The organism is Pseudomonas sp. CG7, from assembly GCF_023701885.1.
In the GTDB taxonomy this organism is placed as follows: domain Bacteria; phylum Pseudomonadota; class Gammaproteobacteria; order Pseudomonadales; family Pseudomonadaceae; genus Aquipseudomonas; species Aquipseudomonas zanjanensis.
Window position 1 is genome coordinate 1 of record NZ_JABAEE010000027.1, and the last position, 46,944, is coordinate 46,944.

The 46,944-nt window shown below is 64.5% G+C and carries 24 protein-coding genes; 17 read left to right on the forward strand and 7 right to left on the reverse strand.

Annotated features, from left to right (window positions below):
• The first annotated feature begins 325 nt into the window (after positions 1-325).
• Positions 326-1,279, forward strand: coding sequence for a 2-hydroxyacid dehydrogenase (locus HGO40_RS13215; RefSeq protein ID WP_250963356.1), 954 nt, complete (start codon positions 326-328; stop codon positions 1,277-1,279).
• Here HGO40_RS13215 and tssA read toward each other — a convergent pair.
• The 5 genes from tssA to HGO40_RS13240 are packed head-to-tail and all read right to left on the reverse strand — an operon-like array spanning position 1,276 to position 8,804.
• The gene (tssA, locus tag HGO40_RS13220; protein ID WP_250963357.1) at positions 1,276-2,358 is read right to left on the reverse strand and encodes a type VI secretion system protein TssA; all 1,083 of its coding nucleotides are present in this window, start codon (positions 2,356-2,358) and stop codon (positions 1,276-1,278) included. The genes HGO40_RS13215 and tssA overlap by 4 nt on opposite strands.
• Positions 2,355-6,179, reverse strand: coding sequence for a type VI secretion system protein (locus tag HGO40_RS13225; protein ID WP_250963358.1), 3,825 nt, complete (start codon positions 6,177-6,179; stop codon positions 2,355-2,357). Before HGO40_RS13225 ends, tssA begins: the two co-directional genes overlap by 4 nt.
• Positions 6,176-6,937 carry a DotU family type IV/VI secretion system protein gene (locus HGO40_RS13230; protein WP_250963359.1) on the reverse strand — a complete coding sequence of 254 codons (762 nt, stop codon included), beginning with the start codon at positions 6,935-6,937 and terminating at the stop codon, positions 6,176-6,178. Before HGO40_RS13230 ends, HGO40_RS13225 begins: the two co-directional genes overlap by 4 nt.
• Before the next feature lie 18 nt (positions 6,938-6,955).
• Positions 6,956-8,287, reverse strand: a complete 1,332-nt coding sequence (tssK, locus tag HGO40_RS13235) for a type VI secretion system baseplate subunit TssK (RefSeq protein ID WP_250963360.1) — start codon at positions 8,285-8,287, stop codon at positions 6,956-6,958.
• Between the two features lie 52 nt (positions 8,288-8,339).
• Positions 8,340-8,804, reverse strand: a complete 465-nt coding sequence (locus HGO40_RS13240; RefSeq protein WP_250963361.1) for a type VI secretion protein — start codon at positions 8,802-8,804, stop codon at positions 8,340-8,342.
• 224 nt (positions 8,805-9,028) lie between these two features.
• Between HGO40_RS13240 and tssB the strand changes: the two genes are divergently transcribed.
• The 11 genes from tssB to HGO40_RS13295 all read left to right on the forward strand — a co-directional run bounded on the left by tssB (position 9,029) and on the right by HGO40_RS13295 (position 22,303).
• The gene (gene tssB, locus HGO40_RS13245) at positions 9,029-9,589 is read left to right on the forward strand and encodes a type VI secretion system contractile sheath small subunit (protein WP_250963362.1); all 561 of its coding nucleotides are present in this window, start codon (positions 9,029-9,031) and stop codon (positions 9,587-9,589) included.
• 30 nt (positions 9,590-9,619) lie between these two features.
• Positions 9,620-11,101, forward strand: a complete 1,482-nt coding sequence (gene tssC / locus HGO40_RS13250; protein ID WP_250963363.1) for a type VI secretion system contractile sheath large subunit — start codon at positions 9,620-9,622, stop codon at positions 11,099-11,101.
• Between the two features lie 208 nt (positions 11,102-11,309).
• Positions 11,310-11,807: an Hcp family type VI secretion system effector gene (locus tag HGO40_RS13255; protein WP_186704839.1), complete on the forward strand. Its 498-nt coding sequence runs from the start codon at positions 11,310-11,312 to the stop codon at positions 11,805-11,807.
• A 13-nt stretch (positions 11,808-11,820) separates the two neighbouring features.
• Positions 11,821-12,264 (forward strand): type VI secretion system baseplate subunit TssE, encoded by a 444-nt coding sequence (gene tssE, locus HGO40_RS13260; RefSeq protein WP_186704838.1) that lies wholly within the window; start codon positions 11,821-11,823, stop codon positions 12,262-12,264.
• Entirely contained in the window at positions 12,248-14,038 is a 1,791-nt protein-coding gene (gene tssF / locus HGO40_RS13265; protein WP_250963364.1) for a type VI secretion system baseplate subunit TssF, read from the forward strand. The genes tssE and tssF overlap by 17 nt, the downstream gene beginning before the upstream one ends.
• On the forward strand, positions 14,002-15,027 hold the full coding sequence (gene tssG / locus HGO40_RS13270) for a type VI secretion system baseplate subunit TssG (protein WP_250963365.1): 1,026 nt from the start codon (positions 14,002-14,004) through the stop codon (positions 15,025-15,027). The genes tssF and tssG overlap by 37 nt, the downstream gene beginning before the upstream one ends.
• Position 15,028: 1 nt before the next feature.
• Positions 15,029-17,572 carry a type VI secretion system ATPase TssH gene (gene tssH, locus HGO40_RS13275; RefSeq protein WP_250963366.1) on the forward strand — a complete coding sequence of 848 codons (2,544 nt, stop codon included), beginning with the start codon at positions 15,029-15,031 and terminating at the stop codon, positions 17,570-17,572.
• 25 nt (positions 17,573-17,597) lie between these two features.
• On the forward strand, positions 17,598-18,071 hold the full coding sequence (locus tag HGO40_RS13280) for a hypothetical protein (protein WP_250963367.1): 474 nt from the start codon (positions 17,598-17,600) through the stop codon (positions 18,069-18,071).
• Between the two features lie 12 nt (positions 18,072-18,083).
• Positions 18,084-20,093, forward strand: a complete 2,010-nt coding sequence (tssI, locus tag HGO40_RS13285) for a type VI secretion system tip protein TssI/VgrG (protein ID WP_250963368.1) — start codon at positions 18,084-18,086, stop codon at positions 20,091-20,093.
• Between the two features lie 13 nt (positions 20,094-20,106).
• Positions 20,107-20,643, forward strand: coding sequence for a toxin-antitoxin system YwqK family antitoxin (locus HGO40_RS13290; RefSeq protein ID WP_250963388.1), 537 nt, complete (start codon positions 20,107-20,109; stop codon positions 20,641-20,643).
• Positions 20,644-21,349: 706 nt separating this feature from the next.
• Positions 21,350-22,303, forward strand: coding sequence for an MBL fold metallo-hydrolase (locus HGO40_RS13295; RefSeq protein ID WP_250963369.1), 954 nt, complete (start codon positions 21,350-21,352; stop codon positions 22,301-22,303).
• Between the two features lie 54 nt (positions 22,304-22,357).
• Here the strand turns inward: HGO40_RS13295 and HGO40_RS13300 are convergent, their stop codons facing one another.
• Complete coding sequence (locus HGO40_RS13300; protein ID WP_250963370.1) at positions 22,358-23,779, reverse strand: diaminobutyrate--2-oxoglutarate transaminase; 1,422 nt, start codon at positions 23,777-23,779, stop codon at positions 22,358-22,360.
• 108 nt (positions 23,780-23,887) lie between these two features.
• Entirely contained in the window at positions 23,888-25,951 is a 2,064-nt protein-coding gene (locus HGO40_RS13305) for a TonB-dependent receptor (RefSeq protein ID WP_250963371.1), read from the reverse strand.
• Positions 25,952-26,199: 248 nt separating this feature from the next.
• On the opposite strand from HGO40_RS13305, the gene HGO40_RS13310 reads away from it, so the two are divergent.
• The 5 genes from HGO40_RS13310 to HGO40_RS13330 form a co-directional block, all read left to right on the forward strand.
• Positions 26,200-27,177, forward strand: a complete 978-nt coding sequence (locus tag HGO40_RS13310) for a TauD/TfdA family dioxygenase (protein WP_250963372.1) — start codon at positions 26,200-26,202, stop codon at positions 27,175-27,177.
• A gap of 7 nt (positions 27,178-27,184) precedes the next feature.
• On the forward strand, positions 27,185-30,613 hold the full coding sequence (locus HGO40_RS13315) for a condensation domain-containing protein (RefSeq protein ID WP_250963373.1): 3,429 nt from the start codon (positions 27,185-27,187) through the stop codon (positions 30,611-30,613).
• Between the two features lie 17 nt (positions 30,614-30,630).
• Positions 30,631-31,677, forward strand: a complete 1,047-nt coding sequence (locus tag HGO40_RS13320) for a TauD/TfdA family dioxygenase (RefSeq protein WP_250963374.1) — start codon at positions 30,631-30,633, stop codon at positions 31,675-31,677.
• Between the two features lie 111 nt (positions 31,678-31,788).
• Positions 31,789-34,851, forward strand: coding sequence for a non-ribosomal peptide synthetase (locus HGO40_RS13325; protein WP_250963375.1), 3,063 nt, complete (start codon positions 31,789-31,791; stop codon positions 34,849-34,851).
• 58 nt (positions 34,852-34,909) lie between these two features.
• On the forward strand, positions 34,910-46,944 hold a 12,035-nt coding region (locus tag HGO40_RS13330; protein ID WP_250963376.1), incomplete at its 3' end, for a non-ribosomal peptide synthetase.

Genomic DNA, 46,944 nt, shown 5'->3' on the forward strand with positions numbered 1-46,944 from the left:
ACTGGCTAGAGTCGGAATCGAGCTTTTAGTCCCGCCCACCCCTTCAAGTCTAAACATACAAGCGAGCTTGCTCGCGATAGCGGAGGATCAGCCGACATTCATGCTGGATGTGCCATCGCATCGCGAGCAAGCTCGCTCCCACAGTTGGATTGAAGTACAGCCGCCAGAGCCAGGCCGGCTGTCAGGCCGCCTCGCGAGCAAGCTTTGCTCCCACAGACAAGAGGATCCAAAAAATGAATCCAAAAAGCCCAAGCTCCCCCTGCCCTCGACTCCTACAATCAGGTTGAATACCTGATGTTCGACAAAGCGCCCACAGGAGCCCAGCATGACAGCAACCGTTCTGGTACTGGTTGAAACCGTCAATGAATACCTGCCGATTCTCGAGCGGCAGGGTTACCACTTGGAATTGGCGCCCACGCCGGCCGAACGCAAGACCGCGATCTTCGAACACGGTGAACGCTTCAGCGCAGTGCTGACCCGCGGCCCCCTGGGTTTGACGGCGGAAGAAATCGCCGCCCTGCCCAACCTGCAGATCATCTGCGTGATCGGCGCCGGCTACGAGCAGGTAGACCTGCAGGCCGCACGCAACCGGGGCATCGTGGTGACCAACGGTGCCGGGGTCAACGCGTCGTCGGTGGCCGACCATGCCATGGCGCTGCTGCTGGCGCTGGTGCGTGACATTCCCCGGGCCGACGCGAGTGTGCGCCGGGGCGAGTGGGCCAAGGTCATGCGCCCCTCCCTGGCCGGCAAGCGCCTGGGTGTGCTGGGCCTGGGCGCGGTGGGCATGGCGATTGCCAAGCGGGCCGCCCTCGGCTTCGACATGAGCGTCAGCTACCACAATCGGCGGATGCGCAACGACGTGCCGTACGCCTTCTGCGCCACGCCCACGGAACTGGCCCGGGTCTCGGACTTTCTGATCGTCGCCACGCCCGGCGGCCTGGACACCCGGCAATTGATCAACAAACAGGCCCTTGATGCCCTCGGCCCCCATGGTTTCCTGGTGAACATCGCTCGCGCCAGCGTGGTCGCCACCACCGACCTGATCCACGCCCTGGAACATCGACGGATCGCCGGAGCCGCCCTGGACGTGTTCGACCACGAGCCCGAAGTGCCAGACGCGCTGAAACACCTGCCCAACGTCGTGCTGACCCCCCATGTGGCCGGCCTGTCGCCGGAAGCGACGCGGGACACGGTGGAACTGGTGGGCCAGAACCTGAACGCATTCTTTTCCGGCAAACCGGTGTTGACGCCGGTGCCGCTACCCGACCCGCAGCCTTAAAGCACCCCTAGCAGGGTCCACAACCGCCGGGACTCGGCATCGGCACTGATCAGTTCACCCAGCAGCTCGCTCAGCGGCTTGTTGCCCCACTCCACCCCGCGCCGGATCAGGTAGGGCACCGGGCTGTGGGGCTCGGTGCGGGCCAGGTAACCGGCGATCACCAGCAACTGTCGGTAGGCCTCTTCACGATTGGCCGGCTCCTGGAAGACCTGGGCCACTGCCGCCTGTGGCTGGGATGTCGGTGAGGTAGCCGCCGGGGCCGTTTGCACCGGCACGACGGTGGGTTGCTGTGGGTGCATCGCGATGAACTCCTCTACCAGTGACAGCAACGCCTGCATCACGTCCTGCAAGGATTTGTAACCCGGCGCCAGGCTGCCCAGGTAGGCGTCGCTCCAGGCTTCGAGCCGTTGCAGGTGCTGCAGGCTCAACATCAGGCTGCCCTGGCGATGCAACCAGAACGACAAGGGTGTGCCGCGAATCAGTTCGCTGAGTTTCTTGTGATCGTTGCGCGCCGCTTCCGCCGAGGCCTTGGCGTTCTTGCTGTCGTTGACCAACACCTGCTGGCGCTGCAAGCGTTGCCAGTCGTCCAGGCAGAAACTGGCGAACGTTGGGTCCCGGCCATCGAGCAATGGCACCCGTGTCAGCAGCACTTCGCTGTAGCGACGGGCCAGCCATTCCAGCGGAATCACCCGCCACGACTGGTCGCCTTCGTCGGCTTGGGGGTGCAACTGCTCCGGATAACGCTCGCACAGCCCCGCCACCAGCGCCAGGCTGCCCGGCAATCCCTCCAGCCCGGCCATGTGCAGCCAGGCCTCCCCCAGCCAGGCGCTGATCATCAGGTCCTTGCTGCGCTCCAGCAGCAGCGTGCTCGCGAGCCGTTCCAGGTCCGGCCACAGGGCACGCTTGATCGAAGACTGCCACACGCCGGTGGGCAGGCTGGTGTCGTCCTCCCGACGCAATTCGCGCAATTGATCGTATTCCGGTTCGTAGCGCAGGTCCTGGCCACAGGGCGATTCGGCGCTGATCGGCTCAAGCAACTGAGTGACCAGTTCCGGCAAAGGCGATATCGGCAGGTTCACAGGCCCTCCTCACGGGTGGCGATGGCGGGGCTCGATGAGGTCGCCATGAAGGGTGAACGGGGGGCCCGCGTCGGCAGCGGCGGGATCGACAACGGCAGCTTGGAGCCCTGGCTCATCAACGACAGGCGCACGAACATCAGTGTCCGCTCCACCGTGCGCGCCTGGGTCTGGGCGGTGACTGGCAATTGCAGGGCCAGGGGGAAATCGGTGTAGTCGACGTTCGGTTGGCGCTGGGCTGACGCCTGGGAGCGCATCAACCGCAGCAATGACCCAGGCCCTTGGTAGTCCCAGCCCGCCTCCAGGTCGCGCACCACCAGGTTCGGTTGCAAGGGGTCGTTGGCCGGACGCTGGTAACCGTTACGGGCCCAGCGCAAGGTCAGGCTCACGGGCTGACCCACCATCCACCGCAGGTTCTGCTGATCACCGCCGGGGTAGCGGATCTGCTGGTTGCCGGCGTTCAGGCCCCAGGCGATCACCTGGTCGGCGCCGCGTTCCTCATCCCGATCGGTCCGCCAGCGCACGTCCATCTCCCCGCCAAGAATGCCGCTCTTGTCCCGTACGACCAGCGGTCCGAGCCAGGTCCCGGCTTGTTTCAAACGGTTGAGGAAATCCTCGGCCGCGAGCCGCTCCGGCGCCTGACTCAACGCCAACCCGGCCTGGGCCAGGGGCAGGCGTGTGTCGATCAACGCCAGCAAGTGTTGGACCCGCGCCGGGTCGGCATCGCTGGCCCGCACATCCTGGGCAAACGGAAAGCGCCCGGCCAGGTATTGATTGAAATAGTTGGCCAGGTCATTCCAGGCGGTCGCCGCCTGGTCCTGTTGCAAGTACAGGCAGCGCTGCAGGGCGCCCTGCTGCAAGGCAATCGTGCGCTGGGCCAGGTCACCGCGCCCGCTGGGCAGGCTGGCGGTCTGCAAGATCTGCGCGCAGGACGCGGTGTCCATGGCGATAAAGTCGCGGCTCACCAATTGCTCCAGCTGGGCCGCCGAGCTGGCCGGGTTCTGGTTCTTGTACTTGAGCAATTCATCGTTGAGGGCCATGAAGCGCGCCACCTGGTCATGCTCCAGGGCCGACAGGTTGTCCTGCTGGACGATCAGCCATTCCAGGGCAGGCATTCGCTGCTCGGCGGCCTGCAGCATCACGCCGAATTGCTGGCTCAGGCTCAGCTTCAAGTCTTGTGGATCGCTGGCACCGTAGAGCTGCAAGCCGAAGTTCTTCGAACCGTCCCAGCGTTGGATATCGGCCCGCTGGCTGAACAGCGGTTGGGCATCGATTTCGTCCAGGCCACTCTTGATCTGCGCCAAGGCCCGGCGATTGAGCAGACGCTGGAAGCGGATCGCCAGGTCGCCGCGGTGCACATCCATGAAGGCTTTTTGCAGTGCCACGGCCTGGGCCGTCTGGACATTGAAGCCCATGCCGGGCAATGACGCGTCGCTTTCATCCAGGCTCAGCCACATGGCGCGCGCCGCGGCACCTTCGGCGGCCTGCATCAGCGCGTCACGGTAATCCGGCGGAATGCGCGGCAGCTCCTCAGTGGCATAGCTCTTGTAGCTGGCGAAGTAGTTCAGGGCGACGCTGAAGTCATCGCTGCCATCGCCCTGGCCCATCGCATCGGGGTTGCTGTCCGACGGATCCTTCTGCATCGGCAACGCCACGAAATCGCGCTTGAACAGTGCCTGCACCGCACCGTCCAGCGCCGTGACATGGTCTTGCAAGACCAGCAGGCCGCTGCCCTGTTGCACCAACAGGTTGTCCCGGGAACCGGTCTGGACAATCCACTGATCACGAAAACTCTGCTGCAACTTCGCCGCCTGGCTCTCCAGGTCCTGCTCGATATCCGGCCCCAGCAAAGCACTGTGGCTGACCTTGTCGAGCATCTGGCTGTAACCGGGCACCAGGTCCTGGCCCTTGCCTCGACCCCAGGCGGAATTGGTCAAGCTGACCAACGTCTGTAAATCGTCGATCAGCGCCATCAGGTCTTCAAGCTCACTCAAGGAGTTGCCGCTGCCGGCCTCCAGCCGTTGCAGGTGCAGCTTGAGGTAACCGGCCTGGCGCACGAAGTTGTCCGCCAGGAAGTAATGGTCCAGCCAGCGCTGCATCAGGCCGGTGAAATTATCGGAGATCACTGGGCGAGCAGCGTTCAGATCCAGCCCTTTCAAGTCGCTGTTCTGGGCGTCGAACAGCACCCGGTTGTAGAAATGTGCGCGGCTCAAGGTCCCGGTGTTGAGGCCCAGGGACAAGGCTGTGTTGCTCAGTTGCACCAGTTCGTCCAGGGGCGCCTTGGGATCGTTTACCACCTGGCTGAACAGTTGGTTGTGCTGTTCCAGGCGTACCGCCAGGTCCACCAGCGCCTTGGCTTTCACGTAGCTCTGCCATTGCGCCGGGTCTTCGCTCTCGACGTTGCCCCGCCGCTCGGTGTTACGGATGGACTTGAGTTGTTCCAGGTCTGAGTTGAGCAGGTCCCGCAGCGGCAATATCCAATGATGCCGGGCGGTCAGGCGCAAGCCATTCTCCAGTTGCGTGTCCACGGAAGAGAACCAAGAAGTCGGAAAGACCACCGAGACGAAGCGCCAGCGCGGGGCTTTTTCCAACACGTTCCAATAGTTCTGCACGTTGTGCCGGGTCGGCTCCAGTTGCGGCTCGTCAGGGTCAACCACGAGGTGGTTCTTATGGGCGCTGAGGATCAACCGCGACAGTCCCTCGGCTTCCTCCACTGAATCGTGCCAGACCCAGACCATGCTCCCCAGCCATACCAGCCCTACCACCATTGCCACCACCGCGACCAAGCGATGCCCGCGTTGGCGCAAGCGCAACATCCGTGGCACCGGCTGGGCCAGGCCCCGTTCGGCCACCAATCGCCGCGACCACAACTGCCGGGCAAACACGGTTTGCCGCTGGGCGTTGTCAGAGGCGGTGAACCCGTCGCTGCTGAGGGAAGGTGCCTGGCTGGCGGTGAAATATACCCCACGAAAACGCGGCGCCTCGCCTTGGGCATTGCCCTGGAACACCGGCTCCAGCAGGATCTGCAAAGCCCGCCGCAAGCCTTCGAAACGCTCCGGCAAGCCATAAAGATCGGTACTCAGTTGCCCCGACAGCGCACCGATCTCGATGATCGACTGCGAGAGCGCGGCGTTGACCTGGTCCAGGGCCTGGTCACTCCACTGCGACTGCCACGCCGCGTCCGGCAAATACGGCGACGACCAGCCCAGCATCGACTCGCGCGCCTCGGCGGGCAGCGCGCTGACCAGTTCCTGGAACCCAGGCAGTTCTTCCATCCCGGTGATCACGACATACACTGGCAGGCTGAGGCCGAAGCGTTGCAACAGATCGATGAAACAGCGCCGGACCTTGCGGCTCAGCTCGGTGGTGTGTTCGATGTTATCGAGGGTGCTGAACGGCACGGTCCAGATCACCGCATCCAATGGCCGCTTGCTGCGCAAGCGCAACATCAGCCCGAGCAGGCGCCACCAATTGCCCCGTTGCCGGTTCATGCCCTCATCGGGCAGAAACAGTGCCTGGGGCACCACCAAGACCGCGCCGTCGGCATCGCAAAACCAACGCCCGAACCAGGCCGCCTTCTCGGTCGGTTGCAAGCGCCACTGGGCGCACAACTGGGCACCGTCGGTTTCGTTGCCGAGCATCATCAGCCAGGGCATCTGATAGCGGTCGCGAGTGCCCTGCTCCTGCTCCATGTGGCGCACCGCCCCATAGAAACTGCGGATCGCCGCCCCGCCCTGGGTCCGCAGCCACCAGACCAGGGCCGCAATCAACAGCACCACGACAACAGCGAGCAACACCAGGGCAACGAGATTGACCAGGCTCATGAGTCCTGCTCCTGGACCACCGACTCGCCCAGTTGCAGCACGGGTTCGAGTTCCAGGCGAATGTCACGCCAGAACACCTGCCCCAGACCGGTGAGCAACAACACCATCGCCAGGATCGCCAACCCCAGCCGCAAGCCGTCCGGCAACGACTGCTGCACCGGCATCCGCACCGGTGGCACCGCCGAAGACAGCGCCAGGCGCTGGCTGACATCGACATAATCGGCCTCGTGCTGCCAGGCGAAGGTGAACAGCGCCCCGCGCCATTTGGCCAGCTGGAGCTGGCCAGGTTCGCCACGCAAGCGCCCCTGGAAACCGAGGATCAGGCATTGCAGGTAGACCATCGCCAGGTCCCGGGTGCCGGGCATCTGCTCATCCAGCAATTTCTTGATCGCCGCCGGCAAGCGCTCGCCGGCCTGGCGACTGGCGTACCTGCGCGACTCGAGGGGGGGCTGCTGCCAAGCCAATTGCCCAGGCCAGGGGCGGAACAGCAGGGTTTCGTCCACCAACGCCACGAAGGCATAGACCAGCGCCTTGACCTGCTCGGTGGCCGCATCGCCGACGGTGGCGAAGGCTACCCGCCACAGGCGCTGGGCGCTGCGCCCGGAAAACTCCACCACCCGATTGACCAACACCGCAGGGTCGCTGTCCTTGGGCAAGTCCTGCCATTCCTGGGACCACTTCAGCCAGGCCTGGCGAAAAGCGCTGCTCAGCGGCGCCTCATGCAGACTCCGAACCGCCCCGCCACTTCCGTCTGGCATACGACTCCCCTTCTGCGATCAGGCACTTTCACCGGCTTGCGCCACGAACAACACCACCTGCCACGGGCTGCTGGCCTGGGCCGATGCCGGCGCCACAATGTGCAGCGGCAATTGCCCGTCGAACCATTGCCCGCTGGCGGCCACCACGAACAGACGGGTGTCGTCGCCGACGCTGTAGGCCACCTGTTCGTTGCGGCTCATGGCCTGGTGGGGCAAACCGCGCATGCGTTGCCGGCTCAGCAGCGGGACGTGCCGAGCCGACGCGATGATCGCCCCGCGCAACCAGTCGGCCGCCGCTTGCTCGCTGGCGCCGTTGGGCATGCGCAGGCCGATCACCAGGCGTTGATCCGGTTGGTCGTCCGGCAATTGGATCGAGAAGACCTGCTCGTTGCGCTCGAAGGCCAGGCTGCGATAGCCGGCGCGGACCAGCTCCAGGGTGGTTTCCAGCCAGTCGAGCAGCGGCTCGTAACCACGCTGCAACTCGAGAAAATCCAGCGGTGCGAAGGCCGGGACGCCTGCCAGCGGATCGAGGGCCGACCAGCTCCCGGCCAGCCCCAGCAACAGGCCGTAGAGTGCCTGGGGCGTCGCCACCCGGGTGGTCAACGCCCCTTCGACCTCCGGCAAGCGCGCCCACAAGGCGGTCAATTGCCGGCGGATTTCCATGGCATCGTCCTGGTTGCCTGCCGCCTGGGCCTGGCGCAAGCGACCGGCGAGGAACATGCATTTTTCCCGAGCCCTGGCGCACACCCCGGCGACCCGCCGACCAAGGACCGACTCCGGCAACAGGACCGGCGTCGGCGGCGTGTACGGCACGCGCCAGAAACCGCCGCCCTCCTTGCGGATGCGCAGCAGCGGCAGGCAGATCGAATCGGCCTTGCTCAGTTGCGTGCACAGCCTCGGGTTCGGTCGCCAGACGGTGATTGACTCGGGAAACTCGCCGCTCGTGAGGTCTGGCAGCGCTTCACCGACCACCGATTGCATGCGCCCCTTGAGCGGCAGCAGTTGGCCGGCGCGCCACAACGGGCTGACAGCCAGGTAAACGGTCACGGTGGCGTCGTCGGTCTTATCGATGGCCTCGCTGATGTCCAGCTCCAAGGGCGGCCCGACGCCCGCCTGCAGATTGACCGGCAAACCGTCCGGCAAAGTACCTTGCAATTGCAGCAGTCGAACCTGGCCGGCGCTGAGGGCCGACGGGTCGACTTCCAACTGGCTGACGCCCCAGAACCAAGGGTTGCAAGCCCCGGCGAAATGCGCAGCCAAGGCCTCGGCGCGCAACCCCTGCAATTGAAAATGCTGGGGCAGCAATTGCATGCCCTCATGCCAGCACACCGCGTCAGGTAACAGACTCATACGACTCCCTTCGACATTCCAATGTCGCCGCGCAAGGCGGCCCGCGGTTCACTCAAGGCTGGCTGTCATCGCGCTGGCCATCGTTGACCAGGGTCATCTCGCGACTGTCGAACTTCAGCCAGGCCTTGCGCTGATCGTCCAGCCGAAGCCGGTGGGCTCCGGGAGTGTTATAGCTGGCGAAGACCAAAAGTCCAGCGGCGCGCCGGCCCTCCAACGGGAACGGTTGACGGTCGATGAATTGCCCCGGAACCAGCTCCAGCCCCCACACCGACATGAGTTGACGATAATCGCGCTGGAACTGTTCGCGCTCGGCGAACCATTGGCTGGCGGTGATGCCCGACAGCTTCTTGAGCAGGTCCGGGTCGTTCACCGCGATGAAATCCACCGCGATCGGCGTGTCGTCGTTGGCGCCGGAAGCGACGTCCAGGGTCAAGCTGTCGAGGTCGACACTGGGGGCGAAGAGCGAGCAACCGGTGAGTGCCAGGCTCAAAAAAAATCCATAAAAAAACCCACGCAAAATGAATCTTCCTTTTCTCAGCGGTCAAAAATTGTTTTTGCTTGCTTTTTTATAGACCTGTTCTAGCGTCTTGGATAGTTCGACCCACACGGTTGAATGGACCAGGTTCGTCAAGGGAATGACAGGTTTTCTGCCGCCCATTTGCAACCTGCGGATCAGCAAGGGAATGCGATGAGCGGGACTCCCGATGCATTGCTCCCACACATGCATCGGAGTCGGCCGCCATGGCAGAAAGTACCCAGCACAAGCTCGACAGAGTCCGTCCTCCCCGCGTCCAGATCACCTATGACGTGGAAATCGGCAACGCCATCGAGAAAAAAGAATTGCCACTGGTCGTCGGCATTCTGGCCGACCTCTCGGGCAAGCCGTTGGACCCGCTGCCCAAGCTCAACGAGCGGCGCTTCACGGAAATCGATCGGGACAATTTCAACGAGGTGCTCGCCTCCATCTCCCCCCGCGCCACGTTGCAGGTGAACAACACCCTCAGCGGCGACGACAGCAAGCTCAACATCGAGCTCAACTTCCGTCACATCGACGACTTCGACCCGGTGAAGGTCGTGGAGCAGGTCACGCCGTTGCGCCGCTTGTTCGAAGCGCGCCAACGCCTGCGGGACTTGCTGACCAAGCTCGACGGCAACGACGACCTGGACAAATTGCTGCGCGACGTGATCGCCAACACAGAAGGCCTGCAGGAGATCAAATCAGCCCGGCCCCAGGACGCGACGCCTGAGCTGCCGATCGTCGCCGCCAACGATGACCCTGCCCCGGCCGAGCCACAGGCCTGATCGCGCGCCTCATTCAAGGGAGATAAAGCCATGCCTGCTTCATCCAGCGCTCAAACCAGCGAGAGCACGACCCAGACCCTGTCCCTGCTGGACAAGATCATCGCCGAAGGCCGCATGGCCCACGACGACAGCCAGCAAGACTACGCCCGCGACATGCTGGCCGAATTCGCCACCCAGGTCCTCGACGAAGGCATGGCCATCGACAAGGACACGGTGGCGATGATCAACGACCGCATCAGCCAGATCGACCAGTTGGTCAGCGCCCAGCTCTACGAAGTGCTGCACCATCCCGCACTGCAGAAGCTCGAAGCCTCCTGGCGCGGCCTGCACCTGCTAGTGCAGAACACCGAAACCAGCACCCGACTGAAATTGCGCCTGCTCAACGTCACCCAGAAAGAACTCCAGAACGACCTGGAAAAAGCCGTCGAATTCGACCAGAGCGCGCTGTTCAAGAAAATCTACGAAGAAGAATACGGCACCTTCGGCGGGCACCCGTTCAGCCTGCTGGTGGGTGACTACACCTTTGGCCGGCATCCGCAGGACATCGGCCTGCTGGAAAAACTCTCGAACGTCGCGGCCGCCGCGCACGCCCCGTTCATTGCCGCCGCCAGTCCGCGGTTGTTCGACATGACCAGCTTCACCGAACTGGCGATCCCCCGGGACCTGTCGAAGATCTTCGAGAGCCAGGAACTGATCAAGTGGCGCGCCTTCCGCGAAAGCGAAGACTCGCGCTACGTGTCCCTGGTGCTGCCGCACTTCCTGCTGCGCCTGCCCTACGGCCCGGACACCTTGCCGGTGGAAGGCATCAACTACGTCGAAGACGTCAACGGCACCGACCATAGCAAGTACTTGTGGGGCAACGCCGCCTGGACGCTGGCGCAACGCATCACCGAAGCCTTCGCCAAATATGGCTGGTGCGCGGCGATTCGCGGGGCCGAAGGCGGGGGCGCAGTCGAAGGCTTGCCGGCCCATACCTTCCGCACCAGTTCCGGCGACCTGTCGCTCAAATGCCCGACCGAAGTGGCGATCACCGACCGCCGTGAAAAAGAACTCAACGACCTGGGATTCATCTCCCTGTGCCACAAGAAAAACAGCGACGTGGCGGTGTTCTTTGGCGGCCAGACCACCAACAAGGCCAAGGTCTACAACACCAACGAGGCCAACGCCAACGCGCGGATCTCGGCGATGTTGCCGTATGTGCTCGCGGCTTCGCGTTTCGCCCATTACCTGAAGGTGATCATGCGCGACAAGGTCGGCAGCTTCATGACCCGCGACAACGTGCAGACCTACCTCAACAACTGGATCGCTGACTACGTGCTGATCAACGACAACGCGCCGCAAGAGATCAAGGCGCAGTATCCGTTGCGCGAAGCCCGGGTGGACGTCACGGAGGTGGCCGGCAAGCCTGGCGCCTACAAGGCCACGGTGTTCCTGCGGCCGCACTTCCAATTGGAGGAACTGACGGCCTCGATCCGCCTGGTGGCGACGTTGCCGCCACCGGTCGCTGCCTGACCAATAAAACCTTGGCGAGAACGCTTGTTGTGGCGAGGGGATTTATCCCCGTTGGGGCGCGAAGCGGCCCTGAATACCAGCAACCCGGTGTGTCAGGCAGATTGAGCTGACTGCTTAGGGGGCTGCTGCGCAGCCCAGCGGGGATAAATCCCCTCGCCACAGGTCCGGCGTTGAACATCTCATTCGTCTTCTTCAGGAGTTCCACACAATGGATGCAATCATTCTCGACCTCGGCGGCGACATCAAGGGCGATAGCCTGCTGGAGGGTTTCACGGACAAGATCGAGGTCATGTCCTACAGCCATAACGTGGCCATGCAGGTCACCAACGACGTCAGCAACTCGGAGCGCACCTCCGGCCGGCCCCACATCGGCGAATTCACCCTGACCAAATTCATCGACAGCTCCACCCCGTCGCTCAACGAATATTGCTGCGCCGGCAAGCCCATCCCGCAAGCCGTCGTCACCATCGGCCGCAACGCCGCCGAAGGCAGCGGCCAGATCATGCCCTTCATTGTCTACACCCTGACCAACGTCGTGCTGTCCAACGTCAGTGTCAGCGGCGGCACCGGCGGTAAACCCGTGGAAACCCTGTCGCTGAATTTCACCAAGATCAAATGGGAGCTCACCGCACAGAAAGACGACGGCACCAAGGAAGGCACGGCCGGCACGACCTGGGACCTGGCCGCCAACAAAATGACCAAGTAGGGAAGCCGTGCCCATGGCTGGCTTCGGGCTGCGCCCGCCGCTGTTCGAACGCCTGGCCAGCCCGGCGGACGATACCGGGCGGGCGTTCGACCGACAGGCGCTGCAAGACTCGGTGCATGCCGAGCTGTCGCGCCTGTTCAATACCCGTCGCGGCCCACGGACGCTGACCGAACCCCCGAGCATCCTCGACTACGGCATCGCCGACTGGACCGCGCTGCAACAGCAGCGCAGCGATGACCGGCGGCAACTGACCCGGGAAATCCGCCAGGCCATCACTCACTTCGAACCGCGCCTGCGCCTGGGCGACGTCGAAGTCTGCCCGGTGCCGGGCCATCCGCAGCAACTGTGCATACGGCTGTCGGGCGAGCTGCGCGGCGACCTGCATGCCTGGCCCGTGGCCTTTGTCATCGAGCACGCCGGCGACGGCCTTGAGGTGCGCCATGAGCGACTCGATTGACCCGCAATTGCTGGACTATTACCAACGCGAACTGACCTGGTTGCGTCACGCCGGGAACCTGTTCGCCGAGCGTTATCCCAAGGTCGCCCGGCGCCTGGAGCTGTCCCCCGGCGAGTGCCCCGACCCCCATGTCGAGCGCCTGCTGGAAGGATTCGCCCTGCTGGCCGCGCGCTTGCAACGGCGGCGGGACGACGACTACGCCGAATTCAGCGATGCCCTGCTCGAACAGCTTTACCCGCTGGCCATGCGACCCTTGCCGTCGTGCGCCATCGTGCAGTTCGAACCCGACCCGAGCAAAGGCAACTTGAACGAGGGCTATCCGCTACCCCGCGACACGCCGCTGTTCGTCACCACCGACAAAGGCCAGAGCATTCACTTTCGCACCACCGCCGCAGTCCATTTGTGGCCGGTACAGGTCAGCGAAGCATTACTGCTGGGCAGCGATGAAGCCCAGGCATTGACCGGCGTGGTCCAGGCCCGCTCGGCCTTGCGCCTGGAATTGCGTTGCCTGGGGGAAAGCCAGTGGTCGGCGCTGGGGATCGACTCGCTGCGGGTGCACCTGGCGGCATCACCGATGATCAACGCCGGGCTGTACGATCTGCTGGGCGCTCACGCCATCAAGGTCTTGGCCGGCGCGCCGGGAAGCGTGCCGGAACCGTTGGCTGGCCTGCCGCAGATCGTCGGCTTCGCCAGCGACCAGGTCTTGCTGCCAGACGAAGACGGCGTGCACCCCGGCATGCGCCTGCTGGCCGAATACTTTGCCTTTCCGGATAAATTCAGCTTCTTCGACCTGCCCCTGGCCGGCGCCACCAGTGACAGCCTGTCCTTGTACCTGTACATCGTATTCGACCGCGCGCCCAGCAGTCGCCTGCCGCTCCAGGCCAGCGACATCGCCTTGGGCTGCACGCCGGTGATCAACCTGTTTCCGCGCACGTCCGAACCGCTGCGCCCGGACGGCACCCGTAGCGAGTACCGGCTGGTGGCCGACAGTCATCGGGAAAACAGCGTCGAGATCCACAGCATCCGGGGCATGCGCGCCATCTCCAGCCAGGGCGTGCGCAAAGTGCCGGCCTATTACGGCAGCCAGCATGGCAACGAGCAAACTTGCTACTGGCATGCACGCCGGGTCAGCGGCATGAGCCCGAACCGACTGGGCACCGACTTGATGATCAGCCTGGTGGACACCCAGTTCGACCCGCTGGCCGACACTCGCGCCTACAGCCTCACCGCCGAACTGCTGTGCACCAACCGCCACCTGGCCCAAAGCCTGCCGGCCGGCACGCCCCTGGGTTTCGAGCGCCCGGGGCCGGTGGCCTGGGCGCGCCTGCGCAACCCACCCAGCCCGCAAAGCCTGCCGCGCCTGGACGGTGAGTCGCGCTGGCGGCTGGTGTCGCAACTGACCCTCAACCATCTGTCGCTGGTCGAAGGCCCCCAGGCACTGGACGCGCTGCGCGAGATTCTCGAGTTACACAACCTGCGGGATGAGGCCAGTGCTCACCGTCAGATCGAAGGGGACGCGGGACTGGGCTGCGATCGCGTCATCGCCCATGTTGGCGAAGACGCCTGGCGCGGTTGGCGAAACGGCCTGGAGGTGCGCCTGCAACTGGATCCGCAACACTTCGTCGGCAGCAGCGCGGTGCTGTTCTCCGGGGTGCTGGCGCAGTTCTTTTCCCTTTACGCCACCGCCAATCGCTTCGTGCGCACCGTGCTGGTCCAGTCCGACAAGGAGGTGAAGACATGGCAACCCCAAGCCGGCAAACCCCTGGTGCTCTGAACCTGAGCGAACGGCTGCGGCGCGACCCGCAACGCTTCGAATGGCTCCAGGCCTTGCTGTTGCTCGAACGCGAACATCCCCAGGCCGAACCCCTGGGCAGCGGCACCGCGCCGCACGCCGAAGCCTTGCGCCTGCGTGGGCCGTTGACGCCACTGTTCGCCGCCAGTGAAGTGGAGAGCCTGGGCCAGGAACCCGGCCTGCCGCCCACGTTGACCACACCGATCTTCGGCCTCGGTGGCCCGGACGGTCCGCTGCCCTACGCCTACCAGGAATGGCTGCAACAACGGGCGCGGGCGAAGGACCATGCCCCGGCGGAATTCCTCGACCTGTTCCAGCATCGCCTGCTCAGCCTGCTGTACAAGGTGATGCGCAAACATCGCATCGCCCTCGGTTTCACGGCGCCAGGCGCGTCCGCCGTACACGCGCAACTGCGCGCGTTGACCGGCCTGCTGCCCAAGGCCTTGCAGGAACGCCAGGCCGCACCTGACTCGGCGGTCCTGGCCTGCACCGCGCTGTATGCCGATGGCCGGCGCTCCCTGGCGGGGTTCGCGGCGATTGTCCGTGAACAGTTCGGCTTGCCCGTGGAGCTGAGCGCCTACGCAGGTGGCTGGCGTGAGATCCCGCCGGCCAGCCGTAGCCGCTTGCAACCGGGTGGGCGCAACCTGCGCCTGGGTCGCAACGCCGTGGCCGGCACCCGGGTCTGGGACGAACATGCCGGCGTGTGCCTGACCCTCGGCCCGCTGAGCACAGCCCAGGCCAATGGATTGCTGCCCACCGGGGAAGCCCATCCGCTGCTCGCCAGCCTTTACGCCTTGTACTTCGGCCCTGACCTGGATTGCACCCTGGTGATGCTGATCCGCGGCACCGGCCCACTGCAACTGGACCGCCAGGCCGCGCCACGGTTGAACTGGAACGGTGGCCTGCAACGCCAGCCAACCCTCGCCGTGCAACGGATCGAAACTCGCCTTCGTCAGCCGGAGATCGCCTGAAATGGAACTGGCCAGCCTGATCGGACGCCTCAACCCGGACAACCGCCGCGCCCTGGAACGGGCTGCACAACGCTGCCTGCAGCGCAGCCACCATTACGTGGAAATCGAACACTTGTTATTGGAGTTGCTCGACATCGAGGGCGGTGACTTCGCCTGCCTGCTGCCGCGTTTCGGCCTGGAACGTGACGCGGTGGCAACGGAAACCAACAAGGCCCTGGACCTGTTCAAATCCGGCAGCACCCGTACGCCCGCCCTGTCGGCGCAAACCATTGGACTGCTGGAAGATGCCGTGGTCCAGGCCAGTGTGCTGGGCCTGGACAGCATCCGCTCGGGGCTGTTGCTGCTGGCCCTGCTGGACCGTGACGAGCGCCGCAGCCTGTTGCTCAACAGCGCCTCGTCGTTGCTGCGCATTCCCCGCGATGCCCTGCGCGCCCATCTATTGGAATGGACCGAAAGCTCACGTGAACATGTCGGTGGCGTGCGCCCGGCCAAACCCGGCGAGCCCCCCCAGAAACAGGACCCGGTGCTGGACCAGTACACCCAGGACCTGACCGCCGACGCCCGGAACGGCCGCATCGACCCCATCGTCGGCCGCGACGGCGAGATCCGCCAGTGCATCGACATCCTCCTCAGGCGCCGGCAGAACAACCCGATCCTGGTGGGCGCGCCCGGCGTCGGCAAGACCGCCGTGGTGGAAGGCCTGGCCCTGCGCATCGCCGCCGGGGATGTGCCGCCGTCGTTGCAGGAAGTCACCTTGCGTGTACTCGACCTGGGCCTGTTGCAGGCCGGCGCCGGGGTCAAGGGCGAGTTCGAGCAGCGCCTCAAGGGCGTGATCGACGCGGTACGCAGCGCCGAGAAACCGATCATCCTGTTCATCGACGAGGCCCACACGCTGATCGGCGCTGGCGGTGCGGAGGGCGGCAGCGACGCGGCCAATCTGCTCAAGCCAGCCCTGGCCCGGGGCGAACTGCGCACCCTGGCCGCCACCACCTGGCTGGAATACAAGAAATACTTCGAGAAAGACCCGGCCCTGGCCCGCCGCTTCCAACTGGTTCAAGTCGAGGAGCCGGACGAACTCACTGCCGTGGAAATGCTCCGGGGCGTGGCGAGCAAACTGGAACAGCACCACGGCGTGCAAGTGCTCGACGCGGCCATCCACGAGGCGGTGAAGTTGTCCCACCGCTACATCTCCGGGCGCCAGTTGCCGGACAAGGCCATCAGCGTGCTCGACACCGCCTGCGCCCGGGTTGCCCTCGGCCAGCACGACGTGCCGCCGCCGCTGGAAAGCCTGCGCCACCGGCAGAACAGCCTCAAGGATGAAGTCGAACGCCTGCGCCGGGAACAGGCCACCGGTCTGGATCATCGCGAGCGCATCACCTTGCTGGAAAGCGAATCGACCAGCAACGTGCAGGCCATCCGTGAGTTGGAAACCCGCTGGGGCGAAGAGCGCGAAGCCGTGCGCGAACTGCTCGACACCCGGCGCGAATTGCTCGCCCTGAGCGAACGCGCCGACAGTGAAAAAGCCGACACCGAGATCGATAATCGCATCGACCACCTGGCCGCCGAACTGCTGCGCCTGGAGGCGGGCCTGGATGCCATTCGCCAGGACGATCCGCTGGTGCCCGAACAGGTCGACAGCAAGACCGTCGCCGCGGTGATCGCCGGCTGGACCGGTATCCCGGTGGGCAAGATGCTCGCCGATGAAGCCCATGCCGTGCGCACCCTCGGCCAGCGCATGGGCCAGCGGGTCATGGGCCAAGGCACGGCCCTGAACACCATCGCCCAACGCCTGCAAGCCTACCGCGCCGGCCTTACCGACCCGCAGAAACCGGTCGGCGTGTTCCTGCTGGTGGGCCCCACCGGCGTGGGCAAGACCGAAACCGCCTACGCCCTGGCCGATGCCTTGTACGGCGGTGAGCGCAACCTGATCAGCATCAACCTCTCGGAGTACCAGGAAGCCCACACCGTCAGCCCACTCAAGGGCGCCCCGCCCGGCTACGTCGGCTACGGCAGCGGCGGCGTACTCACCGAAGCGGTGCGGCGTAAACCCTATTCCGTGGTGTTGCTGGATGAAATCGAGAAGGCCCACCCGGACGTGCTCGAAGCTTTCTACAACGTTTTCGACAAAGGCCTGATGGAAGACGGCACCGGCCTGGTGGTGGATTTCAAGAACACCGTGATGCTCGCCACCAGCAACGTCGGCGCCGAACTGCTGTTGGACACGCCAGTGGCGCAACTGGGCAGCGACGCTTTCAACGAAGCCTTGCACAAGGTGCTGCTGCTAGCGTTTCGCCCGGCGTTTTTGGCGCGGATGACGGTGGTGGCGTACCGGCCGCTGGATGAAGCGACGCTGGAAGGGATTGTGTTGGCGAAGTTGGAGAAATTGCGCGGGCGCTATAAGGCGGCGACGGGCAAGCAGTTCGAATTCGATGCGGGAATCGTCAAGGCTGTGTTGGCCAAGTGCAGCGCGGCGGGGGCACGGGATGTCGAGATTGTGTTGATGACGCAGGGGACGGGGAAATTGGCGGAGTGGGTATTGGAATAACCCTACCAATGACATGAGGTGAAACATGAGATTGGCCAAGAGCATGATGCTATACGGAGCTCCAGAGACTCCGTACCTAGAAGTGGAAACCATCAACTGGGTCTATCAGAACGCGCCCACGGTCCCGCAAAGAAGCCTCAGCGGTCGCGTACTCGATTATTACCGCTGCCATTACTGCGAAATGGATGCTCGAATATTGACAAACAACGGATCGCTGCATGTCAAGGAGCACACCCAGGTCGATCATAGGACTCCGTTTTCACGCCTTATGAATACCAATAGATACGATGCTGATGTTGCTGCGCTCATCTCACACGGGTTTGCCGCATGGGGTGCCACTGCCATAGATTGGAACGACCTGGCCCAACTTCAGCTTATCTATAACGACCTGGATAATCTTTGGATCACTTGCACCAATCACAATCAGGAGAAGCGGGCCCAACCGAACTTTGATCAAAGAATGGTCATGGGGATAGGAAACCTGCTTAACAAGCAGTGACAGGGATGCTCAATGGCTAGAAGTGTCGACAGCAACACCACCCTCTCCCTCACCGCCAGCTCGCTGTCGGCGCTGTACCCCGATTCGCTGTCCGGCGAAGAACGCCTCAATGCCTTGGGTTCGCACGTTCTCAACGGCATCAACGATGGCGCTTCGTTGACCCTCACCACAGCCGTCGCCAGCCATGTCACCACGACGCTGCACAAGGATGCCTTACTGCGACCCATGGATTTTCTGGTCGCCGAAATCCGCCAACTTCCCGCCGCCGCCACCGCCGAGCGTTATCAACTTTTGCTCCGCCCCTGGCTCTGGTGGCTGAGCCTGGCCAGCAACAACCGGGTGTTCCAGAACCTCGCCACGTCGGACATCGTCACGACGATTTTCAAGGCCCACGGCTTCACCGACTTCCAACTCAAGCTCACCGGTAGCTACACCCCTCGCGAGTACTGCGTGCAATACGGCGAAACCGACCTGGCCTTCGTCTCGCGCCTGCTGGAAGAAGACGGGATTTTCTGGTTCTTCAGCCATGAATCCGGCAAGCACACGCTGGTACTGGCTGACAGCAACGACGCCTTCACGCCCATCCCCAATGGGCCGACGGTGAACTACCGTGGGCAAAAAATGGGCGAGCGGGAACTGCACGGCATCCGTTCTGGGCAGGTGTGCCTGCAAGCGGTGGCCGGGGTGTACCAGGCCACCGATTATGAGTTCACCACACCGGCCACCTCGCTCTTCAGCCAGGCCGAAGCCATGGCCGGGCCGAGTTCGATGTATGAGCATCCGGGCGGCTACACCGCCAAGGCCCAGGGCGACGCGCTGACCAAACAGCGGGTGGACGGGCTGCGCAGCCAGGAGAAACGTTTCGTTGGCGAAAGCGATTGCCGCTGGCTGGTGCCGGGGTATTGGTTCACCCTCGCCGGCCATGAAGACACGACGTTGAATATCGATTGGGTGGTGACGTCGGTCAGCCATGAAGCCAGCCACGACAGCTATCGCAACCGCTTCGAAGCGATCCCCAAGGCCACGGCTTATCGACCGGCCCGCATCACGCCAAACCCGCGCATGCACACCCAGACGGCCGTGGTGGTGGGCAAGGCCGGCGAAGAAATCTGGACCGATGAATACGGCCGGATCAAATTGCAGTTCCCCTGGGACCGCACCGGCAAGAATGACGAGACCTCCTCCTGGTGGGTGCGTGTGGTCTTGCCCTGGAGCGGCAAGGGCTTCGGCATGCAGTTCGTGCCGCGCATCGGCCAGGAGGTCATCGTGACCTTCATCGACGGCGACCCGGATCGGCCCCTGGTCACCGGTTGCGTCTACAACGGCGACAATGCCCTGCCCTATGCCCTGCCGGCGAACCAGACCCAATCCGGGATCAAGACCAACTCGTCCAAGGGAGGCGGCGGTTTCAACGAGCTGCGCTTCGAAGACAAGAAGGACGCCGAAGAGGTGTTTCTCCAGGCTCAAAAAGACTTCAACATCAACGTGCTCAACGACACCACTGCCACCGTCGGCCACGACGAGACCCTCACGGTGCAGAACGCCCGCACCCGCACGGTGAAGGACGGCGACGAAACCGTCACCCTGGAGAAGGGCAAGCGCAGCGTGACCATCCAGACCGGCAGTGCCAGCCTCGACGTGAAGGACACCCGCACCGTCACCGTGGGCTCGGACCAGACCCACAGCACCGGTGGCAACTACGACCACAAGGTCACCGGCAACTACAGCCTGACTGTGGACGGCAACCTGACCATCAAGGTCAGCGGCACCCTGACCTTGCAAAGCGGCGGCAGCTTCGCCATCAAGAGCGGCGCGGACCTGGCGACCCAGGCCAGCACCTCCATCAGCCAGAAAGCCGGCACGGCCCTGAGCAACCAGGCCGGGACATCCTTGGAGAACAAGGCTGGCACCACCCTCACCAACGACGCCGGCATCAGCCTGGTGAACAAGGCGGCCGCCGAACAGACCGTGGACGGCGGCGGCATGCTGACCATCAAGGGTGGCCTGGTGAAGGTCAACTGATGGGAACGCAACGCTGACCACGAAAAGACTGGACCTGGAGCGCGGCGACAGCCGGCGGGACGGGCAGCTGGACGATGGCCGGCTCGACGGCCCGCTGCAGATCGACGCAGCCCAACGTCCGCAAGCGAAGCTCAACTACAGCCAAGGTGAACTGCAAGGCACCAGCACGTTGTATCACCCTAACGGCAAGGTCTCGGCGGTCTTGCCGTTCGTAAAGGGAAAGTTGCAAGGCGTGGCGAGCTTCTACGGGGCCGAAGGCGGCTTGCAGCGTCAGGCCACGTATCGCCGCGGGTTGTTGCACGGTGAGGCGAACAACTACTTCCCCGACGGGCAACTGGCTGAAACGGAGATCTATCGCGACGGCGTGCGCGACGGCCGCTATCGCCGCCTGCACCCCAACGGCAATCTGGCGGTCGAAGCCCGCTACCTCAACGGCCAACTGCTGGAACCGGCCCAGGCCTACGCCGACGACGGCCGGCCACTGGACGCCGAGGGCAAACCCATCTCCCGGCTGCGCTGGTGGTTCAAGCGCCGGAACGACCCCCCATAAGCCTGCTGTGGGAGCGAGCTTGCTCGCGATGGCGCCAGCCCAGACAACGCTGCCCCCGTGGCGAGGGAGCTTGCTCCCGCTCGGCTGCGCTGTAGGAGCTGTCGAGTGCAACGAGGCTGCGATCTTTCCCCTGCCAACGGGGTCTGGAGCGAAAGATCAAAAGATCGCAGCCTCGCTTCGCTCGACAGCTCCTACAGGCCAGCGGGAGCAAGCTCCCTAGCCACAGGGGATTGGGTTGGCTTGGAGTGCAAGCGTTAGGGCTGAGCGGCCTGTGTGAATGGGTTGATCGCCATCGCGAGCAAGCTCGCTCCCACAAGGGTCCTGTGGTGAATGCAAAGCTCATGAACACACCCAAGGTCCCCTGGCCCTGAGCTGAATGCAAAGCTCATGAACACACCCAGACCCTTTGGCCCTGAGCTGAATGCAACATTCATGAACACCACAGATCCCCTGTGGGAGCGAGCTTGCTCGCGATGGCGGCGGGTCAGTTTGCATCCATAGCGCCTGTGCCGCCCTCACCCCGGCACACTGGATGCCCATACCTTTTGCTGGGGTCAATCACGCTAAAGCGCCTGCGCAACATACCCACGTATGGTATCGAGCGCGGTTCGACGGGATGCAGACTCATTCTCCAGCGACACCCCTTTCTCATGCCGAGAGAGGCGGTGCTCGCCCAAGCCTTGACCCAAGCCATCGGAGAACGACCATGACCACGCATTTGAACACCCCTGCCGCCCAGGATGGAATGCATCCGGATTCAACCATGAGCTTGCACGCGACCTCGTACGAGGAGTTGGGCCCTTCGCGCTACGCCCTGAAGATTGGCGAGATCGACGTGCTGGTGGTCAGTGATGGGGTACTGCCGCTGCCGACCTCGACGATGTCCACCAATGCCGATCCAGCCGCCCGAGCGGCCTGGTTCAAGGAAATGTTCCTGGGCCCGGACGCCTTCGATTGGGCGTTGAACGTGCTGGTGGTGCGCAGCGGCGAGCAGACTATCCTCGTCGATGCCGGGCTCGGCGCACAATTCCCCGGCTTCCCGCGCGCCGGACAGTTTCCCAAGCGCCTGGCCGCCGCCGGTATCGACCTGGGGTCGGTGACCGACGTGGTGAGTACTCACATGCACATGGACCACATTGGCGGGCTGCTGGTCGATGAGGTGAAGAGCCGACTGCGTCCCGACCTGCGGATCCACGTGGCCGCGACCGAGGTGGCGTTCTGGGCCGAACCGGATTTCACCCTCACCTCCATGCCCTCGCCGGTACCGGACGTACTGCGCGCCACCGCCACGCAATTCATGCACGACTACCACGACAAACTGCACACCTTCGAGGAAACCTACGAGGTCGCCCCGGGCGTGGTGGTCAAGCGCACCGGCGGCCATACCCCAGGGCACAGTGTGGTCCACGTAACGTCCGGCGAGGAGCGCTTGACGTTCGCTGGCGATGCCTTGTTCCCGGTGGCCTTCGACCATCCCGATTGGCAGAACGGTTTTGAACATGACCCAGAAGAATCGGTTCGCGTTCGGGTCCGCCTCATGCAAGAAGCGGCGGCATCCGGCGAGCTGCTAGTCGCGACTCACCTGCCGTTCCCCTCCGTTGGCCGGGTGGCGGTCAATGGTGACGCGTTTCGCTGGGTAGCGGCCTTCTGGGACTACTGAGTACACGTCGGGCCGGGCCAGCGCCCAAGCAGGACGCTGGCCCGAACCGGATGATCAGCCGGCGGGACGCTCGTTGATCGTGCTCGCGGCCTGGAACAGGATTTGCGCCACAAAATCGATTTCCTGCTCGGTGATGATCAACGGCGGCAAGAAGCGCACGGTCGCACCGTGGCGGCCACCCAGCTCAACGATCAATCCATGCTTCAGGCACGCCTGCTGGAAAGCCTTGGCCCGAGCCGTGTCCACCGGCGGATGGCCCTGCACGTCTGGAGTACCTTGCGGGTCGACGATTTCCATGCCGAGCATCAGGCCGCGCCCACGCACGTCGCCGATCCAGGCGAACTCACTTTGCAGTGCCTGCAAGTGTTTTTGCAGGTGAGCGCCCATCGTTTCAGCGTGCTGGACCAAGCCTTGATCGCGGATGAAACGCAAGGTCGCGGTACCTGCCGCCATTGCCAACTGATTGCCACGGAACGTGCCCGCGTGGGCACCCGGCTGCCAGACGTCCAGCGACTCGTGATAGACCATCACCGACAGCGGCAACCCGCCGCCGATGGCTTTGGACAAGGTGATGACGTCCGGCGTGATCCCCGATTGCTCGAAGCCGAACATCCGCCCGCTGCGGGCAATGCCGCACTGGATCTCGTCGACGATCAGCGGAATGCCGTGGGCCTGGGTCAACCGACGCAGTTCCTGCAGCCAGCGATCTGGCGCTGCGATCACCCCACCCTCGCCCTGGATCGGCTCCAGGATCATCGCCGCGGGTGCGGTCACCCCACTCTCCGGGTCGTTGAGCAAATGCTCGAGGTAGCGCACGTTCAACGTGACCGCTTGATCGCCGGCCACCCCGAACGGGCAACGATAATCATGAGGGAACGGCAGGCGCTGCACCCCGGGCATCAACGCACCGAGGGCATTCTTGGGCGACAGGTTGCCGCTGATGGCCAGCGTGCCCAGTGTCATCCCGTGATAAGCCCCTTCGAACGCCAGGACCGAATGCCGCCCCGTGGCGGTACGGGTCAACTTGAGCGCGGCCTCGACCGCATCGGCCCCACTCGGGCCGCAGAACTGAATGCGTGCGTGGCGAGCGAACTCGCTGGGCAGGCAAGCGAAAATTTCTTGGACGAATGCGTCCTTTACAGGTGTCATGAGGTCCAGGGTATGCATCGGCACACCGGCCGCCATGACTTGGGTGATGGCTTCGACGATCACCGGATGGTTGTGCCCCAGCGCCAGGGTCCCGGCACCGGCCAGGCAATCGACGAACACTTGCCCCCGGCTGTCCTGCACATAAATGCCATGGGCCCTTTCAAGCACCAGGGGAATGCGTCGCGGGTAACTGCGAGCGTTGGATTCCTGCTGTTGCTGACGCTCCAGCAGCGGCGTCGAATCGAGGCAGTAGGGACTCGACAGACCGGTGTGCAACAGGCGTAGCTGTTGCGCGCCACCTGCTGTGACATTCGAAAAAGCACTCATGATTTCCTCCATGGAGGCTGGGTTTGGAAGGGAACGAACAGCCTGGAAACAAACATCCGGAACGTTGCAGGACAGGCGCGGGGAGATTGCCTCCCCGCGCCCATGGGTTTACATGTCGTAGCGCAGGATCATCCCAACCGTGCGCGGTGCGCCGACGTCGATGATGGTGTCATTGCGGTTGTTGGTGACGTATTCCTTGTCGAAGGCGTTCTTCACGTAGGCGGAGACCGCTACGTTCTTGGTGACTTTGTACTCGGTGTTGAAATTCACCAGCACATAGGCATCGCTCTTACGCTCACCCGTCACTTTGCCGTTCGCGTCGAACTCGTACTCCGAAGGGGCGGTGCTCTGATAGACAATGTCCGTGCCGAAGATCAGGCGATCGTCGAAGCGATAGACACCACCCACCGAGGCCTTGTATTTAGGCGCGTAGAGGAACGCCTCGCCGCTCCTGTCCTGACCATTGTCAGCAACGAAATCCTTGTATTTGCTATCGGTAATGGCGCCACCGACATTCAGGGTCAACTGTTCGGTGATGTCTTTTTCGACGAAGACTTCCAGGCCCTTGATATCACTGCGACCAGCGTTGTAGATATCAATGACGTTGCTACCGGCTTGGCGCACGCTGACCTGCTGATCTTTCCAATCCGTGTAATAGAGGTTGGCGCGGGTACGCAGGGTCTTGTCGAAGAACGAACCACGATAGGACAGCTCGTAGTTGGTGGTGTATTCCGGGTCGTAGGCCTGGTGACCGCTACCGGAGCGCAGGTTGACACCGCCGCCGCGATAACCTTTCTGCACCATGAAACCGAGGTACTGGTCGGTTGCCAATTCGTAGTCGATGCCGAGTTTCGGCAGCACCGCATCAAACGACTTCTTGATTTTCTCGGGAACGAAGCGGCCATCTGCCTCAATATCGGTATCGTTCGTCTCGTGGTCGTAACGCAGGCCGGTGATCAAAGTCCAGCGCGGGGCGAACGTCCAGTTGACTTCACCGAACACTGCCTTGTTTTCAATCTTGGTATCACCTTTGACGGTACGAACCAGCACGTTATCGAACAACAACCGGTCGTGGAAGTTGTTGGTGTTGTGGCCATAGTAGGCACCGACAAAACTCTTCACCGTGTCCGAGTCGTAATTCAGACGCAGCTCCTGACTGAACAGGTTGCCGTCCTGCTTACGCAGCACGACCTCGTTGTCCACCGAATTCTGGTCAAAGTCCAGACGGTTGCTGTAGTCGGTACTGGTATTGGCGGTCATGCTCGTCAACGACCAGGCATCGTTCAGCCGGTAGTCCACCTTGGCGCTGAGCGTGTCCTGCTTGAGGTTGTCGTAGGCCTCGGTATTGGACGCGATGTCGTAATAGCTCGGCTTGCCATCGGCGCCGCGCATCGTCGAGCGATCACCCTGGCGATGTTCGTTGTGGGCATAAGTCAGCAAGACGTCTGTGTCGTCGTTGGGCAGGATCAGTAACTTACCGCGGACGTTGCTGGTGCGATGCGGGTTGGCGTCTTTATCGAGCGTGGTGTTGCGGATGTAGCCGTCCCCGTCGGAATAATCCACGGCGATACGGCCGGCGATCTTGTCATCCACGATGGCCCCGCCGCCCGCCACGGCCGCACCGTGCTCACCGTAGTTGCCCATGCTGGTCTGCGCCGAGAAGCTCGGTTCGAAGGTTGGGTTCTTGGTGCGGAGCACCACCGCGCCGGCCAGGGAGTTACGGCCTTGGGTGGTGGATTGCGGGCCTAGGAAAACCTCGACCTGTTCGGCATCCCAGCGCGGGACCGGACTTAAGGTCAGCGCGCGGTTCGGCTGCACGGCACCGTCGACATACACCGACACCGCACCGTTGAGGGCTGCTGGACCCTGGTCGTCGAAACCGGACACCGGCACGCCACGGATACCCCAGATCTCGTTGCCGGCCTGGCTATAGACGCCGGGCGTACGGGCAAACACATCCACCAGGTCCTTGTCGCCGTGCTCACGCAGGTTCTTGTCGGTGACGACCACGACGCTGGACTGGGTTTTTTCGAGGCTGCGGTCGATCTTTTCACCGGTTACGGTGATGGGAGCGATCTCCATCTTGGCGGCTTCTTCCGCCGCCCAAGCGCCGTTGCTCAGACCAATGGCCGACCCTACAGCCAACGCAATTGTGTTCTTTTTGAAATTCACGCCCCACTCCCCTGCGACAGATATTTTTGGTTTTTTTGAGCTGGCCGAATGCTGTGTGGCGCCAGCGGAGCGGAGTCTAATCCAAAAAAAAAATTAAATAAATAGTATTGATAATCCCTCTCATTTGTACCTAGTATGTCGTCTTGTATTGCCTTACATACATTACAGACGAGTCCTACAACACTGACCGCTGCCCTGCTTTCAAGGTCTTGTGACTGGTCGAAGACGCTATAAGAGGATGCACAAGGATGACCTCAATCGAACACCTGAACGGGCGTTCCGAGCTTTTTTCAATGGCGCCCACGGATGCAAGCGCCCAATCGCTACCCGTGCTGGTGCAAGGGGTACCGGGACAGTCGATCCACGACCTGGACGCCTCGATTCGCGACCGCGTGGCCCAAGTCCTGGCCACCGTTGGCGGCGTGTTGTTTCGCGGTTTCACCGTTGCCACCCCCATCGACTTCAAGCGCTTCGCCGCCAGCTTCGGCGCGCCGCTGGCCAGTTATGAATTCGGTTCCACGCCGCGCAGCAAAGTCTTCGCCGGGGTCTATAGCTCCACCGAATACCCGGCCCATCAATTCATCCCCTTGCACAACGAGCAGGCCTACACCCGCCCCTGGCCTTCGCGCATCTGGTTCCACTGCATCAAGGCCAGTGAAACCGGCGGCGAGACCCCGATCGCCGACAGCCGCCTGATCTACCAGCGCATGCCTGCCGAGATCCGCGAGCTGTTCGCCAGCCGCGAGCTGCTTTATGTACGCAACTACAGCGGCGCCCTGGACCTGCCTTGGGAAAAAGTCTTCAACACCCAGGACCGTGCCCAGGTCGAACGCTACTGCCAGGACAACGACATCGAGTGGGAATGGAAAGCCGATGGCGACCTGCTCACCCGCCAGCGTTGCGCCGCCGTGCAACAGCATCCCGAGACCGGCGAATGGGTCTGGTTCAACCAGGCACACCTGTTCCATGTCTCGGCCATCGAACCGAGCGTACGCGCCAGCCTGCTGGCGGCGGTGGGTGAAGAGAACCTGCCGCGCCATGTCTATTTCGGCGACGGCTCGCCGATAGCCGACGACCTGCTCGACACCGTGCGCGAGGTCTACCGCGAGACTGCCGTCAGTTTTCCCTGGCAGCCCGGCGATATCCTGATGCTCGACAACCGACTGGTGGCACACGGTCGCAATCCTTTCACCGGTGACCGCAAAGTCATCGTGGCCATGGCGTGAATTGCACATGTTTTCTTTCGAACACTGGATCGACGTGCTGGAAACCAACGCCCAGCACTTCCCTCAGCGTGCCGCCCTGCATTTTCTGCCGGACGGCGTAGAGATCGGCGAAACCCTGACCTTTGCCCAACTGCACGAACAATCCCGTTCCCTGGCGGCCGCGCTGCAAGCGCGTTATGCCCCGGGTGACCGCGTGCTGTTGATGCTGCCCAGCAGCCTCGACTACGCCCGCGCCTTCTGTGCCTGCCTCTATGCAGGGCTGATTGCCGTGCCGTTGTTTCCACCGCCGTCGCGCAAACCGCGTCACCTCGACCGCGTCCGCAACGTGGTGGTGGATGCCGAGCCGGCGCTGATTCTCGCCCCGGCGGACTATTGCGAAGGCCTGCTGGAACTGGTGGAGGGCCGCGTCGATGTCCTGACCGTCCAGGACCTGGGCACACCACCGGCCAGCCAATGGCAACGCCCGACCATCGACGGTTCGACCGTGGCCTTCCTGCAATACACCTCGGGTTCCACCGGCTCGCCGAAAGGCGTCGAGGTGCGTCAGCGCAACCTGATCGCCAACGTCGAGCTGATGCGCCAGGCCTACGATTTCGACGAACACGGCGCCATGGTCAACTGGCTGCCGCTGTACCACGACATGGGCTTGATCGGCGGAATGCTGGCCCCGCTCTACAGCGGCATGCCGTGCTACCTGATGGCCTCCCAGACCTTCGTCAATGCGCCGTCGACCTGGCTGCAGGCGTTGAGTCGCTACCGCGCCACCGCCAGTTTCGCCCCCAACTTCGCCTATGCCCTGTGCAACCGCGTGGTCAGCGACAACCTGATCGCGCAGCTCGACCTGAGCGCCTGGAAGCACGCCATCAACGGCGCCGAACCGATCCACCCCGGCACCCTCGAAGCGTTCGGCCAGCGTTTTGCCGCCTGTGGCCTCAACCCGTTGGCCATCAGCCCCGGTTACGGCCAGGCCGAAGCCACCCTGTGCGTCAGCGCCACGCCGGCCGACGCGCTGCCGGTGGTGCTGCGCCTGGACAAAGCCGTGCTGGAGCCCGGCCGCGCGGCACTGGCGGCCGACGATGCAGCCGCCGTGGAATTCGTCGCCTGCGGTTACCCGCAAGCCTTGCACAGCATCGCCATCGTCGACCCGCACACCTTCGAGCAATGCGCCGCCGATCGCATCGGCGAAGTCTGGCTCAAGGGGCCGAGCAACGCCGAATCCTACTGGAAGAATCCCGAGGCCACGCGCGAAGCCTTTGAGGCCCAAATTGTCGGCTCATCGGAACATTACCTGCGCTCCGGCGACCTGGGTTTCATGCACGAAGGCCAGGTCGTGATCTGCGGACGGCTCAAGGACCTGCTGATCCTCAATGGGCGCAACCTCTACCCCCACGACATCGAATTCGCCATTACCGATGCCGAGCCGGGCATCCGCACCGGACGCATCGCCGCCTTCTCGGACATGGACCCGGCATTGGGCCGCGAGAAGTTGGTGATCGTCGCCGAGCCGCAACGCAAGTTCGTCGACCCGGCGCATCACCCGGCGCTGTTCGCGTCGATGCAAAACGCCGTGCGTGAAGCCGCCGACTGCGGCATCGACCAGATCGTGCTGGTGCAAGCCGGCACCATCCCGATGACCACCAGCGGCAAGATCGCCCGTCAAGGCGCGCGCAAGCAACTGGCCGCGGGCACGTTGAGCATCATCGCCCAGAGCGGTGCAACGCTGGCTTCGAATGGCGAGGTCCTGGACCTTGCCCAGCTCAAGCAGCTGGCGAGCGAAACGCCGCAACAGGCCCAGGCCGCCTGCCGCCGATGGCTGGAACAGACGCTGCACGCGGTCAATCCGTATTTTTCCGCCGACTTCGACCTCAGCCTGATCGGCCAAGGCCTGGACTCCATCGGCGTGGCCGACTTCGCCGCGCGCCTGCACAAGGACCTGGGCTGGAACCTCGACACCCAGGACTTGTTTGGGCAAACCACCCTGGAGCAATGGGCGCTGGCCCTGCAAGACTTCCTGAATGAACCGGCGCCGACGGCCGAGGCTTCGACCGCGCGGGCTAACCTCAGCCAGGGGCATCAATCGTTCGCCCAGCGCCGACTGTGGTTCCTGCGCCAACTGAACCCGGACGCCACCCGCCACAACCTGGTACTGCACCTGCGCCTGCAAGGTCCACTGGACATCGAGGCGCTGGCCCTGCGCTTGAACGCGCTGGTGGCGCGGCACGGCGTGTTGCGCACGGTGTACCGCGACGGTGTCGAGGGCCCGCAACAACAGGTGTTGCCGGCCACGGCGGTCGCGCTGGTCCATCATGATGTGCGTGAGCAGAGCGAAGCGCAGCAACAACAGATGCTGAGCGAGCGCCTGGCCCATGAACACGCCACCCCTGTCGACCTGCAAGCCGGCCCGCTGCTGCGGGCACAGTTGCTCAGCCGACATGAGCAACAGCATGACCTGCTGCTGACCCTGCACCACATCGCCTTCGACGGACGTTCGGCGCAAGTGCTGCTGGCGGAACTGGCAGGCTCGACAGACGCCGCGCTCCCGGGGCAATACCTCGATTTCGCCCAGTGGGAAGCCCGGCACTGGAGCGAACAGCGGATCGCCAACGAGCAGGACTTCTGGCGCGGACACCTGGCCGGCATGCCCCAGACCTTGGAACTGGGCGGCAACGGCCAGGCCCCGGGCGAACACAGCCTGGACTTCAACGTGCCCCAGGCCCGCTGCGAGCATTTGGCAACGCTGGCCCGGGAACAAGGCATGACCTTGTTCATGCTGCTGCTCGCCAGTTACCAACTGGTGCTCAAGCAACTGGGTGGCCAAGCGCAATTCTTGCTGGGCACCGATGTCAGCGGCCGGCCACTGGCCGAGCACAACGACGTCATCGGTTTCTTCGTCAACCAGTTGACCCTGCGTTGTGACGTGCGTGGCGAAGCGACCCTGGGCGGTTTCCTCGGGCGGGTTCGCGACGAAGCGCGCCTGGCCTATGCCCATCAAGGCCTGCCTTTCGACCTGGTGGTCTCGGCCCTCGCGCCGCAGCGCCGGCCCGGTCACTCGCCGCTGTTCCAGGTCAAGCTCAATTATCAACCGTCACGGGTGACCCCGACCGCCATCGCCGGCGCGCGGCTGTCCGCGCTGGACGTGGCCCAGGCACCGGGGGATTTCCACCTGGTGCTCGACCTGGTGCACGGCAACGAAGGTCTCGCCGCGACGCTCAAGTATCGCGGCGAATACTTCGACCAAGGCCGAGCCCTGCGCCTGCAACACCTGTGGACGTGCCTGCTGGAGCAACTCCCCAGCCTGCTGGACGAGCCGTTGCCGGCGCTGGCCGAGCGCATCGACAGCTGGGACCAGGCCTTTGCCCGTGAGCGGCAACAGTCCCAGGCGCTGGCCGGTCGCAGCCAGATGATGCAAGCCAAACGTCGCTCCTTGTCCCTTTAACCGAGTCGGATGCTTTTATGTCTATCGTGCCCCCATCGCCCCGCGCCCTTGGCGCCGTGCGTCGCAAAGCCAGGAACGTCTCGGAACAACAAATGGTCACCGAGCGCCTGCTCAGCCCGGATCATGCCCTGCCCCGGGTGATCGAGCCCGCGGTCAGTGGCGTCGACCTGGTGGCCTGGGCCGCCCGGGAACGCGAGTCGCTGGAAAAGAAGCTGCTGCAGTACGGCGCCCTGCTGTTCCGTGGTTTCAACGTCGCGTCCGTCGAGCAGTTCGACCAGGTGATCGCCGCGCTCTCCCCCGGCGCGCTGGAATACATGTTCCGCGCCTCGCCCCGGACACGGGACGGCGGCAACATCTACACCTCGACCGACTACCCGCCCGACCAGATGATTTTCCCCCACAACGAGCACTCCTACTCGCCACGCTTCCCGTTGCGGCTGTTCTTCTACTGCCAAGTGCCGTCCGAGACCGGTGGCGAAACACCCATTGGTTCGACCCGTGCCGTGAAGGCCAGGATCAGCCCGCAGATCGCAGCGCGGTTCCGGGAAAAAGGCGTGCTGTACGTGCGCAACTACGGCGACGGTTTCGGCCTGCCATGGCAGACCGTGTTCCAGTCCGAAGACCGCGGCGAAGTGGAAGCCTACTGCGCCAGCGTCGGCATCGACGTGGAATGGAAAGACAACAATCGCCTGCGCACCCGCCAACGCGGACCCGCCGTGGTGCGCCACCCGCGCACCGGCGAAGAAGTCTGGTTCAACCACGCCACGTTCTTCCACATCAGCACCTTGCCCGGGCGAATCCGCGATTCGCTGCAAAGCAACTTCAACGACCTCGACCTGCCCACCAACACCTTTTATGGCGATGGTGAACCGATCGAGCCAGAGGTCCTGGAGTCGCTGCGTGCGGCCTACCTCGACTCACTGGTGCGGTTCAGTTGGCAACAGGGGGACGTGTTGTTCATCGACAACATGCTCGCCGTGCACGGTCGCGAACCCTTCACTGGCAAGCGCGCCATCATGACCGGCATGGCTGAAGCCCTGCTGTCGAGCGACGTTGCCGTCTGACATTCAACGGGTCCACCTACCGTTCGCAGGAGGCTTGCCCGACCTATGTCCAGCAAGCCCCGGCGTTTGAGGGGTGATCCAGGCTCAAGCCCTTTTCCAGTCGAGATGAACATGAGCGGACTTCAAGGTTTTCGTATTTCCCCGCAACAGGCATCGGTCTATCCCCACATCAACGGCGCGACGCAGCACCCGTTCAGTTGCCATTTGCAATGGTCGCTGTCGCAACCGCTGGACATCGATACGCTGGACAACCGCCTGCAGGCGCTGGTGGCCGGCAGTGAAATCCTGCGCACGCGCCTGATGCCCGTGCCTGGCCTGCGCCATCCGGTGCAAGTGATCGACGAAACCGCTGCGCTGGCGGTGAGCCTCCAGGACCTGCGTCAACACAGCCGCGCCGACCAGGACGCCGCCCTGGCCCAATTCGCCAGCCAGCCTCGCGACTGGACAACCCCGTTGTGCGTCACCCTGGTGCGCCTGGACGATGAACAAACGGTCCTGGACCTGGCCGCGGCCAGCAGCCATTTCGACCTCGCCAGCCTGAAATGGCTGGCCGCCGCATTGCTGCAAGACACCGCCACCGACCTGTCCGAGACCTTGCAGTACGCCGACTACGCCGAATGGCGCTGGAGCCTGGTTGAAGACGCGCCGGACCATCCGGGCGTGAGCTTCTGGAAACCCTTGGGCGAACCCGAGCAGGCCGCCTTGCAACTGCCCCTCGAAACGACGCTCGAAGGCGGGTGCGCGCCGACCCGCCTGGACCTTACCCTACCGAGCGACCTCGCCCGCCACCCAGCCCTGATCCCGGACTTACTGCTGGCGGCATGGGCCGCGGTACTGGGACGATTGGCCGGCCAGCAACAGGTGCCGCTCACCCTGATCCACGAAAGTCGCGGTGCGGAACTGGAAAACACCCTGGGCCTGTTCGAGCAGTGCCTGCCCATGAGCATCGAACTGAACGCCCAGGCGACCTTACTGGAGCAAGGCACGCAAGTGGCTGTCACCCTGGAACGGGCGGTTGGCTGGCAGGACTACTACACCGGCACCCTCAACGGCGGATACGCCTTTGCCTGGCGCTCGGGCGATGCCCAGGAGCGTCATGCCAGCGCGGTAATGAACCCGCTGAAAGCGTGCCTGAACGTGCGCCAGTTGCCCGATAGCCTGCACGCGCAGCTGGTCTACGACCGCCATGCCCTCAGCGCCGAAGCCGCCGGCTGCCTCGCCGAGCAATGGCTGCAACTGTTGCAAGGCGCACTGGCCGAACCGCAACGGGCCTGGGCGCAGTTGCCCCTCGGTGGTGCGCTGCAATCGCGGTTGATCGGCACCGGCGCGGACGTGCCGTCCATCGAACCGGTGACACTGGTGGAATTGATTGCCCGCCAGGTTCGCCAGCAACCGAACGCCATCGCCCTGAGCGACCAGCACGGCGACCTCAGCTACAGCCGCCTCGACGCCTGCGCCACGCAATTGGCCCATCGCCTGGTCGCCGCCGGCATCGGCCCTGGGGTGCCGGTCGGCATCCTGATCGCCCGCGGCAACGCCGCCATTGTCGCCATGCTCGCCGTCCTGAAAGCCGGTGGCGCCTACGTCCCCGTCGACCCGACCTACCCGGCCGAGCGCCGCGCCTACATGCTCGCCGACAGCGCCATCGCCCACATCGTGGTCAGCGCCGAACTGGCCGACAGCGTGCCGACCGACCTGCAACGCTTCGTGCTGGATGACCTGGCAACACCCGACCTCGGCGATTTGCCGGCGCTGCCGTTGCCGGACGCGAACGACCTCGCCTACTTGATCTACACCTCTGGCTCCACCGGTGCGCCGAAAGCCGTGGAGATCAGTCACGGCGCACTGAGCTTCTCGACCCAGGTGCGCATGGCGGCCTATGAGACGCCGGTACGTGCCTACCTGCTGCTGTCGTCGTTTGCCTTCGACAGTTCGGTCGCCGGGATTTTCTGGACCTTGGCCCAAGGCGGACGCCTGGTATTGCCCGCCCCGGGTGAAGAGCTGGAAATGGCCCGCCTGGCGCAATTGATTGCCCAGCATCAGGTCAGCCACGGCCTGTCATTGCCATCGCTGTACCAGGCCCTGCTCGATCAATTGCAGCGCAGCGGCGCAACCGACAGCCTCGCCTGCTGGATCGTCGCCGGTGAGGCCTGCCCGCCGTCGCTGATCGCGCAACACAGCAAGACCCTGCCCCATGCACGGCTGGTGAACGAATACGGCCCCTCCGAAGCCACCGTCTGGGCCACCTATGAGGTGTTGGAGCCAGGCCGGAACGTCAGCATCGGCCGCCCCATCGCCGGCATGGACCTGCGCCTGCTGAACGAATTCGACAGTGCCTGCGGCATCGGCGAGCCGGGAGAAATCGTCCTCGCCGGCCCAACCCTGGCCTGCGGCTATCGCAACAAGCCCGAAGAAACCGCCAAGGCCTTCGTCACCCTGGCCGACGGCACCCGAGCCTATCGCACCGGTGACTTGGCGTGCTGGTTGGCCGACGGGCGCCTGGCCTTCCTCGGGCGCAAGGACCATCAGGTCAAGGTGCGCGGCTACCGCATCGAGCTGGGGGAAATCGAACGCCAGTTGTGCAGCCACAGCGACGTGCGCGAAGCCGCGGTGATCGTCCAGGAACAGCCCGCCGGCAAGCGCCTGCTCGCCTACATCCTCGCCGCCCACGGCTACGCACCGGACTCGGAGGCGATCAAGCGCTTCCTCGGCGAACGCCTGCCGTCGTACATGGTGCCGGCCCTGGTACTGACCCTGCCGAGCTTTCCGCGCACGCCCAACGGCAAGCTCGACACACGTCAGTTGCCCGACCCGGACCAGTTCGACGAAAGCGCCCACGTGGCGCCGCGCAACGCCATGGAAACCACTTTGCAAGCCATCGTCGCCAAGGTCTTGAAGCTCTCGACGGTGAGCGTCACCGACAACTTCTTCGCCATCGGCGGCGACTCGATCCTGAGCCTGCAAGTGGTGGCCCAGGCCCACGAGCAAGGCATCGCGCTGTCGGCCAAGCAAGTTTTCGAACGCCAGACCATCGCCGCCATGGCCGAAGTCGCGCAAGCGCTGGACCCGAGCGCCGCCGAGCCGGACGCCGACAGCACCGAATTCAGCGCCTCGGGCCTGTCCGATGACGAAATGCAAGCGTTGATGGCCGAACTGGACGAGGCCGACCTGTGAACGGTTTTTCACCTCGCCACGCCATCACCGTTGCCCCTTTTTACGCAGGACGCTTTCAATGACCACCGAAAAAACCACCGGCAACCCGATCGAAGACATTTACCCGCTGTCGCCGCTGCAACAAGGGATGCTGTTCCACTCCCTGCTGCACGAAGACTCCGGGGTGTACCTGATGCAGGATCGCTACCGCATCGGCGGGGCCATCGATGAAGGGGCGTTCCTCGAATCGTGGCGCCAGGTGGTGGCGCTGCACCCTTCCCTGCGCGCCAGTTTCCAGTGGAAAAGCCAGAAGCAACCGGTGCAGGTCATCCATCGCCAGGTCAAGGTGCCGCTGGACACCCTCGACCTGCGCGGGCTCGCCCCCCATGAACAGGAAGCGCGGATCCGCACGCTGCTGGAAGACGAGCAGAAAGTCGGCTTCAACCTGTCCAAGCCACCGCTGATTCGCTTCCGGCTGGTGCGCCTGGCCGACGAGTCCTACGAATTCATTCGCAGCTTCCACCACATCCTGATGGACGCCTGGTGCATTTCCCTGGTGACCGTGGACTTCCTCAAAGTCTACGAAGCGCTGTGCAACGACCGCACGCCCGAGCTGAAGAGCCCTCGGCCATTTCGCGACTACATCCAATGGCTGCAGCGCCAGGACGCGGGCAAGGCCGAGCAATTCTGGCGCGGCCAGTTGCAAGGCCTCAACGCGCCCACGCCACTGACCGTGGACAACGGCGTGACCCGCGACCGCTACACCGATGCGGTGCTGGTGGACGACCAACTGATTCACCTCGACGAACAGGAACCCCAGGCGCTGGCAGCGTTCTGCCGCAGTCGCCGGATCACCCCGAACACGTTTTTCCAGGGTGTGTGGTCGTTGCTGCTGTCGCGCTACAGCGGGCAACAGGACGTGGTCTTCGGCGTCACCGTGGCCGGGCGTCCGGCCGACCTGACTGGCGTCGCGGAAATGATCGGCCTGTTCATCCACACCTTGCCGCTGCGGGTTTCGGTGGACCCGAACGCCGCGCTCGGCAACTGGCTGGGCGACCTGCAAAAGCTCAACGTCGACATGCGCGACTTCGAACACACGCCGTTGACCGACATCCAGGGTTGGAGCGATATTCCCCGGGGTGAGACCCTGTTCGACAGCATCCTGGTGTTCGAAAACGCGCCCATCGACGAACAGATCCTCGAAGGCGGCTTCCAGTTCAGCCTCGAAGGCATGGACCACAGCGAGCACACCCACTACGGCTTGACCGTGGTGATCCTGCCGGGCGAACAACTGGGCATCCGCGTGTCCTATGACCGCGAACGTTTCGACGCCGCCACCGTGCAGCGCCTGCTGGGCCACATCGCCAGCCTCGTGCGCAGCATGCTCGCCGCCCCCGACGCGCCGTTGGCCAGCTTCGAACTGCTGGCCGCCGACGAGCGTCAACAGTTGCTGGGCGAATGGGCGCTCAACCCTCACGATTTTCCGCTGGATCAAAGCTACGCCGAGCTGTTTGCCGCCCAGGTCGCCCAGCGCGGTGATCAGGTCGCCGCGATCTGTGCCGGCGAGTCGCTGACCTATGCCGAGCTGGACCTGCGCTCCACGCGCCTGGCCCATGCCCTGCGCGAGGCCGGCGCCGGTGAAGACCAACTGGTCGCACTGGTCGCCCCCCGTGGCTTGGCGCTGTTGACCATGATGCTGGCGGTGTTCAAGGCCGGCGCGGCGATGCTGCCCCTGGAGGTCAATCACCCGCCCGAGCGCCTGCGGGAAATCCTCGGGCTGTCCCGCGCACCGTTGCTGGTTGCCAGCGAAGGGTGCAGCGGCCTGCTCGATCAACTGCTCAGCGGCCTCGACCCGGCGCCCAAGGCACTGTTCGCCGAGGCCTGCTGGACCGGCGGCAACGACGCGCCATTGCCGGCGCTCGCCCGCCCCGACAGCTTGGCCTACGTGCTGTTCACCTCGGGTTCGACCGGCACACCGAAGGGCGTGATGATCGAACAGCGCGGCATGCTCAACAACATCTTTGGCAAAGTACCGGCCCTGGGGCTCAGCGCCGCCGACCGGATTCCCCAGACCGCGTCGGTGGCGGTCGACATTTCGGTGTGGCAGTTCCTCGCCGCGCCGGTGCTCGGTGCCACCGTGCACATTCTTCCGGATGAAGTCGCCCACGACCCGCAACGCCTGTTGCAAGTGCTCGCCAGCGAGCGCTTGAACGTGCTGGAAATCGTCCCGAGCCTGATGCGCACCCTGCTCGCGCTGTGCCCGTGCGACTTGCAACTGCCGGACCTGCGCTGGGTCCTGCCCACCGGTGAAGCGCTGCCGCCAACCGTGGCCCGGGACTGGTTCGCGCGCTTCCCCGACATCGCCTTGATGAACGCCTACGGGCCGGCCGAATGCGCCGACGACGTGGCCTTCCAGCCGATCTTCGCAGCACCGGGGGCCGAGGTCAGCCACATGCCCATCGGCCAACCGACCGCCAACAACCGCCTGTATGTGCTGGACGAAGCCCTGCGCCCGGTGCCGGTGGGCGTGGCCGGGGAAATCTGTGTCGGTGGCGTCGGCGTCGGCCGTGGCTACCTGCACGACCCGCAGCGCACCGCTGAGGCCTTCATCAACCATCCTCGACTCGAAGGTCTTCTGTACCGCACCGGCGACCTGGGACGCTGGCGAGCAGACGGCGTGATCGAGTACCTCGGCCGCCGTGACCAACAGGTGAAACTGCGTGGGCACCGGATCGAGCTGACGGAAATCGAACACCGTCTCGCCCAGCATCCGAACGTGCGCGAAGCCGCCGTCCTGCTGCGGGAAAACACCGTCGGCGAAGCCTGGCTGGTGGCGTACTGGTCGGCCCATGACCAGAACGTGGGCAGTGAGGGCCTGAGCGAACACCTGCGCACGCAATTGCCGCCGTACATGGTGCCGGCGGCCTTCGTCTGCCTGGACAAACTGCCCCTGAACAATAACGGCAAGGTCGATCGCAAGGCCCTCGCTGCCCGCGAGCTGGACTGGCAGGCCGACACCCAGGAAAGCATCGCCCCGCGCACTGCACTGGAAACCGCCGTGGCATCCGTCAGGGCCGCGGGCCTGGGGCGTGACACGGTGGGCGTGGAAGATAACTTCTTCACCCTCGGCGGCCACTCGCTGCTGGCGACCCAGATCGTGGCCCGCCTGCGCACCCAGTTCAAGCTCGACCTGCCGTTGCGGGTGTTGTTCGAACAGCCGACCGTGGCCTTGCTGGCCGAGGCCATCGGCGCCCGCCAGGCCGAGGCCGCCGCACCGCACGCCAACTCACCCAGCGTACCCAAGGCCCAGCCACGCCCGCCGTTGCTGCCGCTGTCGTTCTCGCAACAGCGCCTGTGGTTTATCGAACAACTGACACCCGGCACCACCCTGTTCAACATCCCGTTCGCCCTGCACCTCAAGGGTGAACTCAATGTCGAGGCGCTGCACGCCAGCCTCAACGACCTGCTGGTGCGCCACGAAATCCTGCGCACCGGCATCCACAGCACCGACGGCGTACCGTGCCAACGCATCAGCCCGGCACTGGACATCGCGCTGCCCTTCGAAGACTTGTCGGGCCTGACCGCCACCGCGCGCGAAGGCGCGCAGTTCAATGCCCTGCAAGACACCTTCGAACAACCGTTCGACCTGACCTGCCCTCCGCTGCTACGGGCACGCTTGCTGCGCCTGGCGCCGGGCGAGCACGTACTCGGCATCGCCCTGCATCACCTGGTCTCGGACGCGTGGTCGGCCACCATCGCCCTGCGCGAACTGGCCTTGGGTTATGAAGCCCGTTGCAACGGCGCCCCCGCCGAACTGCCGGCCCTGCCGCTGCAATACGCCGACTTCGCCCTCTGGCAGCGCGAGCACCTGCAAGGCGCCGAACTCAAGCGCCAGCTCGATTACTGGACCACCGCCCTCGACCGCCGCGACAGCGATGCCAGTCCACTGCTGGCCTTGCCCACCGATCATCCACGGCCGTCGGTACAAAGCTATCGCGCCGGGATTGTCCAGCGTGAACTCAGCGCCGACCTCAGTGGCCGGGTGCAAGCTTTCGCCAGTCGCCTCGGCACCACGCCGTTCACCGTCCTCTTCGCCGGTTTCGCCGTGTTGATGCACCGCTTGAGCGGCGACGCCACGGTGCTGGTCGGCACCCCGGTCACCCACCGTGAACAGCCGGGCACCGAAGGCCTGCTGGGCATCCTGTTGAACAACCTGGCGATCCGCGCCGACTTCGAGCCGCAAGCGGACTTCACTGTCCTGGTCAAACAAGTCGCCGAACGCCTGCGCAGTGGCCTGCAACATCAGGACCTGCCGTTCGAGCAATTGGTGGACAGCCTGCAATTGCCACGCAGCCTCAGCCATGCGCCGCTGTACCAAGTAATGGTCGCCCAGCAACTGGCCATGGAGTCGCGGTTGCGCTTCCCCGGCCTGGAATTCGAAGCGCTGGACACACCGCTGCGACACTCTGAATGCGACTTGGACCTGCACGTGCTGTGCCCGGCCAATGCGCCGATCCAACTGGAGCTGATGTTCGCCCTCGACCTGTTCATCGCCGACAGCGCCCGCCAGACCCTCGCCCGCCTGGAACACCTGCTCGAACACATGCTCGCCGAACCCCAGCGTCCGGTCGCCGCCTTGCCGCTGCTGATGGACGCCGAATGGCAACGCACCGTGGTCGAGTGGAACCGTACCGAAATGGCGGTACCGACGCACCTGACCTTCGCCCAGTTGTTCGAACAACAGGCCGAGCGCACCCCGGAGCGTGACGCGCTGTGTTTCGAAGGCCGCAGCCTGAGCTACGGCGAATTGAACCGTAGGGCCAACCAAGTGGCCCATTACCTGCGCAGCCGCGGCGTGGGCGCGAACAGCCCGGTGGCGCTGTGTGTCGAGCGTTCGCTGGAGCTGCTGGTCGGCCTGCTGGGCATCCTCAAGTCCGGTGGCGCCTATGTGCCGCTGGACCCGACCTACCCAGCGGATCGCCTGGCATACATGATCGAAGACGCCCGACCGGCGCTGTTCCTCGGCCAGCAGGGCCTGCTGGAACAGCTGGGCGCCGAACTGCCACGCTTGCGCCTGGACAGCGACGCGGCGTCGTTCGCCGACCAGCCGGACAACAACCCCACCCCGCTCGCCGGCCCGCAAGACCTGGCCTACATCATGTACACCTCCGGTTCGACCGGTAAGCCCAAGGGCACCCTGGTGACCAACGGCTCGGTGGTCAACCTGGCCTGGGCGCGTATCCATGGTTTGTATCGCCGCTACACCGACCAGCCGATGCGCACCAGCTTCAACTACTCGTTCGCCTTCGACAGCTCGGTGGCCGAACTGATCCTGTTGCTCGACGGCCACAGCCTGTACCTGACCCCGGAAGACGTGCGCTACGACCCCGAGGCCCTGGCCGGTTTCTTCCGCGACACCCGCCTGGAGGCCTTCGAGTGCACCCCGGCACAGCTCAAGGCGCTGTTGGAGAGCGACGGCGTTCGCCGGGGCGAGGTGTACCTGCCGCGCTTCGTGCTGTTCGGTGGCGACGCGGTGGACGCGCAGCTGTGGCAACGCCTGCCGTCGATTGCCGGCAGCCGCTTCTTCAACACCTATGGCCCGACCGAATGCACCGTGGATGCCACCGGCTGCGCGGTGGATGACTTCCCGCAGCGGCCGATCATCGGCCGGCCCATTGCCAACGTGCGCACCTATGTGCTCGATGCCTTCCTCAACCCGATGCCCGTGGGCGTCCCGGGGGAACTGCACATCGGCGGTGCCGGCGTCACCCTGGGCTACCTCAACCGCGCCGAGCAGACGGCGAAGGTGTTCATCGAAGACCCGTTCGCGTCGCAGCCCGGCGCGCGCATGTACAAGTCCGGCGACCTGGTGCGCTGGTTGCCCGACGGCCAGCTCGAATACCTGGGACGCATGGATCATCAAGTGAAGATCCGTGGCTTCCGCGACGAACTGGGGGAAATCGAAACCCTGATCGGCGCCCAACCGGGCGTGCGCCAGGCCGTGGTGCTGGCCCGTGAAGACGTGCCTGGCGACAAGCGCCTGGTGGCCTACGTGACGTGCGACCAGCAGGCCGACATCCCCGCCTGGCGCAAAACCATTGGCGCCGCCCTGCCCGACTACATGGTGCCCTCGGCGTTCGTGGTGCTCGATGAGCTGCCGCTGACGGACAACGGCAAACTCAACCGCAAGGCCTTGCCGGCCCCGGATATCCAAGCCGCGCCAGACGCCCTGGACCCGCCGCGCAGCGCCGCCGAACAACAACTGGCGGCCCTGTGGGCCGAGTTGCTGAACGTGCCGACGACGCAGATCGGCCGTGACAGCCACTTCTTCTACCTCGGTGGCCACTCGCTGCTGGCGGCGGCGCTGTTCGCCCGCCTGCGCCAACGCTTCGCCAGCGTGCCGCCGTTGCGGGCGGTGTTCGAGCACCCGCCCCTCGAGGCCTTGGCCGCGCTGCTGGGCGAGCCCCGGCCCGCCCCGGCGGCGACCTTCGTCCCGGCGGTTCGTCCGGCGCGCCTGCCGCTGTCGTTCGAACAGCAACGCTTGTGGTTCCTGGAACAACTGAGCGCCGGCGGTGGCGAGTACAACGTGGTCAGCGCCGTGCAACTGGACGGCGAACTCAATGCCCAGGCCCTGCAAACGGCCTTGAACAGCGTGGCCCAACGCCACGAGATCCTGCGCAGTCGCATCGTGCGCGATAGCGACGGCGAATTGCAGTTGGCGATCGACGCGCAGGTCGACATCACCGTGCAGGTGAAAACCCTGCAGGCCGCCAGTGACGAGCAATGGCAGGCACTGACCGACGCGGCGATTCACGCGGAAACCGGTCGCCGTTTCGACCTCGCCGTCGAAGTACCGATCCGGGCCACGTTGCTGCAACGCAGCGGCGGCGCCCAGTCGTTGCTGTTGCTCAGCGTGCACCACTGCGCCACCGATGACGCCTCCAGCCAGAACCTGCTGGAGGAACTGCGTCAGTTCTATACCGCCCAGTGCCAAGGCTCCCTGGCGACACTGCCGGCGCTGGCGTTGCAATACCCCGATTACGCCCTCTGGCAGCGCGAACCCGGTCAACAGACCGCGTTCAGCAGTCAACTGGACTACTGGCGCAACCAACTGGAGGACGGCGACTACCTGCTGGACCTGCCGACCGCACAGGGCCGTCCAAACCAGCTCGACCCGACGGCCGGCGCGGTGCAATTGCAATTGCCGCCCGCCCTGGTGGAACGCCTGCGGCAGTTCGCCCAGCAACGCGGCGCCACGCTGTACATGCTCATGCTCGGTGCGGCGCAGTTGCTCCTGGGGCGCTACGCCAACCAACGCGACGTGCGGGTTGGCAGCCCGGTGGCCCAGCGTCCATTCGCCGAGCTGCAGCCGCTGATCGGCTGCTTCGTCAACACCGTGGTCATGCGTGCCGACCTGGATCCGGCGCTGGACTTCGCAGGCTTGCTCGACCAGGTGCGCAACCGTGTGCTGGATGCCCAACAGCATCAGGACGTGCCGTTCGACCAGGTCGTCGAGCATTTGAAACCGTCGCGCAGCCTCGGCCAGACACCGCTGTTCCAAGTGCTGTTCGCCATGCAGAACGCCGACGCGTCGAGCCAACCATGGCCCCGGTTGCAAGTCAGCGAACGCGCGGTGACCGCCCAGGCCACCAAGTACGACCTGAACTGGGAAGTGCACGACGGCGAGGTGCTGTCGGTGTTGCTGGAATACCGCGCCGCGCTGTTCAGCGACACCACGGCCCGGCGTTGGCTGGAACAGTGGCAACAACTGCTGGAAACCATGCTCGACGCGCCACACACCCGCCTCGGTGATTGGACGCCGTTACCAGCGGCCGAGCGCCAGCGCCAGATGACCGAGTGGAACGCCACCGAACGTCACTACAGCGGCCCGACCAACCTGCACACCGCCCTGAGCCAGCAAGCGGCCCTGAGCCCCAACGCCCCGGCATTGGTGTTCGAAGGCCAGCGCCTGACGTATGCCGAACTCGACCAACGGGCGCACACCGTCGCCCGGGCCCTGCGCGCCGCTGGCGTGGGCACCGACAGCATCGTGCCGGTGTGCATGGAGCGCTCGGTGGAAATGGTCGTGGCCTTGCTGGGCATCGTCCATGCCGGCGCCGCGTGGCTGCCGCTGGATCCGGAGTTGCCGGCCACGCGCCTGGCCTTCCTGATCGAAGACGCCGACGCCAAGGTCACCTTGACCCAAGTCCAATGGCTGTCGCGCTTGCCCGTTGGGCATCAGGCCTGGACGCTGGATGCGTTGCCAAACGCTGAAGCCTTCGAACCGATCAGCGTCGAAGCCAACGACCTGGCCTACGTGCTCTACACCTCCGGTTCCACCGGCCAACCCAAAGGCGTGATGAACGAACACGGCGCCTTGATGAACCGCCTGCACTGGATGCAGGACGCCTTCCCGATTGGCCCGAACGACCGCGTGCTGCAAAAGACCCCGTACAGCTTCGACGTATCGGTGTGGGAGTTCTTCTGGCCCTTGATCACCGGCGCGACCCTGGTGGTTGCGCGTCCGGACGGTCATCGCGACCCGGCCTACCTCAGCCAGTTGATCCAACAGGAACGGGTCACGACGCTGCACTTCGTCCCTTCCATGCTCCGTGCCTTTGTCGAGGAGCCGAGCCTGGCTGACTGCCACAGCCTGCGCCAGGTCTTCGCCAGTGGCGAAGCCTTGCCAGTGGACCTGGTGCGGCGCTTCATGGGCCAACACCCGGCGGCGCTGGTCAACCTGTACGGCCCGACCGAAGCGGCCATCGACGTCTCGGTCTGGCGCTGCTCGGCGGACGATACGATCGTGCCGATCGGCAAGCCCATCGCCAACCTGCGCCTGTACATCCTCGACGAAGCCCTGCAACCGTTGCCGATTGGCAGCATCGGCGAGCTGTACATCGGCGGCGTCGGCGTGGCCCGTGGTTATCTGAAACGCCCGGACCTGACCGAAGAACGCTTCCTCGCCAGCCCGTTCGTGGCCGGAGATCGGCTGTATCGCACCGGCGACCGTTGCCGCTTCCTGGCCGATGGCAACATCGAGTACCTGGGGCGTCTCGACCATCAGGTGAAGCTGCGTGGCCAGCGCATCGAATTGGGTGAAATCGACGCGGCGCTGCTGGCCCAGGCCGGTGTTCGCGACGCCGCCACCTTGTTGCTCGACCAGCGCCTGGTGAGTTTCTGGTGCGGTGACGCCGATGAGGCGACCCTGCGTGCCGACTTGAGCGACAGCCTGCCCGTGCACATGCAACCCAGCCTGTTCGTGCAGCTCGACTGCCTGCCACTCAACAGCAACGGCAAGCTCGACCGCAAGGCGTTGGTTGCCACGCCGCTGCCACACAGCCAAAGCGACCAGCCACGCACCGCGCCACGGGACGGGACTGAAACCGTGCTTTGCGAACTGTTCAGCGAAGTGCTGGGTGGTTCGGAAGTCGGCATCGAGGACAACTTTTTCCAACTCGGCGGCCACTCCTTGCTGGCCACCCGCCTGGTCAGCCGGGTCCGTGAGCGCCTGGGGGCCTCCCTGCCCTTGCCGCTGGTGTTCGCCCAACCGACGGTCGCGGCCCTGGCCGAGCACCTGCGCGCGGCCATGCCCGGTGAGTCGATCAGCGTACAACCGCGCCCGGCGCAACTGCCCCTGGGCCTGGCCCAGCGCCGCTTCTGGATGCTCAGCCGCCTGGTGCCGGAGTCCCGCGAGTACCACATGCCATTCGCCCTGACCTTGCGCGGCGAGCTGCAGGTCCAGGTCATGCGTGAAGCTGTCGAGCAGGTCAGCCAGCGCCACCTGGTGCTGCGCAGCCGGATTGTCGACGTCGACGGCGAGCCGCAATTGCTGATCGACGACCACGGGCCGGCGCTTACGGTCACTGGCGTTGCAAGCCAGGACTGGGCCGCGACCTGCGCCAACGCCCAAGACGAACTGATGACACCGTTCGACCTGGCCGCCGCCGCGCCTTGGCGTGCGCACCTGCTGCAACGCCAGGGCAGCGACGAACACCTGTTGCTGGTGTGCCTGCACCACAGCGCCACCGACGGTTGGGCCATGCAGTTGCTCATCGACGAGCTGACCCAGGCCTACGCCGCCGGCCTGGACGGGCACTCGCCCACCTGGACCCCGCTGGAGATCGACTATGTCGATTTCGCCCTGTGGCAACAGCACCCGGACACCCAGGCCCGGCGCAGTGCCAGCCTGGACTATTGGAAAAACCACCTGGGCCAGGACGACTATCAGCTCGACCTGCCCATCGACCATCCACGTGGCGCCGAAGCCGATCGTCGCGCCCGGCAACTGACTGTCCGCCTCGGCAGCCAGCGCGCCGAAGCCATCCGGCAGTTCGCCCGTCAGCGCGGCACCACCACCTACGTGGTCTTGGCCACGGCCCTGAGCGCATTGCTGGCCCGCTACAGCGGCCAGCGGGAGATTCGCCTCGGCACCCCGGCGGACCAACGTGACCACGCCCAGACCCAGACCTTGCTGGCGTGCCTGGTCAACACCCTGGTGATCCGCAGCGACGTCGACCAACGGGCCCCGGCCGAGCAACTGCTCGCCAGCCTCGAGGCCGACCTGCGCGCCGCCCAGGCCCACGCCGACCTGCCGTTTGCCACCCTGGTCGGCGCCATTGCGCAGAATCGCGACTTGAACCGTACGCCGCTGTTCCAAGTGCTGTTCTCCCTCAACTATGGCCGAGTCGACAGCAACCAGTGGCCGGGGCTGAACGTCGAAGAGCAGATGCTGCCGGTGATCGACGCCAAATTCGAACAGAGCTGGGAAGTCCAGGACGACGGCAGCGACCTGACGCTGGCGCTGGAATATCAATCGGCCTTGTACGACGAAGCGACGATGCAACGCTGGAGCGCGCAATGGTGCGCGCTGCTCGACGCCTTGGTGGCCGCCCCTGGGCGCACCCTGGTCGAGCTGTTCCCGCAACAGCAGGACCAGCAGCAACTCGATCGCTGGAACGCCACCGAACGTCACTACAGCGGCCCAAGCAACCTGCACACCGCCCTGAGCCAGCAAGCAGCCCTGAGCCCCAACGCCCCGGCATTGGTGTTCGAAGGCCAGCGCCTGACGTATGCCGAACTCGACCAACGGGCGCACACCGTCGCCCGCGCCCTGCGCGCCGCTGGCGTGGGCACCGACAGCATCGTGCCAGTGTGCATGGAGCGCTCGGTGGAAATGGTCGTGGCCTTGCTGGGCATCGTCAAAGCGGGCGCCGCGTGCCTGCCGATTGATCCGGAGTTGCGGGCCACGCGCCTGGCCTTCCTGATCGAAGACGCCGACGCCAAGGTCACCTTGACCCAAGGCCAATGGCTGTCGCGCTTGCCCGTTGGGCATCAGGCCTGGACGCTGGATGCGTTGCCAAACGCTGAAGCCTTCGAACCGATCAGCGTCGAAGCCAACGACCTGGCCTACGTGCGCTACACCTCCGGTTCCACCGGCCAACCCAAAGGCGTGATGAACGAACACGGCGCCTTGATGAACCGCCTGCACTGGATGCAGGACGCCTTCCCGATTGGCCCGAACGACCGCGTGCTGCAAAAGACCCCGTACAGCTTCGACGTATCGGTGTGGGAGTTCTTCTGGCCCTTGATCACCGGCGCGACCCTGGTGGTTGCGCGTCCGGACGGTCATCGCGACCCGGCCTACCTCAGCCAGTTGATCCAACAGGAACGGGTCACGACGCTGCACTTCGTCCCTTCCATGCTCCGTGCCTTTGTCGAGGAGCCGAGCCTGGCTGACTGCCACAGCCTGCGCCAGGTCTTCGCCAGTGGCGAAGCCTTGCCGGTGGACCTGGTGCGGCGCTTCATGGGTCAACACCCGGCGGCGCTGGTCAACCTGTACGGCCCGACCGAAGCGGCCATCGACGTCTCGGTCTGGCGCTGCTCGGCCAACGACATGATCGTGCCGATCGGCAAGCCCATCGCCAACCTGCGCCTGTACATCCTCGACGAAGCCCTGCAACCGTTGCCGATTGGCAGCATCGGCGAGCTGTACATCGGAGGCATCGGTGTGGCCCGTGGCTATCTGAAACGCCCGGACCTGACCGAAGAACGCTTCCTCGCCAGCCCGTTCGTGGCCGGAGATCGGCTGTACCGCACCGGAGACCGTTGCCG

What these genes read in the sequence shown, in the direction of transcription:
- HGO40_RS13310 (WP_250963372.1), top strand. Translation starts at nt 26,200, where the DNA reads ATGACCTCAATCGAACACCTGAACGGGCGTTCCGAGCTTTTTTCAATG.
- tssI (WP_250963368.1), top strand. Translation starts at nt 18,084, where the DNA reads ATGGCTAGAAGTGTCGACAGCAACACCACCCTCTCCCTCACCGCCAGC.
- tssE (WP_186704838.1), top strand. Translation starts at nt 11,821, where the DNA reads ATGGCTGGCTTCGGGCTGCGCCCGCCGCTGTTCGAACGCCTGGCCAGC.
- tssH (WP_250963366.1), top strand. Translation starts at nt 15,029, where the DNA reads ATGGAACTGGCCAGCCTGATCGGACGCCTCAACCCGGACAACCGCCGC.
- tssK (WP_250963360.1), bottom strand. Translation starts at nt 8,287, where the DNA reads ATGAGTCTGTTACCTGACGCGGTGTGCTGGCATGAGGGCATGCAATTG.
- tssF (WP_250963364.1), top strand. Translation starts at nt 12,248, where the DNA reads ATGAGCGACTCGATTGACCCGCAATTGCTGGACTATTACCAACGCGAA.
- HGO40_RS13325 (WP_250963375.1), top strand. Translation starts at nt 31,789, where the DNA reads ATGAGCGGACTTCAAGGTTTTCGTATTTCCCCGCAACAGGCATCGGTC.
- tssG (WP_250963365.1), top strand. Translation starts at nt 14,002, where the DNA reads ATGGCAACCCCAAGCCGGCAAACCCCTGGTGCTCTGAACCTGAGCGAA.
- HGO40_RS13295 (WP_250963369.1), top strand. Translation starts at nt 21,350, where the DNA reads ATGACCACGCATTTGAACACCCCTGCCGCCCAGGATGGAATGCATCCG.
- HGO40_RS13280 (WP_250963367.1), top strand. Translation starts at nt 17,598, where the DNA reads ATGAGATTGGCCAAGAGCATGATGCTATACGGAGCTCCAGAGACTCCG.
- tssB (WP_250963362.1), top strand. Translation starts at nt 9,029, where the DNA reads ATGGCAGAAAGTACCCAGCACAAGCTCGACAGAGTCCGTCCTCCCCGC.
- HGO40_RS13300 (WP_250963370.1), bottom strand. Translation starts at nt 23,779, where the DNA reads ATGAGTGCTTTTTCGAATGTCACAGCAGGTGGCGCGCAACAGCTACGC.
- HGO40_RS13255 (WP_186704839.1), top strand. Translation starts at nt 11,310, where the DNA reads ATGGATGCAATCATTCTCGACCTCGGCGGCGACATCAAGGGCGATAGC.
- HGO40_RS13320 (WP_250963374.1), top strand. Translation starts at nt 30,631, where the DNA reads ATGTCTATCGTGCCCCCATCGCCCCGCGCCCTTGGCGCCGTGCGTCGC.
- HGO40_RS13315 (WP_250963373.1), top strand. Translation starts at nt 27,185, where the DNA reads ATGTTTTCTTTCGAACACTGGATCGACGTGCTGGAAACCAACGCCCAG.
- HGO40_RS13215 (WP_250963356.1), top strand. Translation starts at nt 326, where the DNA reads ATGACAGCAACCGTTCTGGTACTGGTTGAAACCGTCAATGAATACCTG.
- HGO40_RS13230 (WP_250963359.1), bottom strand. Translation starts at nt 6,937, where the DNA reads ATGCCAGACGGAAGTGGCGGGGCGGTTCGGAGTCTGCATGAGGCGCCG.
- tssC (WP_250963363.1), top strand. Translation starts at nt 9,620, where the DNA reads ATGCCTGCTTCATCCAGCGCTCAAACCAGCGAGAGCACGACCCAGACC.
- HGO40_RS13225 (WP_250963358.1), bottom strand. Translation starts at nt 6,179, where the DNA reads ATGAGCCTGGTCAATCTCGTTGCCCTGGTGTTGCTCGCTGTTGTCGTG.